The organism is Pseudomonas sp. AL 58 (genome assembly GCF_036348395.1).
Lineage (GTDB): Bacteria > Pseudomonadota > Gammaproteobacteria > Pseudomonadales > Pseudomonadaceae > Aquipseudomonas > Aquipseudomonas defluvii.
Genome location: NZ_JAZBQR010000027.1, coordinates 1 through 57018, shown reverse-complemented (window position 1 = coordinate 57018; position 57018 = coordinate 1). Strand labels below are relative to the sequence as shown.

Sequence of the window (57018 nt, the reverse complement as noted above, 5' to 3'; positions counted from 1 at the left end):
CTGTAGGAGCCGGGCTTGCCCGCGATACAAACGCCGCGAACTCACTGACACCCCACCGACACCATCGCAGGCAAGCCGGCTCCAACAGACCCCACGTAACTTGTAGGAGCCGGGCTTGCCCGCGATGCAAACACCGCGAACCCACTGACACCCCACCGATGCCATCGCAGGCAAGCCTGCCCCAACAGCGCCCGCGTACCTGTAGGAGCCGGGCTTGCCCGCGATGCAGCCACCGCGAACCCACTGGCACCCCACCGACGCCATCGCAGGCAAGCCAGCTCCAACAGAGCCCGCGCAACCTGTAGGAGCCGGGCTTGCCCGCGATGCAAACGCCGCGAACCCACTGGCACCCCACCGACGCCATCGCAGGCAAGCCAGCTCCAACAGAGCCCACGCAGCCTTTAGGCGCCGGGCTTGCCCGCGATACAAACGGCGCGAACCCACTGACACCCCAGCGACGCCATCGCAGGCAAGCCAGCTCCAACAGAGCCCGCGTAACCTGTAGGAGCCGGGCTTGCCCGCGATACAAACGCCGCGAACTCACTGACACCCCACCGACACCATCGCAGGCAAGCCAGCTCCAACAGAGCCCGCGTAACCTGTAGGAGCCGGGCTTGCCCGCGATGCAGACGCCGCGAACTCACGGACACCCCACCGACGCCATCGCAGGCAAGCCAGCTCCAACAGAGCCCGCGTAACACTTGCAGGCTTTCATGGAATGAGATGCTGAATTCTTTTCTATATCTGTAACTGTGTAAGTTGCGGTGACCGCCGTAGAATCAAGCCTCCCCCCACCACAGGGTTTTTCGAGGCGGTCATGCATATTTCTTCCGGACGCTGGGTCTACGGTCTGTTCCTGGCGTTGTTGACGGCCGTGCTCTGGGGCATCCTTCCGATCAAGCTCAAGCAGGTGTTGCTGGTGATGGACCCGGTCACTGTCACCTGGTTCCGCCTGCTGGTTTCTGGTGGCCTGCTGCTGGCCTTTCTTGGCGCCACGCGGCGTCTGCCCTCCGTGCGTGCCCTGGGGCGAAACGGGCGTTTTCTGCTGTTGCTCTGCGTGGGCGGGCTGGTCGGCAACTATGTGCTCTACCTGATCGGTCTGAACATACTCAGCCCCGGCACAGCGCAACTGATGATCCAGATGGGGCCGGTGCTGCTGTTGATCAGTAGCGTTGTGGTTTTCAAGGAGCGTTTCAGCCTGGGGCAGGGGATCGGCCTGGTCATTCTGCTGCTGGGCTTCGGGTTGTTCTTCAATCAGCGCCTGGACGAGCTGCTGACCTCCTTGGGGACCTACACCAAGGGCATTCTGATTATCCTGCTGGCCGCTGCGGTGTGGACGTTCTATGCCTTGGGCCAGAAGCAGTTACTCACCGTGTGGAGCTCGCCACAGGTGATGATGGTGATCTACCTGATCTGTGCCTTGATCCTGACGCCATGGGCACACCCACTGGAGGCGCTGCAACTGAGCCCGCTGCAAGGCTGGTTGCTGTTGGCCTGTTGCCTGAACACGCTGGTTGCCTACGGTGCCTTTGCTGAAGCGTTGGCCCACTGGGAAGCATCGCGGGTCAGTGCGACCCTGGCGATCACCCCGCTGGTGACGTTCGGCTGTGTTGCCTTGGCGGCCATGCTCTGGCCAGGTTATGTGCAACCCGAGCAGATCAATGGCCTGGCGTACATCGGTGCCGTGATCGTGGTGCTTGGCTCGGTGCTGATTGCGCTGGGGCCGTCACTGATTGCCGGTTGGCGTGCCAGGCGCGTGCGCCTGGCACGCTGACTCAGCCGTTGTCGCCCGCATCGAGCATGTGTTCGGGACGTACCCATTGGTCGAACTGCTGGTCGCTGACATAGCCCAGCGCCAGTGCGGCCTCGCGTAAGGTACTGCCTTCGGCATAGGCCTTTTTGGCAATCTCGGCGGCTTTGTCGTAGCCGATGTGCGGGTTCAGCGCCGTCACCAGCATCAGCCCACGTTCCAGGTGGTCGGCCATCTGCTGAGGATCCGGCTCAAGCCCGGCAATACAGTGCTGCTGGAAGTTATGGCAGCCGTCGGCCAGCAGTTCGATCGACTGCAGCAGGTTATGGATGATCACCGGCTTGAACACGTTGAGCTGAAGGTGCCCCTGGCTGGCGGCAAAGCCGATCGCGGCGTCGTTGCCCAGCACCTGGCAGGCCAGCATCGACAGCGCCTCGCATTGGGTCGGGTTGACCTTGCCGGGCATGATCGAGCTGCCCGGCTCGTTGGCCGGCAACCGCACTTCCGCCAGCCCGGTGCGCGGGCCGGAGCTGAGCAAGCGCAAATCGTTGGCCAGTTTCATCAGGGTGATCGCCAGGGTTTTCAGCGCCCCGGCCAGGAGCGTCAGTGGTTCATGCCCGGCCAGCGCGGCGAATTTGTTCGGTGCGCTGACGAAGGGCAGCCCGGCCAAGGCCGCAAGCTCTGCGGCGATGGCTTCGGCAAAGCCTTTCGGTGCGTTCAGGCCGGTACCGACTGCCGTACCGCCCTGTGCCAGCTCGTAGACTGCCGGCAGTGTCGAGCGGATTGCCCGTTGTGCGTAGTCGAGTTGGGCGACATAAGCCGACAGTTCCTGGCCGAAGGTAATCGGTGTGGCGTCCATCATGTGGGTGCGCCCGGTCTTGACCAGGTGCTGATGACGCACCGACTGTTCTGCCAGGCCCGCAGCCAGTTCGCTGATCGCCGGCAGTAGCCGCGCATGTACTGCCTGTGCTGCGGCGATGTGCATGGCGGTGGGGAAGCAGTCGTTGGAGCTCTGCGAGCGGTTGACGTGATCGTTGGGGTGGACCGGGGTTTTCCCCCCTCGGCCCTGGCCGGCGAGCTCGTTGGCGCGTCCGGCAATCACCTCGTTGACGTTCATGTTGCTCTGGGTGCCGCTACCGGTCTGCCAGACCATCAGCGGAAACTGCTCGTCGTGTTGCCCGGCCAGTACCTCGTCAGCGGCTTGCTCAATCAGCCGGGCAACGTCGGCTGGCAGGTTGCCGTTGCGCACATTGACCCGGGCGGCCGCCTTCTTGATCAGCGCCAGGGCGTGCAGGACAGCCAGCGGCATCCGTTCCTTGCCAATTGCGAAGTTGATCAGCGAGCGCTGCGTCTGGGCGCCCCAGTAGGCCTGATCCGGAACTTCGACCGTTCCCAGGCTGTCTGTTTCGTTACGGCTCATGCTGCGGTCACTCCTTTGTCGTCTGATTCCGCAGTTTAGGTCCTGATTCGACACGGCGGTTTCTTTACGTGTCGATCCACTTGAGCGCTCAGCCCGAGTCGGCGCAGAATGCTCTACTCTGAGGTGCCACCTCTTCCGACAATTAAGGATTTCCGATGACCCGTCTTCGCGCCCTTTGCACCGCAGTTGTACTGGTTTGTGCCAGCGGCCAGGTGCTTGCCGATACTGCCAGCCACAATGCCAGCGCCGAAGCCTTCCTTAAGCTGGCGCACGCCGACAAGCTCGGAACCCCGGTCTACATGCAAGTGCAGCAGATGTTCGCCCAGCGCTTTGAACAGACCAAGGCACCTGCTTCGAAAAAGGCTGTGCTGGACAGCTACCAGGCCAAGGCCAATGCCGCCCTTGACCAGGCGATCGGCTGGAACAAGCTCAAGCCCGATATGGTTAAGCTCTACACCAGCACCTTCAGCGAAAGCGAGCTGAAAGACCTGGTGAAGTTCTACGAGTCGCCACTGGGCAAGAAAGTCCTGGAAAAAATGCCGATGGTCACCCAGCAGTCGGCTCAGTTGACCCAGCAGAAATTGGAAAGCGCAGTACCGGTGGTCAACAAGCTGCTGTCTGACATGACCACCGAACTGGACCCGTCCGCGGGCAAGGCCGCGCCGGCCAAGAAGCCGTAAGCGGAGCCCGTCATGTCGATGCAGCAACGAATTGAGCAAAGCCTGGCCGCCCTGGCCCCGCAGCACCTTGAAGTGCGTGACGAAAGCCACATGCACAGCCGTGGCCAGGAAACCCACTACAAGGCGATTTTGGTCAGTGAGCAGTTCGAGGGGTTGAACAGCGTCAAGCGCCACCAGAAGGTGTACGCCACCCTGGGCGAGTTGATGAGCCAGTTCCACGCCTTGGCCTTGCATACCTACACGCCGCAGGAGTGGGAGAAGGTCGGTGCAGCCCCGGCCTCGCCAACCTGTGCCGGTGGTAGCAAACACTGATTTTGCTGCCGGGTTTTTGTTAGAATGTGCAACGCGCCGCTCGTCGGCGCGTTTTTTTTGACACCCGGTTCGTCCTTTGCGAGGACAGCCACCTGGAGAATCAAGGCATGACCCAAGCTATCGTCGTGGCGGCGCTGTACAAATTCGTTACCCTCGAAGATTACGTCGAGCTGCGTGAACCGCTGCTCGAAACGATGACCGCCAATGGCGTCAAAGGCACCCTGTTGCTGGCTGAAGAAGGCATCAACGGTACGGTGTCCGGTACCCGTGAAGGCATCGATGGCCTGCTGGCCTGGTTGCGCAGCGATACGCGCCTGGTAGACATCGACCACAAAGAGTCCTACTGCGATGAACAGCCGTTCTACCGCACCAAGGTCAAACTGAAGAAAGAGATCGTCACCCTGGGTGTGCCGGGCGTCGACCCGAACAAGAAGGTCGGTACCTACGTCGAGCCCAAGGACTGGAACGCACTGATCAGCGACCCGGAAGTGCTGTTGATCGATACCCGTAACGATTACGAAGTGTCCATCGGCACCTTTGAAGGGGCGATCGACCCGAAAACCACGACCTTCCGTGAGTTCCCCGAGTACATCAAGGCCAACTTCGACCCAAGCCGCCACAAGAAAGTCGCCATGTTCTGCACCGGCGGCATACGCTGTGAAAAAGCCTCCAGCTACATGCTCGGCGAGGGGTTCGAAGAGGTCTATCATCTCAAGGGTGGCATCCTCAAATACCTTGAGGAAGTACCGCAGGAAGAGAGCCGCTGGGAGGGCGAGTGCTTCGTCTTCGACAACCGGGTCACCGTTCGTCATGACCTGAGCGAAGGCGATTATGACCAGTGCCACGCCTGCCGCACGCCGATCAGCGTGGAAGACCGTGCTTCGGAGCACTACTCGCCAGGTATCAGCTGCCCGCACTGCTGGGACAGCCTGAGCGAGAAGACGCGCCGCAGCGCCATCGACCGGCAGAAGCAGATCGAACTGGCCAAGGCCCGCAACCAGCCGCACCCGATTGGCCATAATTACCGCAAAGCTGCCGAGGTTTGATGATGTCCGCTCGCCTGCTCTATGTGATGGACCCGATGTGCTCCTGGTGCTGGGGTTTTGCACCAGTGGCTGAGGCCCTGATCGCCCAGGCGCAGGCGGCGGGGGTGCCGACCCATCTGGTGGTCGGTGGCCTGCGTAGCGGTAGCAGCGCACTTGATGTGTCTACCCGACGCTACATCCTTGAGCACTGGCAAGCGGTGCACGAAGCGACTGGCCAGCCGTTTCGCATTGAAGGGGCGATGCCCGAGGGTTTCGTCTACGACACCGAACCTGCGTGCCGCGCCTTGGTGACCGCGCGCAGCCTTGACCCGCAACGCGCCTGGGGCCTGCTCACGCTTATCCAGCAGGCCTTCTATGAGCGCAGCGAAGATGTCACCCGTGCGCCGCAATTGGTCGAACTGGCTACCCAGGCAGGCTTTGAGCGTGCGGTGTTCTCCGAGCGCTTCACCAGCGCCGAACAACGCCAGGCCACGGCTGCCGATTTCGTCTGGGTGCAGGATTTGGGTATTGCCGGTTTCCCGACCCTGCTGGCCGAGCGCAATGGCCAGTTGGCGCTGCTGACCAACGGCTACCAGCCTCAAGACGCATTGGCGCCGTTGCTCGGTCGTTGGTTGGAGCGTGCCGCTCATGCTTGACCTGCCGGGCTCACCCGACCCGGTGCCGGGTTCACCGGCAAGTCATGGCGATCGTCTGAGCTGGGCTGAAATTCGTCGCCTGGCACTGCAACATAAAAAAGCCCTGTGGATCGCCAATGGCGTTGCCGTGCTGGCGGCGCTGTGCAGTGTGCCGATCCCGCTGCTGCTGCCGCTGCTCGTCGACGAAGTGCTGCTGGGGCATGGCGACGCCGCGCTGAAATGGATGAATCAGTTTCTGCCGCAGGCTTGGCACGTGCCCGCTGGCTATATCGGCCTGATGCTTCTGGTGACCCTGTGCCTGCGGGTATTCGCGCTGGCATTCAACGTGGTTCAGGCCAGGCTGTTTGCCGGTTTGGCCAAAGACATCGTCTACCGCTTGCGTATCCGCCTGATCGAGCGGCTCAAGCGCATCTCCCTGAGCGAGTACGAAAGCCTTGGCAGCGGAACGGTCACGACGCACCTGGTGACCGACCTCGACACCCTGGACAAGTTTGTCGGTGAAACCCTCAGCCGCTTCCTGGTAGCGGTACTGACCTTGACCGGTACGGCCGGCATCCTGATCTGGATGCATTGGCAGTTGGCGCTGTTGATCCTGCTGTTCAACCCGTTGGTGATTTTTGCCACCGTGCAATTGGGCAAGCGGGTCAAGCACCTGAAAAAACTGGAGAACGACAGCACCTCGCGGTTTACCCAGGCGCTGGCCGAAACGCTGGATGCCATTCAGGAAATTCGAGCCGGTAACCGCCAGGGCTATTTCCTTGGGCGACTGGGGGTACGTGCCCAGGAGGTTCGCAACTATGCCGTCGCCTCGCAGTGGAAGAGTGACGCCAGTGGGCGTGCCAGTGGCCTGTTGTTCCAGTTTGGTATCGATATTTTCCGCGCGGCGGCAATGCTCACCGTGCTGTTCTCCGACCTTTCCATTGGCCAGATGCTGGCCGTGTTCAGCTACCTGTGGTTCATGATCGGGCCGGTAGAGCAGTTGTTGAACCTGCAATACGCCTACTACGCCGCTGGCGGTGCGCTGACCCGCATCAATGAACTGCTGGCGCGTGACGATGAACCGCAGTTTGCCGGTGGCGTCGACCCGTTCAAGGGCCGTGACACGGTTGGCATCGACGTGCGCGGCCTGCGTTTCGCCTACGGCGAGGAGCCGGTGCTCGACCAGCTCAACCTGTCGATCGCACCCGGCGAAAAGGTCGCGATAGTCGGTGCCAGCGGTGGCGGCAAGAGCACCCTGGTGCAGTTGTTGCTGGGGCTCTACACACCGCAGGCCGGGACGATCCGCTTCGGTGGCGCGACCTTGCAGGAAATTGGCCTGGAAACCCTGCGTGAGCAGGTGGCCGTGGTGTTGCAGCACCCCTCGCTGTTCAACGACACCGTGCGCGCCAACCTGACCATGGGCCGCGACTGCACCGACGAAGCATGCTGGCAGGCATTGGGCATTGCCCAGCTAGATGGCACCATTGCTGCGCTGCCTCAGGGCCTGGACAGCGTGGTAGGGCGCTCCGGGGTACGCCTGTCCGGTGGGCAGCGTCAGCGTCTGGCCATTGCCCGGATGGTACTGGCCGAGCCCAAGGTGGTTATCCTCGATGAAGCCACGTCTGCCCTGGACGCGGCGACCGAGTACAACCTGCATCAGGCCCTGGCCCGTTTTCTCAGTGCCCGCACGACCTTGATCATCGCCCACCGCCTGTCGGCGGTGAAGCAGGCAGACCGTGTTCTGGTGTTCGATGGGGGGCATGTTGCCGAGGACGGTTGCCATCAGCAGCTCATCGCTGATGGCGGTTTATACGCCAAACTGTACGGGCATCTGCAACAAAGTTGAGCGGGAAAAGCGAATTTTGAGGTAAAGGCCATTTGCCCTGGTGGCAAATATCCTAGTCTGTTGTAGGTTTAGACTCATACGGCTCTGCAACAAGGGACCTCATGAAGGGAAAACGGACTCTCGAAGCGCCAAAGTTGCTGGGCATCATTTGGCCATTTGTCGCGGTCGTGCTGTTTCAGGCGTTGCTAGGAAGCATCAGCCTTTACGCGCTCTCGGCTGTGCGTGGTTACGTGGGTGGCGAAAGCCTCTGGTCCAAGGGCCAGAAGGACGCCATCTACTACCTTACGCTGTATGCCGACAGTGGCGATCAGGCGGCGTTCGAGAAGTACCAGCGGGCTATCGCCGTGCCCATGGGGGGGCATGAGCTGCGCACCGCACTGGATTTGCCGACACCGGACATCGCAGCGGCTCGCAAGGGCATGTTGCAGGGTGGCAACCACCCCGATGACGTCTCCAGTGTGATCTGGTTGTACCTGAATTTTCGTCATGTCAGTTACCTGGAAAAGGCCATTCAACTGTGGGCCGTCGGCGACGGCTTCGTTCAGCAACTCGACACTCTTGCCCAGGAAATACGCCAAGGCTTTGCGCGTGGGAAGGCCTCGGCCAGGAAAGTGGCCGACTGGAAGGCCAGGATTGCCTCGATCAATGAGGGCGTGGCGCCTGCCGCCAAGGCGTTCAGCGATGCCTTGAGCGAAGGCTCGCGGGTGCTCCTGCGCCTGTTGCTGTTCATCAACGTGGCGACCGCATTGTTCCTGATTGCCCTGGCCTGGAAGCGCTCGCACAAGCTGCTGGTTCAGCGCCAAGCCTTTGCCAGTGCGCTGCAGGTTGAAAAAGAGCGTGCGCAAGTCACCCTGGCGTCGATTGGCGATGGTGTGATAACCACCGACGTCGATGGCTGTATTACCTACATGAACCCGGCTGCCGAGCAGTTGACCCACTGGGATGCCCAGCAGGCGCAGGGCTTGCCCTTGGCGGCACTGTTCAATCTGCTTGATGAGCATGCCGAGAAGGACAGCCTGACGCTGATTGAGCACATTCTCAACGGCACCCTGCATGAAGGCGGTGAGCATGCCAAGCTGATTCAGCGGCTCGATGGCAGCACCGTTTCCGTCGCCCTGGTGGGCGCGCCGATACTCAACGAAGGGCGTATCAGTGGCGTTGTAGTGGTGCTGCATGACATGACCCAGGAGCGCCAATACATTGCCAACCTGTCCTGGCAGGCCACCCATGACGCCCTGACAGGGTTGGCCAACCGCCGGGAATTCGAGTTCCGCCTGGAGCAGGCGCTCGCGGGCCTGAGCCGAAGTACGGCGCGCCATTCATTGCTGTTCCTGGACCTGGATCAGTTCAAACTGGTCAACGACACCTCTGGCCATGCGGCGGGTGATGAGTTGCTGCGGCACATTTGTGCCTTGCTTCAGGGTGGGTTGCGTGAAGGGGATACCTTGGCGCGTCTCGGGGGGGATGAGTTCGGCATCCTGCTGGAAAACTGCCCGCCGGAACAGGCCGAGCGCATTGCCGAAAACCTTCGTCAGACAGTGCAGAGCCTGCATTTTGTCTGGAAAGGGCGCCCGTTCATGACCACGGTCAGTATTGGCCTGGTTCCCCTCAGCCAGCCTCCGGCTACCCTGGAAGCGTCGTTGCGGGCCGCGGACATGGCGTGTTATATGGCCAAGGAGAAGGGGCGTAACCGCGTTCAGGTCTACCATGCCGACGACACCGAGTTGTCCATGCGCGTTGGTGAAATGGCCTGGATTCAGCGTTTGCACGTCGCATTGGAAGAAAACCGCTTTTGCCTTTACTCCCAGGAAATTGCTGCACTGGGTGAGCCTGGCAATGCCGGTGGGCACCTTGAGATTCTTCTGCGGCTGCACGATGAGAGTGGGCGCACCATCCTGCCTGACAGCTTTATCCCGGCCGCCGAACGATACGGGTTGATGACCGCGCTGGACCGTTGGGTCGTGCGCAACGTGTTTCAGGTGATTCGCGAAGCCCTGGACAGGCCGCGCCAAGGGCCGTTGGCCATGTGCGCGATCAACCTGTCCGGGAGCAGTATCGGCGACGACAACTTCCTTGAATACCTGCACCGCATGTTCAGCGAGTTTTCGATTCCACCGCAGCTGGTCTGCTTTGAAATCACTGAAACCAGTGCCATTGCCAACCTGGGTAGCGCCATTCGTTTCATCAACGACTTGAAGGGGTTGGGCTGCAGGTTCTCGCTTGATGACTTCTGCGCAGGCATGTCGTCGTTCGCCTATTTGAAACATTTGCCAGTAGACTTCCTTAAGATCGACGGAAGTTTCGTCAAGGACATGCTGGATGACCCGATTAATCGGGCGATGGTCGAAGTGATCAACCACATTGGCCATGTCATGGGCAAACGCACGATCGCCGAGTTCGTCGAAACCCCGCTGATTGAACAGGCCTTGCGGGAAATTGGCGTGGACTACGCACAGGGGTACCTCATCGAGCGTCCGGCGGTGTTTTCGTGCGACAGCCTGCAGCGCAAACGTGCGCCGGAGCGCGCTCAGATGATGAAGGCGCCAGGAACGTTTCGCTGAACATTAACAATCACAAGGAAAAGGAGCTGACAGTGAATGATGCATTTGTTCGAATCGGTCCGTTGATGGATCCCGCCAGTTACCCGCTCTGGGCCCAACAGTTGATTGAAGCCTGCAGCGAAAGTAAGCGAAAGGTGGTCGAGCACGAGCTTTACCAGCGCATGCGAGATAACCGCTTGGGGGCTCGAACGATGCGTCAGTACCTGATTGGTGGCTGGCCGGTGGTTGAACAGTTCGCCCTGTACATGGCACAGAACCTGACCAAGACCCGCTTTGCCCGCCATCCCGGTGAGGACCTGGCGCGCCGCTGGCTGATGCGCAACATTCGCGTCGAACTCAATCATGCCGATTATTGGCTGAACTGGTGCCATGCCCATGGCGTCAGCCTCGACGACCTGCAGGCGCAGCAGGTGCCGACAGAGCTGCAGGCGTTGAGCCACTGGTGCTGGCACACCAGCTCGGCAGACCAGCTGATCATCGCGATTGCAGCGACCAACTATGCCATTGAAGGGGCTACCGGCGAGTGGTCGGCCTTGGTCTGTTCTACCGGTGCCTATGCCGAGGCGTTTCCGGAAGCGCAGCGCAAGCGCGCCATGAAGTGGCTGAATCTGCACGCTCAGTATGACGATGCGCACCCATGGGAGGCGCTGGAGATCATCTGCACGCTGGCTGGCAATAACCCGTCCAAGGCCTTGCAGGCCGAGCTGCGGCAGGCCATCTGCAAGAGTTACGAATACATGTACCTGTTCCTTGAGCGCTGCATGCAAATGGAAGTGTCGCATGAGCGCCAGAGCCCCCGCGAACGGATGGCTCTGGTGCAAGGCTGAAGCTTACTGCGCGTCGAACGCCTGGCCGTTGATGCCGGCGCTGTCCGGGCCCATCAGGTACAGATACACCGGCATGATATCGGCCGGCAGCGGATTGCTTTCGGGGTTTTCGCCCGGGTAGGCCTGGGCGCGCATGCTGGTGCGGGTTGCGCCTGGGTTGACACTGTTGGCGCGCACAGGGGCAACGCCCTCCAGCTCATCTGCCAGGGTTTGCATCAGGCCCTCGGTGGCGAACTTCGACACGCCATAGGCGCCCCAGTAGGCGCGGCCTTTGCGGCCAACACTGCTGGAGGTGAAGATCACCGAAGCGTCCTCCGACAGCTTCAACAGTGGCAGCAGGGTGCTGGTCAGCATGAACGTGGCGTTCACGTTGATATGCATCACCCGCATGAAGTTGTCGCCAGACAGCTGTTCAATCGGTGTCCGTGGGCCAATGATCGAGGCGTTGTGCAGCAGGCCGTCGAGCCGACCGAACTCATTCTCGATCATCACCGCCAGTTCGTCGTACTGGTGTGGCAGCGCCGTTTCCAGGTTGAACGGAATGACCACCGGTTGTGGATGCCCGGCCGCTTCGATTTCGTCATAGACCTGGGTCAGGTTGGCTTCGGTCTTGCCCAGCAGCAGCACCGTTGCACCGTGGGCAGCGAAGCTCTTGGCGGCGGCTGCGCCGATGCCGCGACCAGCGCCAGTGACAAGGATGACCCGGTCTTTGAGCAGGTCGGGGCGGGCGGAGTAGTCGAACATGGTGTTTACCTCTAAATAGTCGCTATCAGCAGCCGCAGAGTGCGCTGTCGATCACCTTGCGCAGTTCCAGTGGATGGTCGACCACCACGTCCGCACCCCAGTTGTTCGGGTTGTCTTCGGGGTGGATATAGCCATAGCGCACGGCAGCGGTGCGGGTGCCGGCATCGCGCCCCGACTCGATGTCACGCAGGTCGTCGCCCACAAACAGCACGCTGGCCGGGTCCAGATTCAGGGTTTTGCAGGCCAGGATCAGTGGCTCTGGATCGGGCTTGCTGTTCTTTACATGGTCCGGGCAGATCAGCAGCGCCGAACGCTCGGCCAGGCCGAGCTGTTGCATGATCGGCTCGGCGAAGCGCACGGGCTTGTTGGTGACCACACCCCACAGCAAGTTGCCTTTTTCGATGTCGGCCAGCAATTCGGCCATGCCGTCGAACAGGCAGCTGTGGACCGCGCAGTTGGCCTGGTAGCGCTCAAGGAACTCCAGGCGCAGTGCTTCGAACGCCGCGTCGGCTGGGTCCAGTGCGAAGGTTGCCGAGACCATGGCCCGGGCACCACCGGAAATCACGTCACGAACTCTCTGTTCGTCTACAGGGGGCAGGCCGCGGTCGGCCAGCATGGCCTGGCAGATGGCGACGAAGTCCGGCGCCGTATCCAGCAAGGTGCCATCCATGTCGAAAAGTACGGCTCGCAAACGCATGCTCATTCCTCGCGCAGGGTTTGAATCATGTAGTTGACGTCGACATCGGCCGCCAGCTTGTAATGCTTGGTCAGCGGGTTGTAGGTCAGGCCGATGATGTCCTTGACGCTCAGGCCGGCTTCACGGCTCCAGGCGCCCAGTTCCGAGGGGCGGATGAACTTCTTGAAGTCATGGGTGCCACGCGGCAGCAACTTCATGATGTACTCGGCACCAATGATCGCAAACAGGTACGCCTTGGGGTTGCGGTTGATGGTCGAGAAAAATACCTGGCCGCCCGGTTTGACCATGCGGTAGCAGGCGCGAATCACCGAGGACGGGTCAGGGACGTGCTCCAGCATCTCCAGGCAGGTGACCACGTCAAACTGGCCTGGCATTTCCTCGGCCAGAGCTTCGGCGGTGATCTGCCGGTACTCAACGTTTACGCCCGATTCCAGCTGGTGCAGTTGGGCGACGGCCAGCGGTGCCTCACCCATGTCGATACCGGTGACGGTCGCGCCGCGCTGGGCCATGGATTCGCTGAGAATGCCGCCGCCGCAGCCAACGTCGAGCACCTTCTTGCCGGCCAGCTTGACGCGCTCGTCAATCCAGTTGACCCGTAGCGGGTTGATGTCGTGCAGCGGTTTGAACTCGCTTTCGCGGTCCCACCAGCGGTGGGCGAGGGCTTCGAATTTGGCGATTTCAGCGTGGTCGACGTTGCTCATGGAACAGTCCTCTGAAGCTTCAATAATACGTTACGGGTCGGCAGCGGGGCTGGCGACGGGTTATTCGTGATGGCCGCCAATGCGCTGGCCCCAGGCGCGGGCTGCGCTGCTCAGGGCCTGTTCGTCCAGGCGCGTCAGGCGCCGCTCGTCCAGCAGTTGCTTGCCGTTGACCCAGACATGCTTCACGCAGTCACGGCCGCAGGCGTAGATCAGTTGCGAAACCGGATCGTAGACCGGCTGCTGAGCCAGGCCCGAAAGGTCGAAGGCAGTCAGGTCGGCGGCCTTGCCCAGCTCCAGTGAGCCGGTAATCGCATCAAGGCCCAGTGCGCGTGCGCCATTGAGGGTCGCCATGCGCAGGGCGCGGTGTGCGTCCAGTGCGGTGGCCGAGCCAGCCACTGCCTTGGCCAACAGGGCCGCAGTGCGGGTTTCGCCGAGCAGGTCGAGATCGTTGTTGCTGGCCGCGCCGTCGGTTCCCACGGCGACGTTGACGCCGGCTTGCCACAGGCGCTCGACCGGGCAGAAGCCGCTGGCCAGTTTCAGGTTCGATTCCGGGCAGTGGACAACGTTGGTGTTGCTTTCTACCAGCAGCGCCAGGTCTTCGTCGCTGACCTGGGTCATGTGTACCGCCTGCAGGCGCGGGCCAAGCAGGCCGAGGCGGGCCAGGCGTGCCAGAGGGCGCTCGCCGCGCTGCTCCAGCGACTGCTGGACCTCAAAGGCGGTTTCCTGGATATGCATGTGAATCGGCGCGTCCAGTTCCTCGGCGATCACCCGGATTTTCTCCAGGTTCTCGTCGCTCACCGTGTAAGGCGCGTGCGGGCCGAAGGCCACGGTAATGCGGGGATGGTGGCGCAGGTCGCCGAACAGCTCGACGCCCTGGTGCAGCGCTTCATCGGTGCTGCGTGCGCCAGGAATCGGGAAGTCCAGCAGGGGAATGGCGATCTGGGCGCGAATGCCGCTCTCGTGTACGCGCTCGCTGGCAATCTTCGGGAAAAAGTACATGTCCGAGAAGCAGGTGATGCCGCCCTTGAGCTGCTCGGCGATAGCCAGGTCGGTACCGTCGCGCACGAAGGCTTCGTCGACCCAGCGGCTCTCGGCCGGCCAGATGTGCTTTTCGAGCCAGGTCATCAACGGCAGGTCGTCGGCCAGGCCACGGAACAGGGTCATTGCCGCGTGGCCGTGTGCGTTGATCAGGCCGGGGCTGAGCAGGCAGCCTGGCAACTCGCGGATCTCCCCGGCGCCGTGGCGCAGGGCGTCTTCGCGTGGGCCCACGAAGGCGATCTTGCCGTCACGGATGCCCAGGCCGTAGTCCTTGAACACCACCCCGGCCGGTTCGACGGGCACCAGCCAGGTTGGCAGGAGCAACAGGTCGAGGGGGGTGGCAAGCTTGGGCATGGCAGAAAATCCAAGGGCTAAAGGAGTAAGGGCGAAGTATACCCGAGCGCCCGCGCCTGGGGATCGTTATAATCATTCGCTTTTGATGTCTGAATGGTGGGGTGAGGCATGCGCGATCGACTGTTGGCTGCAGAGAAGGTAAAGGCCATCGATTGGCGAGACGGTGCCTTGTACCTGCTCGACCAGCGCATCCTGCCAGCGGAGGAAACCTGGCTGGCGTATACCGATGCGCACGGTGTGGCCGAGGCGATTCGTTCCATGGTGGTGCGTGGCGCACCTGCAATTGGCATCAGCGCTGCCTATGGCATCGTTTTGGCGGTGCGTCAGCGCCTGGCCGTCGGTGGCGACTGGAAAGCGGCGCTGGAAGAAGATTTCACTGTTCTGGCCGAGTCGCGGCCAACCGCAGTCAACCTGTTTTGGGCGCTGAACCGCATGCGCGAGCGCCTGGAACGCCTGAAGAGCACCGATGACCCGCTCGCGCTCATGGAGGCTGAGGCCATCGCGATTCACGAAAGTGACCGCGAGGCCAACCTGACCATGGCTCAGCTGGGTGTCGAGCTGATCCGCAAGCATCAGGGCAGCGAGCAGGCGGTACTCACCCACTGCAACACGGGTGCGCTGGCAACGGGTGGTTTTGGTACTGCGCTGGGGGTGATTCGCGGTGCCTGGCTGGAGGGCATGATCGAGCGCGTCTACGCCGATGAAACCCGGCCCTGGTTGCAAGGCTCGCGGCTGACGGCCTGGGAACTGGCCAACGAAGGCATTCCGGTGACCCTGAATGCCGATTCGGCGGCGGCTCACCTCATGAAAACCAAGGGCATTACCTGGGTCATCGTCGGGGCAGACCGCATCACTGCCAATGGCGACGTGGCGAACAAGATCGGTACCTACCAACTGGCGGTCAACGCCATGCACCATGGTGTGCGTTTCATGGTGGTGGCGCCGAGCTCGACCATCGACATGAGCCTGGCCAGTGGCGATGACATCCCGATCGAAGAGCGTGCCGGCAGTGAGTTGCTGGACGTCGGCGGGCAGCGTGTCGGTGCCGATGTCGATGCCTTCAACCCGGTATTCGACGTGACCCCGGCGGACCTTATCGACGCCATCGTCACCGAGAAAGGCATCGTCGAGCGCCCGGATACCGCGAAAATGGCCCAATTGATGTGCCGCAAGCGCCTGCATTGACTGAGTGGCCCTTGGCGGCCTTTATCGTCGCGGGTGCTAGGGTGCCTGCACCGGCGACGCTTTGCCGTACTCCCAAGCTCTCGGCGACTGTGGTAACATCCGACGGTTTCCAAGACCGCTCAATTTGGCTGTCTTTACTGCGCAGATCCATGGCTTAACTCGTTGATTTGTCGTAAGTCGTTGCAGGGCAGCAGCTTTGCGGCGGCGAGCTTCGTTCGTCCGATCATGGATGTGACGGAGTTTCACCAGAAAAAGGAATCAGGCTTCTCATGGGCGAACTGGCCAAAGAAATCCTCCCGGTCAATATCGAAGACGAACTGAGACAGTCCTACCTCGACTACGCGATGAGCGTCATTGTCGGGCGAGCACTGCCCGATGCGCGTGATGGCTTGAAGCCCGTGCATCGTCGTGTTCTGTTTGCGATGAGCGAGCTGGGTAACGACTGGAACAAACCGTACAAGAAATCTGCCCGTGTGGTCGGTGACGTGATCGGTAAGTATCACCCTCACGGTGACACGGCGGTCTACGACACCATCGTACGTATGGCTCAGCCTTTCTCCCTGCGCTACCTGCTGGTCGACGGCCAGGGCAACTTCGGTTCGGTCGACGGCGACAACGCAGCGGCGATGCGTTACACCGAAGTGCGCATGACCAAGCTGGCCCACGAGCTGCTGGCCGACCTGCACAAGGAAACCGTCGACTGGGTGCCCAACTACGACGGCACCGAGCAGATCCCGGCGGTCATGCCGACCCGTATCCCGAACCTGCTGGTCAACGGCTCCAGCGGTATCGCCGTGGGCATGGCGACCAACATTCCGCCGCACAACCTGGGCGAAGTCATCGACGGTTGCCTGGCGCTGATCGATAACGCGGACATCACGGTCGATGAACTGATGCAGTTCATCCCGGGTCCGGACTTCCCGACCGCGGCCATCATCAACGGCCGTGCCGGCATCATCGAGGCCTACCGCACGGGCCGTGGCCGCATCTACATGCGCGCCCGCTCCACCGTCGAAGACATCGACAAGGTCGGTGGTCGTCAGCAGATCGTGGTCACCGAGCTGCCGTATCAGCTGAACAAGGCACGGTTGATCGAAAAGATCGCCGAGCTGGTCAAGGAAAAGAAACTCGAAGGTATCACCGAGCTGCGTGACGAGTCCGACAAGGACGGTATGCGTATCGTGATCGAGCTGCGTCGTGGCGAGGTGCCTGAGGTCATTCTCAACAACCTCTATGCCCAGACCCAGCTGCAAAGCGTGTTCGGCATCAACGTTGTCGCGCTGATCGACGGCCAGCCAAAGGTTCTGAACCTCAAGGACCTGCTCGAGGCGTTCGTCCGTCACCGCCGCGAAGTGGTTACCCGTCGTACCGTGTTCGAGCTGCGCAAGGCGCGTGAACGTGGCCATATCCTTGAAGGCCAGGCGGTTGCCCTGTCCAACATCGACCCGGTCATCGCCTTGATCAAGGCATCGCCAACCCCGTCCGAGGCCAAGGAAGCGCTGATCAGCACCCCTTGGGAGTCCAGTGCCGTGCAGGTCATGGTCGAGCGCGCTGGCGCCGATTCCTGCCGTCCGGAAACCCTCGACGAGCAATATGGCCTGCGCGACGGCAAGTACTTCCTGTCGCCTGAACAGGCTCAGGCGATCCTTGACCTGCGTCTGCACCGCCTGACAGGCCTGGAGCACGAGAAGCTGCTGGCCGAGTACCAGGAGATTCTCAACCAGATCGGCGAGCTGATCCGCATCCTCAACAGTGCCGAGCGCCTGATGGAAGTGATCCGCGAAGAGCTGGAACTGATCCGTGCCGAATACGGCGACGTGCGCCGCACCGAAATTCTCGACGCGCGCCTCGACCTGACCCTGGGTGACATGATTCCGGAAGAAGACCGGGTTGTGACCATCTCCCATGGCGGCTACGCCAAGACCCAGCCGCTGGCGGCCTACCAGGCCCAGCGTCGCGGCGGCAAAGGCAAGTCGGCGACCGGCGTCAAGGACGAGGACTACATCTCGCACCTGCTGGTTGCCAACAGCCACACCACGCTGCTGCTGTTCTCCAGCAAGGGCAAGGTGTACTGGCTGAAAACCTACGAAATCCCTGAGGCCTCGCGTGCCGCCCGCGGTCGTCCGCTGGTCAACCTGCTGCCGCTGGATGAGGGTGAGCACATCACCACCATGCTGCCGGTCGAGGAATACACCGAAGGCCACTTCATCTTCATGGCGACCGCCAACGGTACCGTGAAGAAGACCCCGCTGGAGCAGTTCAGCCGTCAGCGCAGCGTTGGCCTGATCGCGCTGGAGCTGGACGAGGGCGATATCCTGATTTCCGCTGCCATTACCGATGGCGAGCGTGAGGTCATGCTGTTCTCCGACGCGGGCAAGGTGACACGCTTCAAAGAGTCCGACGTACGTGCCATGGGCCGTACCGCGCGCGGTGTGCGCGGCATGCGTCTGGGCGAAGGTCAGAAACTGATCTCGATGATCATTCCGGAGGAGGGCAGCCAGATCCTCACCGCGTCCGAGCGTGGCTACGGCAAGCGTACGGCGATCACCGAGTTCCCAGAGTACAAGCGCGGTGGCCAGGGTGTAATCGCCATGGTCAGCAACGAGCGTAACGGCCGCCTGGTCGGTGCAGTTCAGGTGCAGGACGGTGAGGAAATCATGCTGATTTCCGACCAGGGCACCTTGGTGCGCACCCGTGTCAGCGAAGTGTCCAGCCTGGGTCGTAATACCCAGGGCGTAACCTTGATCAAACTGGCGAGCGACGAGACCCTGGTGGGCCTTGAGCGCGTGCAGGAGCCTTCCGAAGAGGAAGGTGACGAGGAAGGTTTCGAAGGTGAAGCCGACACCGCCGTCGATGCAGATGCAGACGTTGATACCGACGTTGATGCTGGCGCTGACGCGGACGCAGAAGAAGCGCCGCAGGAATAGTGTAAACGCGGATTTTATGTGGGAGGGCCTGCGGGGCTGGTAATCGGCCTCGCAGCGAATCCCGCAGACATCAAGAGCAGAGCGAGAGTGGATGTGAGCAAACGAGCCTTTAACTTCTGCGCAGGCCCTGCTGCGCTTCCTGATGCTGTGCTGCAGCGTGCCCAGGCCGAGATGCTGGACTGGCATGGCAAAGGCCTGTCGGTCATGGAAATGAGCCACCGTAGCGACGACTACGTGGCCATCGCCGAGAAAGCCGAGCAGGATCTGCGTGATCTGCTCTCTGTTCCCTCCAACTACAAGGTCCTGTTCCTGCAGGGCGGTGCCAGTCAGCAATTCGCTGAAATTCCACTGAACCTGCTGCCCGAGGGTGGCACTGCGGACTACGTGGAAACCGGCATCTGGTCGAAGAAGGCGATTGAAGAAGCGCGCCGCTTCGGTCACGTCAATGTTGCCGCCAGCGCCAAGCCATACGATTACCTGGCCATTCCTGGGCAGAACGAGTGGAACCTGACCAAGGACGCCGCCTACCTGCACTACGCCTCCAACGAAACCATCGGCGGCCTGCAGTTCGACTGGGTTCCGCAAACCGGTGACGTGCCGCTGGTGGTCGACATGTCTTCGGACATCCTTTCGCGCCCGATCGACGTCTCGCAGTTCGGCATGATCTATGCCGGTGCGCAGAAAAACATCGGCCCGAGCGGTCTGGTGGTGGTCATCGTTCGTGAAGACCTGCTGGGCCATGCCCGCAGCAGCTGCCCGACCATGCTCGACTACAAGGTCGCAGCCGACAACGGCTCGATGTACAACACCCCGGCGACCTACTCCTGGTACCTCTCCGGGCTGGTCTTCGAATGGCTCAAGGAGCAGGGCGGCGTCGAGGCCATGGAGCGTCGTAACCGGGCGAAGAAAGACCGCCTGTACGGCTTCATCGACAGCAGCGCGTTCTACACCAACCCGATTGCGCACAACGCCCGTTCCTGGATGAACGTACCGTTCCGCCTGGCGGACGAGCGTTTGGACAAAGCCTTCCTGGCCGGTGCTGATGCCCGTGGCCTGCTCAACCTCAAGGGCCATCGCTCGGTAGGCGGCATGCGTGCGTCGATCTACAACGCTCTGGGCCTTGAAGCGATCGAGGCACTGGTGGCCTACATGGCTGAATTCGAGAAGGAACACGCCTGATGTCCGAACAGGAGCTCAAGGCGCTGCGCGTGCGCATTGACAGCCTCGACGAGAAAATCCTCGAGCTGATCAGCGACCGCGCGCGTTGCGCCCAGGAAGTTGCACGGGTCAAGATGGCGTCCCTGAGCGAAGGCGAAACCCCGGTGTTCTATCGTCCCGAGCGTGAAGCACAAGTGCTCAAGCGGGTCATGGAACGCAACCCGGGGCCGCTGGGCAACGAGGAAATGGCGCGTTTGTTCCGCGAAATCATGTCCTCCTGCCTGGCCCTGGAGCAGCCGCTGAAAGTGGCTTACCTCGGCCCAGAGGGCACCTTCACCCAGGCGGCGGCCCTGAAGCACTTTGGCCATGCCGTGATCAGCAAGCCAATGGCGGCAATCGACGAGGTGTTCCGCGAGGTTGCAGCCGGTGCCGTGAACTTCGGTGTCGTGCCGGTGGAAAACTCCACCGAGGGTGCGGTCAACCACACCCTGGACAGCTTCCTCGAGCACGACATGGTGATCTGTGGTGAAGTCGAGCTGCGTATTCACCACCACCTGCTGGTGGGCGAGAACACCAAGACCGACAGCATCAGCCGTATCTACTCCCATGCCCAGTCGCTGGCCCAGTGCCGCAAGTGGCTGGATGCGCACTACCCGAACGTCGAGCGCGTTGCTGTATCGAGCAACGCCGAGGCGGCCAAGCGGGTCAAGGGCGAATGGAACTCCGCGGCGATTGCCGGTGACATGGCGGCTGGGCTCTATGGCCTGACCCGTCTGGCGGAAAAAATCGAAGACCGCCCGGACAACTCCACGCGCTTCTTGATGATCGGTAACCAGGAAGTCCCGCCGACGGGCGACGACAAGACCTCGATCATCGTCTCGATGAGCAACAAGCCGGGTGCGCTGCATGAACTGCTGGTGCCGTTCCACGAGAACGGTATCGACCTAACCCGCATCGAAACCCGTCCGTCGCGCAGCGGCAAATGGACCTACGTCTTCTTCATCGACTTCGTCGGGCACCACCGCGATCCGCTGATCAAGGCCGTGCTGGAGAAGATCAGCCAGGAGGCGGTGGCCCTGAAAGTACTGGGCTCCTATCCGAAAGCCGTACTCTGAGGTATAGCCATGCGTGATGTTCTGAACAGGGTGCCGGTTTGTGGTTGACGTGACAGTAGAAAAGGCTGAGCCCATTATTGCGCGCCTGGTCGTTGTCGGCCTGGGCCTGATCGGTGGGTCCTTCGCCAAGGGCCTGCGCGAAAGCGGCCTGTGTCGTGAAGTGGTCGGGGTCGATCTCGACCCGCAGTCGCGCAAGCTGGCGGTTGAGCTGGGTGTAGTCGATCGCTGCGAAGACGACCTGGCCAAGGCCTGTGTCGGTGCCGATGTCATTCAATTGGCCGTACCGATTCTGGCCATGGAAAAGCTCCTGGCCAAACTCGCGCAGCTCGAACTGGGGCAGGCGGTACTGACAGATGTCGGTAGCGCCAAGGGCAATGTTGTGCGCGCAGCGCGCGAGGCCTTTGGCTCACGCCTGCCGAACTTCGTGCCAGGGCATCCGATTGCCGGCTCCGAGCAAAGCGGCGTGGAAGCCTCCAATGCCGAGCTGTTTCGTCGACACAAAGTCATTCTGACCCCGCTTGCCGAGACCGATCCCGCCGCCCTGGCGCTGGTTGATCGCCTCTGGCGTGCGCTGGGTGCCGACGTCGAGCACATGCAGGTCGAGCGCCACGACGAGGTGCTCGCGGCAACCAGTCATCTGCCGCACCTGTTGGCCTTTGGTCTGGTCGACTCGTTGGCAAAACGCAACGAAAACCTGGATATCTTCCGTTACGCTGCGGGTGGCTTTCGCGATTTCACGAGAATCGCCGGAAGCGACCCGGTCATGTGGCACGACATTTTCCTCGCCAACCGCGAAGCTGTTCTGCGCACACTGGATACATTTCGCAGCGACCTCGACGCCTTGCGCGATGCGGTCGATGCAGGGGACGGGCACCAGCTGCTGGGTGTGTTCACCCGCGCTCGGGTAGCTCGCGAGCATTTCAGTAAAATCCTGGCCCGCCGGGCCTATGTGGACGCTATGAACTCCAACGATCTGATTTTCCTGGCAAATCCTGGTGGTCGCCTGTCCGGCCGTATTCGCGTACCAGGCGACAAATCGATTTCCCACCGCTCGATCATGCTCGGCTCGCTGGCCGAAGGCACCACCGAGGTGGAAGGTTTCCTTGAGGGCGAAGATGCGCTGGCTACCCTGCAGGCCTTCCGTGACATGGGTGTGGTGATCGAGGGCCCGCATCACGGCCGCGTGACCATCCATGGCGTTGGCCTCAATGGCCTGAAGCCGCCACCTGGGCCGATCTACCTGGGTAACTCCGGTACTTCGATGCGCCTGCTGTCCGGCCTGCTGGCCGCGCAAAGCTTCGATACCGTACTGACCGGCGATGCCTCGCTGTCCAAGCGTCCGATGAACCGTGTGGCCAACCCGCTGCGCGAAATGGGTGCGGTCATTGAGACCGCTGCTGAAGGTCGTCCGCCGATGACCATCCGTGGTGGTCACACGCTCAAGGCGCTGAACTACACCCTGCCAATGGCCAGTGCCCAGGTGAAATCCTGCCTGCTGCTGGCGGGCCTGTATGCCGAAGGCAAAACCACCGTTACCGAGCCTGCACCGACCCGCGACCATACCGAGCGCATGCTGCGTGGCTTCGGCTACCCGGTCACGGTTGAAGGGGCGACCGCATCGCTGGAGTCCGGCCACAAGCTCACTGCCACGTCGATCGAAGTGCCTGCCGACATCTCCTCGGCGGCGTTCTTCCTGGTGGCAGCGTCGATTGCCGAAGGCTCCGAGTTGCTGCTTGAACACGTTGGCATCAACCCGACCCGCACCGGTGTCATCGACATCCTGCGTTTGATGGGCGGCGACATCACCCTGGAAAACCAGCGCGAAGTCGGCGGCGAGCCTGTGGCAGACCTGCGCGTGCGTGGCGCCAAGCTCAAGGGCATCGAAATTCCTGAGGCGCTGGTGCCGCTGGCCATCGACGAATTCCCGGTATTGTTCGTGGCGGCTGCCTGTGCCGAAGGCCGTACCGTACTGCGTGGCGCCGAAGAGTTGCGGGTCAAGGAATCCGATCGCATCCAGGTCATGGCTGATGGCCTGCTGACCCTGGGCGTGAAATGTGAGCCGACCCCGGATGGCATCATCATCGATGGCGGCCCTATCGGCGGTGGTGAAGTTCATGGGCACGGTGACCACCGTATCGCCATGGCCTTCAGTGTTGCCTCGCTGCGTGCAAATGCGCCGATTCGCATCCATGATTGTGCCAACGTCGCCACGTCGTTCCCGAACTTCCTGGCGCTGTGTGCCGAAGTCGGCATCCGTGTTGCTGAAGAGGGCAAGTCGTGAACCAGCAAGCACCAGTCATCGCCATCGACGGGCCTAGCGGATCCGGCAAGGGCACCGTAGCCGGGCTGCTCTCCAAGCGCCTGGGCTGGAACCTGCTCGACTCGGGCGCGCTTTACCGTTTGCTGGCCTATGCTGCTGGCAACCACGGTGTCGACCTGACCAACGAAGAACTGCTCAAGGCGCTGGCCGCTCATCTGGATGTGCAATTCATCGCTGCCAGCGATGGCCAGCCGCAGCGTATTATTCTGGAAGGCGACGACGTCAGCGATGTCATTCGCAACGAGACCGTGGGGGCGAATGCCTCCAAGGTGGCCTCGCTGCCGGCCGTACGGGATGCATTGTTGCAGCGCCAGCGTGCATTTCAGGAATCGCCGGGCCTGGTCGCTGATGGTCGTGACATGGGCACCGTGGTGTTTCCCGATGCCCCGCTGAAGATTTTCCTGACGGCCAGTGCCGAGGAGCGTGCGCGTCGACGCTACTTGCAGTTGAAGGCCAAGGGCGATGATGTTAGTCTGTCGAGTCTGCTAGATGAGATACGTGCGCGCGATGAGCGCGACACCCAGCGCGCAGTGGCCCCGCTCAAGCCGGCGCCCGACGCAATTCAGCTGGATTCCACGGAATTGTCCATCGAGCAGGTGTTGGAACGCATCATGAGTGAAGTCGCACTGCGCGACATCGCCGGGTGATCAGGGAGGTTTGCAGGTCCACCAGTCAACGTCCTGCAGGCTGCCCTTACTATGAACGAAACCCACATTGTCTGGAGTGTGGTTGCTGGGCGTCTGTTTCGCCCTAATCTACAGGAATTAAAATGAGCGAAAGCTTTGCAGAACTTTTTGAAGAAAGCCTGAAAACCCTCAACCTTCAACCAGGTGCGATCATCACCGGTATCGTTGTTGATATCGACGGTGACTGGGTTACTGTCCACGCCGGTCTGAAATCCGAGGGCGTCATCCCGCTCGAGCAGTTCTACAACGAAGCTGGCGAGCTGACCATCAAGGTCGGTGACGAAGTTCACGTTGCGCTGGACGCGGTCGAAGACGGCTTTGGCGAAACCAAACTGTCCCGTGAAAAAGCCAAGCGCGCCGAGTGCTGGATTGTTCTGGAAGCAGCTTTCGCCGCCGAAGAAGTGGTCAAGGGCGTTATCAACGGTAAAGTCAAAGGCGGCTTCACTGTTGACGTCAACGGCATCCGCGCCTTCCTGCCAGGTTCCCTGGTTGATGTCCGCCCAGTGCGCGACACCACCCACCTGGAAGGCAAAGAGCTGGAATTCAAGGTCATCAAGCTGGACCAGAAGCGCAACAACGTTGTCGTTTCCCGTCGCAGCGTCCTGGAAGCCGAAAACAGCGCCGAGCGCGAAGCTCTGCTGGAATCGCTGCAGGAAGGCCAACAAGTCAAAGGTATCGTCAAGAACCTCACCGACTACGGTGCATTCGTTGATCTGGGCGGCGTCGATGGCCTGCTGCACATCACCGACATGGCTTGGAAGCGTATCAAGCACCCATCGGAAATCGTCAACGTTGGCGACGAGATCGATGTCAAGGTTCTGAAGTACGATCGCGAGCGTAACCGCGTATCCCTGGGCCTGAAGCAACTGGGCGAAGACCCATGGGTTGCTATCAAGGCACGTTACCCAGAGAGCACCCGCGTCATGGCGCGCGTCACCAACCTGACCGACTACGGCTGCTTCGCAGAGCTGGAAGAAGGCGTGGAAGGCCTGGTACACGTTTCCGAAATGGACTGGACCAACAAGAACATCCACCCATCGAAAGTCGTTCAAGTTGGCGACGAAGTGGAAGTTATGGTTCTGGACATCGACGAAGAGCGTCGTCGTATCTCCCTGGGCATCAAACAGTGCAAGTCCAACCCATGGGAAGACTTCTCTGGCCAGTTCAACAAGGGCGACAAGATCTCCGGCACCATCAAGTCGATCACCGATTTCGGTATCTTCATTGGTCTGGACGGCGGCATCGACGGTCTGGTTCACCTGTCGGACATCTCCTGGAACGAAGTCGGCGAAGAAGCCGTACGTCGCTTCAAGAAGGGCGACGAGCTGGAAACCGTCATTCTGTCGGTTGACCCAGAGCGCGAGCGCATCTCCCTGGGCATCAAGCAGCTGGAAGACGATCCGTTCTCCAACTACGTTGCTGTCAACGACAAGGGCGCTATCGTCAAAGGTATCGTGAAAGAAGTTGACGCCAAGGGCGCTGTAGTTACCCTGGCTGACGACATCGAAGCTACTCTGAAAGCCTCCGAAATCAGCCGTGACCGCGTTGAAGACGCGCGTAACGTCCTGAAAGAAGGCGAAGAGATCGAAGCTAAGATCATCAGCGTCGACCGTAAGAGCCGCGTAATCAACCTGTCCATCAAGTCGAAAGACGATGCAGAAGAGCGCGAAGCGATCCAGAGCCTGAAAACCGCTCCAGAAGTCACTGGTGACACCACCATGGCTGCCCTGCTGCGCGAGGCAATGGCCAAGCAGAACTAAGTTCTGACTGGTTAAGAAAAAGGGCGACTTCGGTCGCCCTTTTTTGTGCCCGCAAAAAAGCACCCCTGAGCAGATCCTTGTGGGAGCGGGCTTGCCCGCGATAGCGTCGGCGTGGTGCCAGTAAGTTCGCGGCGCCTGCATCGCGGTGCCAGTAAGTTCGCGGCGTCTGCATCGCAGTTCAGCCCGGCTCTTATAGCTTGCACGGCCTTTGTAGGAGCGGGCTTGCCCGCGATAGCGTCATCAGCCCCAACCCAGCCCTTGCAGACCGGCACCCGCTTCCTGATGCCAGCCCATCATCCTGGGCCATCCCCACCATGGTGCAATTTTGAATTTTTGATTAAGTCAAGATCCACCCTGTTCAAATCCCTCCGAGCATGCTACAAACAGAAGAAGCAATGATCTAGCTGCTTGATAAAGAAGGGAAAAATATGACGAAGTCCGAGTTGATCGAACGTATTGTCACCCATCAGGGGCTGCTCTCGTCCAAAGATGTGGAGCTGGCCATCAAGACCATGCTTGAGCAAATGTCCCAGTGCCTTGCGACGGGTGACCGCATTGAAATTCGCGGTTTCGGCAGCTTCTCGCTGCACTACCGCGCACCCCGCGTAGGGCGCAACCCCAAGACCGGTCAGTCTGTCAGCCTTGATGGCAAGTTCGTGCCGCATTTCAAACCCGGTAAAGAGTTACGGGATCGGGTCAATGAAGACGAGGAACAGGCGTGATACTGTCTGGAAAAGGAGATAAACATGCGCAACCTTAAACGCCTGCTGCTGGTGCTGTTCGTTCTGGCGGTGGCTGCGGTTGTGCTGCTGTTTGTGCTGGAAAACCAACAATCCGTGGCGCTGGTTTTGTTTGGTTGGTCTGCACCGGCCTTGCCCGTTGCGGTGATTGTGCTGGTGGCGCTGTTGATGGGGCTCGCCGTAGGCCCACTGCTGGGAATGTACATCGCCCTGCGCGCCAAAGGCCGTGCTCGCCGCTCCAGTGTCTGAGGCCAGCCTGGCTTCAGGCAGCGGAATACTGGAGAGTACTAAAAAATAGGGCTTTTCCTACAACCATCCCCTCCGATTCTGGCACCGTGCCCGCGCGATTCTGTGGAGTAATAGCGCTCCATAAACACGCACGGAACGGGCTCGTATGGTTTTTCCCGCTATTACCCACCACGGCGCCACCCAAGGCGTAACCGGCTCCTGTCACCAGCTTCATCTTGATGTTGCCCACAGCCTGCTGATCGATTGCGGCCTGTTTCAGGGTGACGAGTCGAGCCCTGCGGCCAACCTTGAAGTCGACTTCCCGGTCGAGGGCATCGAGGCCCTGCTGATCAGCCATATTCACATCGACCATGTAGGGCGCATTCCCAACCTGCTCGCCGCAGGTTTCAATGGCCCGATCATCTGCAGTCAGCCTTCTGCCAAGCTGCTGCCGCTGGTGTTGGAAGATGCTTTCAAACTCAGCGTTACCCGTGACCAGAGCACGGTAGACCGCTACCTCAAGCGCGTAGAGCAATCCATCGTTGCCGTGCCCTATGACCAGTGGCATGCGCTCATCAATACCCCGGAGCTGGCCTGCAACATCCGCCTTCAGCGTGCGGGGCATGTGCTGGGGTCTGCTTACATCGAGTGCGATATCCACTACCCGAAAACCGCTGCCAGCAAGCGCGTCGTGTTCTCCGGCGACCTTGGGGCGGCCCATACACCGTTGTTGCAGCCGCCCAAATCGCCGGAGCGCGCCGACATCCTGGTGCTGGAAAGCACCTACGGCGACCGCCTGCATGAAGACCGTACTCACCGTCAGCAACGGCTCGAACAGGCAATAGACCAGGCTTTGGCTGACCATGGCACCATCCTCATTCCGGCATTCAGTGCCGGTCGCACCCAAGAACTGCTCTACGAAATCGAAGATATCCTCCATCGCAAGGCGCTGCTGCCTGCCGAGCCTTGCACAGGCGAGCGGGAAGCGCAGCAAGGGCTGCCCATCGACTGGCCACAACTGCCCATCATCCTTGACTCGCCCCTGGCCAGCCGATTCACCCAGGCCTACCGTGAACTCAACGACTTCTGGAACGATGAAGCCCAACAACGCCTTAGCGAGGGGCGAAAACCGCTGCGCTTCAGGCAACTGATCACCCTCGACAGCCATGTGCAGCACCAGAAAACCGTCAACTACCTGGCGAGCACCGGCAGGCCTGCTATCGTCATTGCAGGTAATGGCATGTGCTCAGGTGGGCGAATCGTTAACTACCTCAAGGCCATGCTCGGCGACCCGCGGCACCAGGTGCTGTTTGTTGGCTATCAGGCTAGGGGCACGCCGGGTGCGGTGATCCAGGCCAGCGAGGGCGCCGAAGGCTTTGTGATGATTGACCTGGATGCAGAGATGTACGAAATCAAGGCCAAAGTCGCAACGCTGGGTGGCTACTCGGCCCACGCCGACCAAAAAGGCCTGGTGGATTTCGTCACCGGAATGCAGCAGTGGCCTGAAAGGGTGCTGCTGGTGCACGGAGAGAAGCGGGCCAAGGCTGCATTGGCGCACGCATTGACGTGTCGATACAACGAGCAAGGAAAGGCACTTTCGGTGGAAATACCCACATAAAGGCCCAAGGTGAATAGCGCTACTGCTAGTTATTATCATTAATGATAAATGCAGTTTTTTCGACGATCGGCAGCCAGGTGAAATGAACTTCACTTCATCTGGCGAGTCGTATTAACCTGTATTTTTCTGACATGGAACAGTTGTAAATAGAGCGCAAAAAAGCGGGGCCTTACTGCGTGGTACCAGGAGAAAAACCGAGCGGTAAGGTCAGAAACAAGCAAGGTAAAAGGCAGTTCTTCAATTCATGGCTTATTGCCATATTTCCTGTCATTTCCAGCTCGCGAGTGCCCTGAACGTTTTAGGAGTTGATATCACAACTCATTTACAATTTGGATCCAGGAAAAAAAGAATAAATGGCCCAAGACCGCGAACGCTTGATCGCATCCGATGACATCGACCTGATTGAGCTGATCAAAGGCTTATGGCAGCAGAAAATGCTGATTATGGTCACGACCGCCGTGATTTTTCTGGCAGCCCTTGCCTATGCGCTTCTGGCAAGGCCTGTTTATGAAGCCAAGGTATTCGTCCAGCCCCCGACGCAGAATGACATCGCGCACTTCAACTATGGGCGCGGCCCCGACACCGGGCTAGACACGCTTACGGTCAAGGATATCTACGATGTCTACGTGAAGCACCTGCAGTCCGAGTCGCTGCGCCGCAGCTTTTTCCAGACCGCCTACCTTCCTACGCTCACAGAGCAGGAGCGCAAAGGCTCTCAGGATCTGTTGTACAGCGATTTCAACAAGCTGCTGGTTGTGGCGGTCGCTGCCAAGGACACCCCAACGCGCTTTGCCATTACCGCGAACGTTTACAGCCCGCAGCAGGCTGCCGAATGGGTGACGAACTATGCCCAGTTGGCAGGGGAGCGCGCCAAGCAGGAAGTGCTCAAGAACATCAAAAGCGATGCCACGGTAAAGGCCAACAACCTGCAGCGGCAAATCCTGACCGCGCAGGAAAGCTCACGCAAGCAACGCGAAGATGAGATCGTGCAATTGAAAGAGGCGCTTCTGGTCGCCAAGTCCATTGGCCTGGAAAAGCCGCCGATCATTTCCGGTAACCTCTCCACTGAAGTGTCTGCGGGCATGGAAGGTTCGCTGACCTATATGCGCGGCAGCAAGGCGCTGGAGGCAGAAATTGAAAACCTGCAGAAGCGCCAATCCGATGACCCATTTATTCAGAACCTTCGCCAGCAACAGGCAGCCTTGACGTTTTATCGCAACCTGAGCATCGACCCTGCGTTGGTTGCGGCTTACCGGCAGGACGGTGTGGTAGAGCAGCCAGACAAGCCGGTAAAACCCAAGAAGCTACTGATTGTACTGCTCGGCCTGGTTGCAGGTGTGGTGGTGGGGGTGGGGTTGGCCTTGATGCGCCACTTGTTCCGGCAAGCGCTCAGGCCGAGGCGCTCCCCATTAGCGGGCGTCTGAACGAGAGTCGTTAGCGTTACTTAGTTTCAAGGGTGGTTCACTTTTACAGAAACTGTCACAATGCCGCCTTGCGTCGTCTGACGACAGGGAGTGTTCGAGGATCGTAGTCGGCAGCGATGACGATGGACGTTTTTGCCTGTCTTGGGCGAGTCAGTTCAACTCAATCAGACAGGCATTTGGTGTGACCAGTATTACCCGCGTACCTTCCGTTGTCGCCCACGATGAAATTGACCTTTTTGCAATGATGCAGTCCATCTGGAAGCAAAAGAAGCTGATTGCGGCTACGGCGTTGTTCGTGGGCGCCATTGCCGGCGCTTATGCGTTTTTGGCCACGCCTGAGTATGAAGTGAGCACGCTGCTGCGCCCTGCAGCCCTCAACGACCTGGATGCCTTGAACCGTACCGAGGTCTATTCCCTACCGCCTGGCAAGGCCTTGGTGCGAGTAGGTGCAGCGCTGGACTCCTACGACACGCGCCTCAGCTACTTTCGTGCCAACCCCAAACTGTTTGAAGCGTTTGGCAGGGCAGGGCAGTCGCCCGAGCAGGTGTTTGACGAGTTCAACCGTGACTCACTCAAGCTGGTACAGCCAGACCCCAAAAAGGCCGACCTGCTGAGCGCCTATATCGGCTTGGAGATGCGCTACCCCAAAGGGGTAGAGGGTGATGAAATTCTCAATGGGTTTGTTCAATACGCCATTGAAAATGAACGTAAACAGATCGCTGACGACCTGAAGGTCATCATCAGTAACCGCTTGAGCGAAGTGGACACCAAGCTGGACGCCGCCCGTGCTGCCTATGATGCCGAGAAAGAAGGCAAGATTGCGGCCTTGCTGGAGGCCGATAACCTCAAGCGTGCGCAGTTGCAGGACGAACTCAAGGCGCTGCGCGTGCAGCTGAAAGTACGCCGTGAAGACCGCATCGCCCAACTGGATGAAGCCATCAGCATTGCGCGTTCGCTCGGCCTGAAAAAGCCGTCAACGCCATCGTCCATGGCCAGTGAAGGTGAGTCGGGCAGCAACATCATTCGAACCGAAGTCAACAACCAGCAAATCCCCCTGTATTTCATGGGCACCGACGCCCTCGAGGCAGAGCGTAAAGCCTTGCGTCAACGCACGTCTGACGATTTTGCCGACCCGCGGGTAGCGCAAATTCGCAAGGAGCTCTTGTTGTTGAACACGAACCGCGAGGTTGAGGTGCTCAACCAGCGGGAAAATGAAGAAGTGTTTTTGAGTGATATCGCGCCACTTAGAGCTGAGCGTGTGCGCTTGTCGAGTATCAGTACCGATATGCGTGGATTGAGTCTGGTTAATGTTGACCGTTTGGCCCTAGAGCCAGCTAATCCGGCCAGTCCTCAAAAGACCCTGATTGTGGGCTTGGGTCTAATGCTTGGTGGGATATTGGGTATCATTCTGGCTTTGCTGCGTCATTTCCTGCTTGCGCACCGCGTGCATATGTCTGCAATTAACCCTGCACCATTGTCCAAAATTATTGAAGCTGATGCCTCAGTCAAAGCCAGAGAGCGCTGATTGCTTTTGGAAGATATTGGCTCTGGGAGAGGTTATCTCTTTGAACTGTCTCCCGAGTTATTCTGCGCCAATACGTAATATAGGTCATAAGGGGGAAGAACTGATTGCTTTAGCTAGTGTGTCAAATGGCTATTGATATAGCGTTAGGGCAGAGTATGCCTTTAGTTTGATAGATATTTTGGAATGGCATGTTTGAAGTTTCTTTAATCAAAGTAACTTGACTATAGCGTGGCTGCTGAAGGGTGTGATGCGCGGTGTTAGCCGCGATGGCTTGCGATTTTGTAGGGTATAGCCAATTTGCTACTCGCTCAGATGATTGCTCAAGCGGGCTTCTTGTGTCAGCTTGTAGATATTCCAGAATTTTGGGTTGCGCTGGGTGTTGTAAATTTTTGCGTATTGTGGTTTTGGTTTTTGATGGCAATGGCTGGCAAAATGATGTCAAAATGTAATTTTTGGTAATTTCTGTGCAAATCATACGCTTGCTTCCGTTATTGAATATTTCACTGCGCGCCTCGACGTTGCTGGGCAAGTTTTTGCTGGTCTTCTTTCTAGCCCGTTTTCTTGCGCCCGGCGACCTCGGGCTTTACGGATTGCTCGCGGCTACCGTGGGCTATGCTTTGTTTGTCGTTGGTCTGGATTTTTACACCTACTCTACCCGTGAGCTTTTAAAGTACCAACCAACTGCCTGGGGCGGCTACCTCAAGGCTCATGTAGCACTGTGCTTGATCCTGTACGCAATTCTAGCGCCTGTCGTAGTCGTACTGTTTTGGGCTGGCTGGATGCCTTGGTTTTTGCTGTCTTGGTTCTTCGCACTGCTTATGCTTGAGCATGTCAATCAGGAAATCGGACGTCTCTTGATTGCCATTGGCCAGCCCATGAGTGCGAGCATAATTCTGTTTTTTCGCTCCGGGCTTTGGGCAGTTTTGATCACTGTCTTGATGTTTCTCGACCCACGATGGCGCACCCTGGAGTGCGTGCTCCAGGCTTGGGTATTGGGTGCGGCTGTAGGGGGAGTTATCGGGGTATGGCGTCTTTATGGTCTAGGTATTGGTCAGTGGCGTAGCGCTATAGATTGGACATGGGTTCGTCGTGGCGTTGCTGTTGCTACGCCTTTAGTGATCGCTACCTTGTCTTTGCGTGGGCTGTTCACGCTTGATCGTTACTGGTTCCAGGCATTAGTCGATCTCAATACCCTAGGGGTCTATGTGCTGTTCGCCGGTATCTGTAATGCTCTGATATCATTCCTTGATGCTGGGGTATTCGCGTTCATTTATCCCGCGTTGATCAAGTCCTTCCATGCGCAAGACCCGGCAGCGTTCGTCAGTGGCATGCGTAAGCTATTTTTCCAAACTATTGTGCTATCAGTCGGATTCGTCGTATGTGCGTTGGTTGTTATCCACCCCTTGCTGGTTTGGCTTGACAAGCCGCTTTACCTCGACCATTTGTACCTTTTCCCTTGGATACTGGCTGGCGCAGTATTGTATGCCCTAGGTATGATTCCCCACTACGCGCTTTACGCGCAGTCTCTGGATAAGCCGATCATCCGTAGCCACGTCATAAGCTTGGTGATCTTTGTTCTGGCCACTGCTGCGTTATCGCCGTGGCTCGGCGGGCTCGCCGTACCCATTGGCCTATGTATAGCCTTCCTCTTCATCCTGTGCTGGAAAACCTGGTCGTTCTATCGACTGACTCCGGCACCTTTTCGTTCATTCCGTCCTGCAGATCGCCAGGCCGCCATCTAGGAAAGACGCAGTATGCTGACCAACAAGACCATCCTCATCACCGGCGGTACCGGTTCCTTTGGCAACACCTTCGTACCGATGACGCTGGCTAAATACAACCCGAAGAAGATCATCATCTTCTCCCGTGATGAAATGAAGCAGTGGGACATGGCCAAGAAATTCGAAGGCGATTCCCGAGTGCGCTTCTTCATCGGTGATGTGCGTGATAAAGAGCGCCTTTACCGCGCCCTGGATGGCGTCGATTATGTTGTACATGCTGCGGCAACCAAGATCGTTCCGACCGCTGAGTACAACCCATTCGAGTGCATCAAGACCAACATCAACGGTGCCATGAACCTCATCGATGCCTGTATTGATCGGGGTATCAAGCGTGTTGTCGCTCTTTCCACTGACAAGGCCAGCAGCCCGGTCAATCTCTACGGTGCTACCAAGCTTGCTTCGGACAAGCTGTTCGTTGCTGGCAACTCCTACGCTGGCGGCCATGAAACCCGTATGGCTGTGGTGCGCTACGGTAACGTCATGGGCTCCCGCGGTTCTGTAATCCCATTCTTCATGTCGATCAAGGACAAGGGGGAGCTGCCGATTACCGATGAGCGTATGACGCGCTTCATGATCTCGCTTGAGGAAGGTGTCGAGTTGGTTTGGCATGCCTTTGATGATATGGAAGGCGGCGAGATTTACGTCAAAAAGATCCCATCCATGAAGGTTACTGACCTGGCACGCGTAGTAGCACCTGATGCTACTCAGAAAATCGTCGGTATCCGTCCTGGCGAGAAACTCCATGAGCAGATGATCAGCGCCGAGGACTCCTACACCACGTTTGAATACCCTGAGCACTTCAAGATTCTGCCAGTGATCAATGACTGGGCTACTTGCGAGAAGCGTATCAAGGATGGCAAGAAAGTGGCAGAAGGTTTCGTTTATGCCAGTGACAACAACAGCGAGTGGATGACTGATGCTCAGTTACAGGCCTGGATCGAAGCCAACCAACACAAGATCGGGAGCATCTGATTCATGATCCCGTACGGTCGACAGGACATTACCCAAGCCGATATCGACGCTGTGGTCGAGGTGCTTAAATCTGACTTTCTGACCCAGGGGCCAATGGTTCCGCGTTTTGAGCAGAGCGTCGCAGAGCATGTGGGTGCAGGGCACGCGCTGGCGGTAAATAGTGCCACCTCGGCGCTACACATTGCCTGTCTGGCGTTGGGGTTGGGGCCAGGCGACTGGCTGTGGACTTCGCCCGTTACATTCGTCGCATCAGCCAATTGTGGTCTGTACTGTGGTGCTCAGGTGGATTTTGTCGATATCGACCCGAGCACCTATAACCTGTGCCCCAAGGCGTTAGCTGCAAAGCTGGAAGTGGCTGAGCGGGAAGGTCGCCTACCTAAGGTAGTGGTTCCTGTACACCTGTGTGGTCAGCCTTGCGACATGCAGGCCATTCATGAGTTGGCCCTGCGTTACGGCTTCAAGGTTATTGAGGATGCCTCGCACGCTATTGGTGGTAAGTACCGAGGTGAGTTTATCGGAAACTGCCGTTATAGCGATATTACAGTGTTCAGCTTTCACCCGGTCAAGATAGTCACAACTGCTGAAGGCGGTATGGCCTTGACCAATGATGATCAGTTGGCTAGTCAAATGGCCTTGCTGCGTAGCCATGGTATCACCCGTGATCCATCGCTCATGACGCATGAATCTGATGGGCCTTGGTATTACCAGCAAATCGAACTGGGCCTGAATTACCGAATGACCGAGTTGCAGGCTGCATTGGGTGTCAGTCAGATGACTCGGCTGAATAGTTACGTTGAGCGTCGCCATGTTTTGGCTCGTCGTTACAATGAGAAACTTGCACATTTACCCTTGGTAACCCCTTGGCAGCACCCTGACAGCTACTCCGGTTTGCACCTTTATGTAGTTCGTCTCGAGCTGGACAAAGTCAGCGTGTCCCACCGTCAGGTGTTCGAGTCACTGCGTGAGCAGGGGATCGGCGTCAATCTTCACTATATTCCCGTGCACACTCAGCCGTATTACGCACGTATGGGTTTTGAGGCCGGTGACTTCCCGCAGGCCGAATCCTATTACCGTGATGCCATCAGCCTTCCGATGTTCCAGAGTATGACATTGGAGCAACAAGATAAGGTGGTCGAAGCGGTTGAGCGAGCACTGATGCCATGAGACTGGCAGTAATCCCCGCCCGAGGAGGAAGCAAACGTATTCCGCGGAAGAACATTAAGTTGTTCTGTGGTAAGCCAATGATTGCCTGGTCTATTGAGGCGGCATTGTCGAGTGGGTGTTTCGATAAGGTTATAGTCTCGACTGACGACGTCGAGATCGCGGAGGTGGCCCGGCAATTTGGAGCAGACGTTCCGTTTATGCGGCCGGCTAGTTTAGCTGATGATCATACGGGTACCTTACCCGTGATCCGGCAAGCCGTCGAAGCTATGCAGCATCAGGGACTGAAAATCGATCATGTGTGCTGTATTTATGCTACGGCCCCTTTCGTGACACCAGAGGATTTGCGACGCGGTCTTGAAATACTTGAGCAGAGTTGTGCGAGCTACGCGTTCTCGGTTACTAGCTATGCGTTTCCAATCCAGCGTGCCGTGCATCTTGATCCCGATGGCCGAGTGTCTATGTTCGAGCCAGCGCACTTTAATACTCGATCTCAGGATCTAGAAGAAGCTTTTCATGATGCGGGTCAGTTCTATTGGGGGAAAGTCGCAGCATGGTTGGCCGAGACTCCGTTGTTTTCTAAAGAATCGGCAGCGGTACTTCTGCCTCGACACCGAGTACAAGATATTGATACCCCCGAGGATTGGGTACGCGCCGAGTGGATGTTCAAGGCCCTGCAAGCTGCTGAGTCTTGTGCATGAACATCCTTTTTAGGGTCGACGCTTCAATAGCTATAGGTACTGGTCATGTCATGCGTTGCCTCACTTTGGCGCGGGCACTTCGTGAACGAGGGCATCGAAGCTTGTTCGTCGGTCGAGAGCATCTTGGAAATCTGAATGCTTTTGTCCATAGCCAAGGGTTCGAGGTGTTTAGTCTGCCACTGGGGCAGTCGCAGGACAGCGGCCTTTACCATGCCCACTGGCTGGGTGCCTCACAGCAAGAAGATGCCCAGGCTTGCCGCAGTGTTATTGAAAACTTCCGGCCCGATTGGTTGGTTGTTGACCACTATGCTCTAGATAAGCGTTGGGAGGAGGCCGTTAGGCCTCCTCATTGTCGCTTCCTGGTCATCGACGATCTTGCAGATCGAGTACACCAGTGTGATTTGCTACTTGACCAGAATCTTGGCAGGCAGGCACATCATTACCGACTTTGGGTTCCTGAGGGCTGCGCTGTTCTGGCTGGGCCGCATAATGCACTATTGCGTCCTGAGTTTTCTAAGTTGCGGGACGAGAGCTTGTCTTGTCGCGCTGTTAGGCCATTGCATCAAGTCCTGATCGCATTGGGAGGTGTGGATCAGCATAACCAGAGTGGAGCCATTCTTGAGGCGCTAAAGTGCTGTGACTTGCCTGAAGGTATTCGTTTCACCGTAGTGTTGGGTGCAACCGCGCCACATCTGCAGGCAGTACGTGATATGGCAATTTCATGTCCCTGGCCAGTAGAAGTACTCTGCGATATTAGCGATATGGCCGAGCGAATGGCTGTCGCTGATCTGGCAATTGGTGCTGGTGGAGGAACATCTTGGGAGCGTTGCTGCCTTGGCTTGCCAACCTTGTTGGTTGTTTTAGCTGAAAATCAAAAAGCGGCTGCTCTAGCGCTTGAAGCTAGTGGTGCGGTTCAGATTATCGATCTGACACTACCACTTACCAAGCAGTTACAGTCACTATTCACTCGTTTGAGCAAGAGTGAAGTACTTCATTCGATGGCAGTCGCAGCCGGTCAGATTACTGATGGTAGAGGGATAGAGCGATTGCTGGCAGCAATGGAGATCTCCTAATGACGAGTGAGTGTGCCGTGAAGACCAGCGATCTCGAAATGGTACTGCAAAGGCGCAATCACCTGGATGTGTGGCATTGTATGTATACCCCATATGCGATCAGGCTGGTCGAGAACTCTCGATGGTTTGAGAGCAACCAGTTCAATGCTGCGCGAAACCTGCGGGTTTTTGAACAGTTGAGTGCTCCGTCTCGCGTTGTGAACATTATGGCGCGCGTATTTGATCGCGTTGCGGATTGTGAGTTTCATTTGGCGTCAGAGGCATCGCGCAAAACTGGAAGCTCGATACAGCTCCAGCATCCGTTGAGGGTTACCCGTCATCGGGGCAGCACGATCAGCATTTCGACAGCGAGAATTAAACCGTCATTCATTTCGGCCTGCTGCGTGAAACGTCGCAAGCCATCCACAGAGAAATGTGTTTATGAACAAGCCTAGCATTACCATTGCGGGTCGTCGCATCGCTGCAGACGAACCGCCTTACATTATTGCGGAGCTGTCCGCCAATCATAATGGCAAGTTGGAAACGGCCCTGCGTATTATTGAAGAAGCACACATGGCTGGTGCCGATGCCATCAAACTGCAGACCTATACTGCGGATACCATAACGTTGAACAGCGATGCTGAAGAATTCAAAATTCGCGGTGGACTGTGGGATGGTCGTACTCTTTATGATCTCTATCAGCAAGCACATATGCCTTGGGAATGGCACTCGCAACTCTTTGAATATGCAAGAAAATTAGGGATTACCATATTTAGTTCTCCATTCGATAGTACAGCCGTAGATTTGCTAGAAAGTCTAAATGCTCCGGCATATAAGATTGCATCATTTGAGGCCGTCGATCTTCCTTTGATACGTTATGTCGCCTCCACCGGTAAGCCGATGATTATTTCCACTGGCATGGCTGATGCCGAGGAAATTGCAGAAGCGATTGACGCAGCTCGAGCTGGAGGGTGTAAGGAACTTGCAATTCTTCATTGTGTAAGTGGGTATCCTGCTCCTGCAGGTGACTATAATCTAAGAACCCTTCCTGACATGGCCCAGCGTTACGGTTTGGTAACCGGGTTATCAGATCATACCCTTGATAATACAACCGCTATTGCTAGTGTTGCTCTTGGGGCATCGATAATAGAAAAGCATTTCACTTTAGACAGAGAGGGTGGCGGCCCTGACGATAGCTTTTCACTGGAGCCGGCGGAATTGCTAGCACTGTGCCGTGACAGTAAAACAGCTTGGGCCGCACTCGGTGCAGTAAACTATGGTTGTAAATCAAGCGAGGTTGGTAATGTGCAGTTCCGTCGCTCTCTTTATTTTGTAAAAGATATGTATGCTGGTGATGTTATAAATGAAGATTGTGTTAGGAGTGTGAGGCCGGGGTATGGCCTGGCTCCTAAGTTTCTCGATGATTTGCTAGGTAAGTCTGTTCTGTTTGATGTAAAAGCTGGGGCTCCAGTAACAAAAAAAGACGTGGGTTTTTAGTTTTCAGGGAGGGGGCATGAAATTTTTTGATTTTTTCAAAGAGTGTTTGATTTTTAGAGTTTATGCGCTGATAACCTTATTGATTTCTAATTTGAAATTTTGTATTGGGCATGTTTTGTGGGGGTGGAAGAGGCTTAATAAGTCTGACTTGCCGTTATATGTTGGTAATACAAAGGCAGGTGTTTGCCATATAATTGGTTCGGGTTGGTCCGCTGCCGATAGTGTTAAAGATATAGATTTTGAAAAAGATTATGTCGTCGGTTTTAATTTTTCCGGTTTAATGTCTATCGATTTCGACTTGTATTTGTATGAGTTGTGTAGTGATGATGAGCGTAGATTTAAGATTAGTAAGGCTCAGAAGCTGTTGGTGCATAAATTAAAGGTGGAGCAATCGGGCGCAAAGTTTTTCGCTAAAAACTTGTGGGAAAGTAAGAATAGTATCTTTTCATTTGCCAGGCACTATGGTGGCGATGTTGTTTTTTTAAATGATTGTGCTACAAAGATAACTGGAGATAAGAGTGCTGGTCTTTATGCTCGTGCGCTCTTGTCTAGTACCTCTAAAGTATATGTGCAAAGTATTTCCACTGTATTGATCTGTGTGGATATCGCGGTTCAGCTAGGCTTCAAGAATATAAAGTTGCATGGTATAGATTTCGGTGGCCCTCATTTTTATGATGATCACCTACCTAGCGATCCGTTGGTAGGTAGAATATTGAGCCTTATTAAGAAGGAAAAGCCAGTAGCCTTAGGTGATGTTCATAAAACGAACACGGGCCGGTATTCTCTTTCTGATGCTTTGGTTTTTTTGAAAAAGACACTCGCTCAGAGTGGTGTTGATATTTCGGTTGCGAATAAATTGTCGCCAGCTTTTAAAGTGTTACATCATGATGAGTGACCGCGTTGTTACTGGAAGACTTGATGTTTTTTTGGGTTTTTTGTTTGCTATTTTTGTTCCCGTTCTAGATGGTTGGTACTTGATGTGGGGGCATGTTTTTTTTATTTTATGGGTATTTTTTAGTTTTGTAGCAAAAAAAATAACATCTCGGGCGCTTTTTTTGTTCGGGGTTGTTTTTTTGCTTTTTGTAATAAATTTTTCTGTGGGCGTCTTAAATTCTGAAGGGCATAGATTTGTTCAGGATTCTTTAAAGTTTTTTATGTTGATATATTCTGTTTTTGTTATATCTCAGACATGCCCTCGCGTCGATATTGTGAGGATATTAAGGGTTTATTGCATTGTTTTTCCTGCTTATTTTCTGATCTTCTTTTTGTTTTTCAAGGAGGGGGACTGGTTCTCTTACTCTGGACGGATGTATGATCCATTATTCGGGTCGCCAAATGTTCTGGGGGTTTTTTGTTCCTTGGCAATTATTTTTTTGTTGAGGTTCAGGCGTGAGATGCCGTTTTTGCTTTTTCTGTCGCTTGTCGGTTTTTATAGTGTTGTTTTGTTAATGGGGTTTTCTCGTGCGGCAATTATTTCTTTGTTGTTCGCTTTGTTTTTTTTGGTTAAAAGAAAATTAGGTTTGCTTTTTTTCTTGGGTCTTATTTTATCAGGGTTTTTAGTGTTTTTTGCTGTCGGTGATCTGGCAGTCCCTGATTGGGTTTATACAAAATCTAACATTGTGGAGGATGTTCAAGCCACGGGTGGCAGTAATCGCCTCATGATATGGCGTATGGTAGTTGAGATGATAGTTAATGATCCTATAGCTTTATTTTTTGGTGGTGGGGTCGGTAGGGTGATTACCACACTGGAATATGGAGGTGTTGTAGATCATCCACATAATTTCTATTTGTTTGTTGTTTGGGGGTATGGTTTTTTTGGGCTTTTGGTTTTTATTTTTTCTTGGTCTTATGCGTTTTTTATAGCGATTAGGTCCAGTTCTCGTAAGGTGGAGTCGTTTTCAATAGCGTTATTGGTTTTCTATTCGCTGGCTTTTTGTATGGATACTCATCTTTTGGCTGGGCAGTATTTTATACCGCATGTTTTATTTCTTGCGATGTTATTTGCTCCTAGAGATGATGTCAGTAGCCGTGTGGCAGTTTAAATGAGGAGTGATATGAAAAAGGCACTTATTACTGGTGTGACAGGGCAAGATGGTTCTTACTTGGCAGAATTTCTGCTGGAGAAAGGCTATGAGGTGCACGGAATTAAGCGCCGTGCTTCGTCTTTTAATACTCAGCGTGTTGACCATATCTATCAGGATCCGCACGTAGATAATCGCAATTTTGTTTTGCATTATGGCGATTTGAGTGACTCTTCTAACCTCACCCGTATTATTCAGGAAGTACAGCCTGATGAAGTGTACAACTTGGGGGCACAGTCCCATGTTGCAGTGAGTTTTGAGTCCCCGGAGTACACCGCAGACGTTGATGCCATGGGCACACTGCGTATTCTTGAAGCTATTCGTTTGTTGGGCTTGGAGAAAAAAACGCGCTTCTATCAGGCGTCGACGTCTGAGCTCTATGGACTGGTGCAAGAGATTCCTCAAAAGGAAACGACACCGTTCTACCCTCGCTCCCCTTATGCGGTAGCCAAGCTTTATGCCTACTGGATTACAGTAAACTACCGTGAAGCTTACGGTATGTATGCCTGCAACGGCATTTTGTTCAACCATGAGTCGCCACGTCGTGGTGAAACATTCGTAACACGTAAGATTACACGCGCCTTGGCGAACATCGCCCAAGGCCTGGAAAAGTGTTTGTTCCTCGGCAATATGGATGCCCTACGTGACTGGGGTCATGCCAAGGACTACGTCCGCATGCAATGGATGATGTTGCAGCAAGAACAACCTGAAGACTTCGTGATTGCAACCGGCGTGCAATATTCGGTGCGTGAATTCGTGCGGTGGTCGGCTGCTGAGCTTGGCCTTACGCTGCGCTTTGAAGGTAAAGGCGTCGAAGAGCATGCGATTGTCGAACACATTGAAGGTGACAAGGCGCCGGCACTGAAGGTAGGTGATGTCGTTGTGCGTGTGGATGCGCGTTATTTCCGGCCTGCAGAGGTGGAAACCTTGTTGGGCGATCCAACCAAGGCTAAAGAAAAATTGGGTTGGGTACCGGAAATTACCGTACAGCAAATGTGCGAAGAGATGGTGCGCGAGGACTTGAAAGCAGCTCAGCGCCATGCGCTTCTGAAGTCCCACGGCCATGACTTGCCTGTATCTGTGGAGAACTGATTGTGGCCCGTAATCTGGAACAGTCGATTTTTGTGGCCGGCCATCGTGGAATGGTTGGCTCAGCCATCGTTCGCACGCTCAAGACGCTTGGCTACTCGAACATCCTCACCGCAACGCGGGATGAGTTGGATTTGCTCGACCAGGCGGCGGTTCGGCAATTTTTTCAAACTCATGCCATTGACCAGGTTTATCTTGCCGCAGCCAAAGTGGGTGGTATTCATGCGAATAACACCTATCCGGCCGATTTTATTTTTGACAACCTGATGATTGAGGCCAACATCATTCAGGCTGCTCACCTGAGTGGTGTTCAAAAGCTGCTATTTCTCGGTTCTTCCTGCATCTATCCAAAGCTGGCAGTGCAGCCTATGACGGAGGCTGCGTTGCTGACAGGTGTGCTTGAACCAACGAACGAGCCTTATGCATTGGCCAAAATTGCTGGTATCAAGCTCTGTGAAAGCTACAACCGTCAGCATGGCCGCGATTATCGTAGTGTGATGCCAACCAACCTCTATGGCCCGCACGATAATTATCACCCTGAAAACAGCCATGTTATTCCAGCGTTGTTGCGTCGCTTCCACGAGGCTACTCAGCGAGGTGATACCGAGGTTGTGATCTGGGGCAGTGGCAAGCCAATGCGCGAATTTCTGCATGTCGACGATATGGCTGCTGCCTGCGTGCATGTCATGGAGCTCGAGCCCCAGCTATATCAGGCACACACACAGCCAATGCTTTCTCACATCAACGTTGGTACGGGCGTCGATTGCACGATTGCTGAGTTGGCGCACACGGTTGCCAAAGTGACCGGATTTCAGGGCAAGCTGACGTTCGATGCGACGAAGCCCGACGGTGCTCCGCGCAAGTTGATGGACGTTTCGCGTTTGGCCGCGTTGGGCTGGACAGCCAGTATTGGCCTTGAGCAAGGCTTGCAGAGTGCCTATCAGTGGTACGTCGACAATGTGCAAAACGCTCGGACTCACTGATGAAAATTCTGCTTTATGGCATCAATTACAGCCCAGAGCTGACTGGGATCGGCAAATACAGCGGCGAAATGGCCCGCTGGCTTGCTGAGCAGGGCCATGAGGTGCGGGTTGTTACCGCACCACCGTACTATCCGGATTGGAAAGTGTGGCCTGCGTTTTCGTCCTGGCGTTTTAACTGTACTCAAGAGGAGGGCGTCAGTGTTTACCGGTGCCCGCTCTATGTGCCGGCTAAACCGACGGCACTAACGCGCTTGTTGCACTTGGCAAGTTTTTCTATCTCATCTTCGTTGGCAATGCTGGCACAGTTGAGGTGGAAGCCAGACCTGGTCATTCTGGTGGTCCCGACGCTATTTTGTGCACCTCAGACGCTCCTGCTGGCTAAGCTGACGGGCGCTAAATCCGTTCTGCACATTCAGGATTTTGAAGTCGATGCATTGTTTGGTCTGGGGATTGCCAACAGCGGCGTGCTAAAACGTATTGCTTATGGTGCAGAACGGCTCATTTTGCGTGCATTTGACCGTGTTTCAAGCATTTCTGCGGCTATGCTGCGGCGCGCCCAGAGCAAAGGTGTCAGCGTTGAGCAGTTGCGTTTTTTTCCTAACTGGTCTGAAACCGCACGGTTTGCCAATGTTGCGCGTAATGACGCATTGCTTGCGCGGCTGGGCATTGATCCAGCCAAGAAGGTGCTGCTTTACTCCGGGAACATAGGCGAAAAGCAGGGGCTGGAAAGTGTAATCGAAGCTGCGGATCGCCTTAAGGGCCGGGCAGAGCTTGTGTTCCTGATCGTTGGCGAAGGCGCAGGTAAGGCCCGATTGCAAGCGTTGGCAGCATCGAAGCAACTGTCGAATGTGGTCTTTGCACCTTTGCAACCCTATGAGGACTTGCCCGCGCTGCTCGCCAGTGCCGATTGCCATTTGGTCATTCAGAAACGCGGGGCTGCAGATGCGGTACTGCCATCAAAACTGACCAACATCCTTGCAGTAGGCGGCAATGCAGTGATAACCGCAGACCCTGAGACCAGTCTGGGTTTGTTGTGCCTGGACCATCCAGGCATTGCAGAACGGGTAGAGCCCGAGTCTGTCGAGGCATTGCTTAGGGGGATTGAGGGTTGCCTGACTATGCCCTTGCCTAACCTGATTGCTACAGCATATGCCCATGATTTTCTCGACAAGGATCGGATTCTGGCTCGGTTTATCGATGAGGTTTAATTTTCTTTCTTGTTGTAATGTGTTGGGCGTGCTGCACGGCATGCAGAATTAATTTTTTGGTAGTACGACTTCAAAGGACAAAAACACATGTTGCTTCCGGTAATCATGGCTGGCGGTTCCGGCTCGCGTCTCTGGCCGCTTTCGCGTCAACTTAACCCTAAGCAATTTTTGCCGATGGTCGACCAGAATCAGTCCATGCTGCAGGCAACGATTGAGCGCCTGCAGGGGCTGGACGCCCAAGCGCCGCGCTTGATTTGCAACGAGCAGCATCGGTTTCTTGCAGCAGAGCAGCTACGTCAGATTGGCCTGGAGCAGGCCAACATTCTGCTGGAGCCAATGGGGCGTAATACGGCACCTGCCATTGCTTTGGCGGCATTACAGGCCATAGAGGAAGGTCAGGATCCGTTGCTGCTGGTTTTGGCTGCCGATCACTTGATTCAGAACGTGCCTGCGTTCCATGCCAGTATTGAGGCTGCCATGGTGTTAGCCAAAGCAGGCAAGCTTGTTACCTTTGGCATCGTACCGGCCTACCCTGAAACCGGTTATGGCTACATCCAGAAGGGCGAAGTGCTTGGTAGTGAAGGGTTCAAGGTTAACCGTTTCGTTGAGAAGCCCGACCTGCCCACAGCCCAGCATTATGTTGCTTCTGGGGACTATTTTTGGAACAGTGGCATGTTCATGTTTCGTGCCAGCCGCTACCTGGCGGAGCTGGAGGCGTTCCAACCCGATATTCTCAAGGCGTGCCGTCAGGCATTGGCGGGTGCCGAGCAGGATTTGTACTTCACCCGTATTGATGCAGATGCCTTTAGCTGGTGCCCGGACGACTCGATCGATTATGCGGTGATGGAAAAAACGGCCGATGCCGCTATGGTGCCTTTGGATGCTGGGTGGAGTGACATCGGGTCATGGTCTGCACTGTGGGATGTCAGCGAAAAGGACTGCAACGGGAATGTCTTGAAGGGAGATGTCCTCCAACATGGTACTCGTCATAGCTATGTGCATGCCGAGCATCGCCTGGTGACGACGGTAGGGGTCGAGGACTTGGTTATTGTTGAGACCAAGGATGCTGTCCTGGTTGCCCACAAGGGGCACGTGCAAGACGTCAAAAAGATTGTTGAACAGCTCAAGCAGGATCAGCGTCATGAGCATGCCAATCACCGAGAAGTGTATCGGCCTTGGGGAGTGTACGATTCAATTGATAGCGGGCACCGTTACCAGGTCAAACGTATCACAGTAAAACCGGGAGCCAAGCTGTCGTTACAGATGCACCATCACCGTGCCGAGCACTGGATCGTCGTGAGCGGTACAGCGAGTGTCACCAACGGCGACAAAACCTATCTGGTCACCGAGAACCAGTCCACCTACATCCCTATCGGCCAGGTTCACGCCTTGGAAAACCCAGGCGTTATTCCATTGGAGCTGATTGAGGTGCAGTCAGGTACGTATCTGGGGGAGGACGATATTGTTCGCTTTGAAGACAAGTACGGGCGTGTCAAGCCAAAAAATAAAGCATGACTGATAGTGACGTACGAGGGGGCTGGCCTGTGCTCGCTCCTCTGAGTTGCTGAGTAGGGTAGGTGTTTCGACTGCAGGCGTAGTGCATGTCTGCAGGGCACGCTAACCATTGTTTTATAGAGATTGGGGCCTGTTCAAAGACATGCAAGTCACTCATCGGTATCAACCAACATTTGCAGAGCGTTATCCCGTTCCTTTTTTTGTCGCGTTGACGGACATGCTCATCGTCTTGGTGGCGGGCTTGTTTGCCTTCCATTACCGTTTTCAGCACTTTGAGATGACGGGGCGTTACAACACCGCAACGATGATTACGGCCATTGTGGTCGTGATCTGCTTGGCGTTGGGTGGTGTTTATGGTTCGCAACGAGGCCAGTCCTTCTGGCGTCAACTCAGTGTGCTGGTGGTTTGCTGGCTGTCTGCCGCAGGCATTCTTTTATCGTTGACGTTTTTCCTGAAGGTTTCAGATAACTATTCTCGCATCTGGTTCAGCGTAATGTTGTTTTCGGGAGGCGCATTGTGTTTGTTGCTGCGCCTTTCCGTATTTTTGTTTTTACGCCGCATACGTGGCTCTGGGCTGAACCTGAAGAGCGTACTGCTGGTTGATTCTGGAGGGCAGTCCGCCAGCCAGCTAAACAGTGGCCGCACCTTGGAAGAGGACGGTTTTCGTATTTCCGCAAACCTTGCGTTTAGTCAAAACGACGACTGGATGGACAGCCTGGTCGCCAAAGTTGATGAGTTAGGTGTGCATGAAGTATGGCTGTGCCTGCCGCTCAGTGAAGGGGGCGTCATTCGCTCCATCATGTATGCTCTTCGCCACCACACCGTTGCGGTTCGCTTCATTCCGGAATGGGGTGATATCCGCTTGCTGAACCACAAGGTGAGCCATATTGCTGGCTTGTATTCATTGGACCTTAGCTGCAGCCCGATGGATGGTTCGGCGTTGGTGGTCAAGCGCCTTGAGGACTTGATCATCGGAGGCTTGATCAGCCTTTTGATACTCCCGGTTTGCCTGATGATAGCTGTCGCAATCAAGGTGTCGTCCCCGGGGCCGATTTTGTTTAAACAGTATCGAACGGGCATCAACGGCAAACATTTCAAAGTGTACAAATTTCGCTCAATGGTAGTGCATAGCGAAGGTGGCGTTACCCAAGCCACGCGCAACGATGTGCGTGTGACTAAAGTCGGGGCGTTTTTACGACGTACCAGCCTTGATGAATTGCCGCAGTTTTTCAATGTGCTCCAGGGGCGTATGTCGATTGTTGGGCCTCGCCCTCATGCGTTGGCGCATAACGAGTACTACAAGGACTTGGTCGAGTCTTACATGCAGCGGCATAAGGTCAAGCCAGGTATTACCGGCTGGGCTCAGGTCAGCGGCTACCGCGGGGAGACTGATACGCTTGAAAAAATGCAAAAGCGTGTCGAGTACGATCTCTGGTACATCGATAACTGGTCGCTTTGGATTGACCTTAAAATAATTTTTCTAACTGTTTTTAAAGGCTTCATTAATAAAAACGCATTTTGATTTTGCTTGGGGAAGTAGTGGTGGCTATGAATGGAGTAGAAGTATTACGGGGTGACTGCTCTAGAGGCCGAAGCTGGCAGCTCGTTTTGATCTGGATGCTGGCTATTGGTTTGTTTATTCAGTTAAGTGGTAAGGTTTGGATTCAGTCCGGTAGCGCGAGGAATGCTCAAGTATATATATGGCTACTTTTGCCGGCGCTGATTTTTGTTTTTTACAAGTTGATTATTCGGAGTAAATTTTTACCGTCGGCTCACTACATTCCGTGGATTTTTTTTCTGTTTTGGGTCGGCTTGAGTGCACTATGGGCAACAGGGTCTGAAAAAGATGCGTTCTCGCTTGCGAAGCGAGGGTTGTTGATTGCCCTGTATCTTCAAGCGATCTACTTATTAATGTCCTACAATGAGGCCTTTCTGAAAAAAGCGTTGTTGGCAGGGGTGGTCATGGTGGCTGTAGGTGCCCTTGTCAGTATTGTTTATCAGTTTGGCATTCTGGATAAACCATTAGCCTATCGTGCTTATCGTATAGATCGCTCGGGTATCGGCAATTTTGCCAATTACGGCTGGCCTGTAGTGGCCGGTATTTTCCATGGCGCAATTGCTATTTGGGCGCTCGGTGTGGCATTGGATAAGCGCACTGTGTTCAAGTCAGTGCTGTTTTGGCTCGCTATCTTCATGCTGTTGAGCCTCTATGTATTGTTGACCTATACCAGGGGGGCATGGTTTGCCCTGCTGGGTGGTATTGTGGCTGTCGTCATTTTACAAAACTCCAGGCTCGGTTGGTGGTTGCTGGGGATCGGCACAGTGCTTGTGCTTGCACTGGTCATCAAGTTTTGGCCACAGTTGGTCATTGAATTTCAGGAAAAGCAGCTGTCTGGGCGTGGGCCTATTTGGGTTTACTATTTTAAAGTCATGTCAGATCACTGGGCCGTTGGGCACGGGCTGGGCACACCTTTCGAGTATCGCTGGCCTGATGGTGTTCAAGTTTCCCCTCATGCCCATAGCTTGTACCTCCAGCAGGTCTACGATAGCGGTATCGTCTCGCTTGCGTTGCTAGGCGCGGGTCTACTGGGGTTGGTCCATAAAGCGTGGAAACTGCGCAGCAACTATTGGGTGCGCCTTGCATTTCCTGCACTGGTCTTTGCGCTTATCGCCATGCTGACGGACGTTGAGCGGATCTTTACTCGACCTGGTGACTACTGGACGTTGTTCTGGTTGCCAGTGGCGATTTTGTTGGCGGTGCCGATGCGGCCTAAAGACGCTGATCAAGCCAGGGCGTTGAATTAGTAGCTTTGAGGCAGGCGCATTGCGTGTCTGCCTTTTTAATACGTGGGAACTGCGGGCCATTGTCCGTACACCGTGTGCAATTTATGAACCCTACCTACCCCAGAGCGGGTTGGTGAGTTGCCGTGGCAGTTTCGGTGAGCAGTGCCACGGTAGCAATGCTTCGTTAGGCTCTGTACGAAAAGAGATGTCGCAAACACCTCATGGAACGTAAGTGATTCATAAACCCCACCTACCGCTAGGTGAGGTCTCAGTTTATCGTGGCATTACTGGCTTGTAGTTCCACGGCAACAGCGCTTCGTAGTCACCAACCGTCGAAGCAAGTGGCAGCTGCTCTAGTGCGTAGCGCAGCCACGCATAGGGCTCTTGGCCGTTGGCTTTGGCGGTTTCAACCAGGCTGTACAGTTGTGCGCTGGTTACCGCGCCTTTCGGTGTATCGCTGAACAACCAGTTCTTCGTAAGCGCTCCATGAACCCCACATTCAAAGCGCTTACCAGATCCCCGATGCTGTGCTCCCAATTCTCTCAGGAGCCCACTCACCATGATGCGACCCGACGCCAAAGTTGAAAAAGTCTATCTGTACCACAAGCCCGTCGACTTCCGAAAATCCATTGATGGGCTGACTGCCCTGGTCGAACTAGACATCAAGGTGGCTGTGTTCGACCCAGTACTTTTCGTGTTCCTCAACAAGCCGCGCAACCGCGTGAAGATCCGTAAGCGATCCATAAACCTCACCTACCGCAAGGTGAGGTTTATGGATCGCTTACGACGTAAATTCGTCGAGGCGCAGAAAGTGCAACCCAAGGGCAAGACTGGGCGTGCCGATATCGCGCTGACGATGATCAACAAGCTGTACAGCATCGAGCGTGAGCTGAAAGACGGCAGCGACGAGCAGCGATTTATCGGCCGTCAGGAGAAGAGCCTGCCGGTTCTGGGTCAACTGAAAAGCTGGCTGGACAAAACAGTCTCAGGTGACGCCGCAGAGTGTGCTGGGCAAGGCGGTTAATTATCTGGCGAACAACTGGAGCCGACTGGAGCGTTATGTTGAGCCTGGTTTTTTACCGATCGACAATAACTCCGCCGAGAGAGCGATAAAGCCCTTTGTGATAGGACGCAAAGCTTGGCTGTTCAGTGATACGCCGAAGGGCGCCACTGCCAGTGCGCAGATCTATAGCCAAGGTCAACGGCCAGGAGCCCTATATGTGGCTGCGCCACGTACTGGAAAGACTGCCATATGCGCAGTCGGTAGCCGACTACAAAGCGTTGTTGCCGTGGAATTGCTCACCGGAAATGCTACGGTAAACCAGAGCCTCACCCTGCGGTAGGTGGGGTGCATGGATCGGATACGGTAGACCTTTTCGACTTTGGCATCGGGTCGCATAATGTTGCTGGCTCCAGAAAGATTTCGGGAGCACAGCTTCGAGTATCAGATTTCGTCTTGGAATGTAAGGTTTATAGAGCGCTCACGCTGCTCCCAACTCTGGCCATTGGTTGAAGTCCGTGCGTATCAGACAAGCTGACCTACATCTCCCACATCACGAGAGAATGAAAATTCAAAGAACTCAGAAAGAAAGCAATTATCTAACAAATTGGATTAATGCAAAGCGTCAAATCAAACACTTACGCAGCTAACAACATTGTAATCTTGCTTTTTTAAATCATTAACAATTAAAATATATTTAATATTATTTTTTAAACAAAATTCGCCACCCAAAGAAAAGTCGCCTCTATTAACTCTATAGCTAACTTCACGATATCCAGATAAGCCATATGTTCTATTTTTTTCTTTCACTCCATTAACTAATGGAATACCTGTTATAGCATAAACCATGAGACCGTCAGCCCATTCAGGACCACCTAGCGGTGCTATTTGATCCTGAAACACAGTTTTAGGAATGTACATATACATATCGCGCCTTGATATCATATTGTCTGCCAATGCTTTCTCAACTATTAAGTTGAGTTTGAACATGATCCCGCCTTCAGCAAGAGCTTTGTATCTCTCTCTTAAGTCACCAGTATTTAACGCTGACGAAAACACCTGATCCTTATTTAGCTTCTTATTTATCTCTGTATAGTAAAAGTCGCCATGAAGCGATGATGAAATAACACCATATAGGATATTAGGTCGCGCACTTAAAAAAGTAAAACTTCTTACTGGATAAGAGGTTAATGTAAAAAAAATTATAACAAGCAGCAAGGCCGAAGCTGCAGCTCCCGAAGAAAACTCACTAAGCTTTATTAATCTCAAATCTTCATCTATAAAATCCACAATAGAGCTGAAAACAAACAAACAAACAACGCTCGACAACCCATAAACAAAATACCATACCTCAGAAGAATTTAAGCCAGACTGAACAGTAGTAACAAAATACAATACGACGACCGATCCAGCGCACGACAAAAACAGAAAAAGATACTTTGCTTTCCTTGATAAAAAAAACATAAACAACCAAGTGGTCATTACAAAGCACAAGAAGACCAATAACGGAGTCCACATATTCTTCTGAAGAAAAAAATTATATGCAGCTTTAAGCGAAGCGTTTGAGAAAATTATGCTGGAACTTGTTTCCAACGCAAACAGCTTTCCGTAAAAGTAGAAAAATAAAAGAAGGGTCATACCATATACATACACCCCGACCCGCCTAGGAAACCTAAAAAATAGAAAGAAACCTATAAATACAGACATCATAAAGCCCGTCGATATTTTAGCTAGCGATATTACGACAACAACAAGCCATATTAAAAAAATATCTCTATTTGAAATAATTGACATATTCATCTTGCTGTGCACAAAGCTATATGACAAAATTAAAACAAGACTCGCCACCCATAATCCATGAGAAAGAACTCCGTGCCAACTTCCTAAAACTAAAGGAATAAAAAGGAAAACCGCTAAAATATATGAAAATGCCGCTCCTTCCTTAAGCAGCCTCGAAATAAGTAGCAGCGCCGCCGATACAAAAATAAAAACTTTGAACCTATACATCAAGCCATAACTATCAAATGGATTTAATCCGCTTATCTTCAGAATAGCCGCATCAGCGTAATGGCTTAACACATGGTACATATTAAAAGGCACACCGTGTTGAGCAGTGCTTGGATACCCATAGTTCATAATGCTTTGAATTAATGATACATGATAGGCTGTATCCTGATGAAATCCGAGCCCATTCGAAATCTCAAGCAAAGGAAAGGTTTTTATATAAGGTTGCAGCGTACTCCTACTTGGGTCTGAATAAATTATCATAAGAACTAATGCGACAGAAGCCAAGGCAAGCTCTTTAAGATATGGTATTCTAATTTTCAAGTAAGACCCTGACGAAAAAGTCGCATCAACCGCTATAAAAACAAATAAAAATAACACGCCAGTTAAAAATATATCGAAAAATGAAAACTGCAAAAACGAAATAGTTGCAATATAAATATTATAGATAAAAAAAACCGCCACAGCCAGATACGAAGAAGCGACTATTGATGGCCCTGGCTTTTCTTTCTGAAGGCACATAAAACATCCATTCTAAATTAATTGTTTTTTATTTAAGCTAACATTATTTGCAAGGGCGTATATTCCAATACCTACCGCAAACCACAGCGTCGCCAGCCTAATTAATATCGTGGCAGCGATAGCATCTGCACTTGGCATGCCCTTCAGAATCAGCAGGCTAACCATAACTGCTTCCGCACCACCAAGCCCGCCAGGCATAAAACTCAACGCGCCGGCAAGCATGGCAATTGCGTATACAAATATAGCAAAGGCGAAGGATATCTCTGCGCCCATCCAGTTCAATATCCAGTAAAAAGCCAGTGCTTCGACGCTCCACGCAGAAATACTTAATATTGTTGCTCCAAGCAGCATCCCTAGCTGGTGACAACGCTGTGCTTCCAACAGCACATTAAGCAGATGACGTAAAAATCCCACCAATTTCCCTCCCCGTTCAGGTACAAGGTGCGTGAGAAGCTCTACTAACCGACTCTGCGAAAGTACTGCAAAACCCAACAAAACTAAAAAGACCCCAACCAAAATCATTGGGCGGGCATCTGGATATGATGTTAGGCCAAACAGGGTCAGCAACACTACGGCAAATAGGTCGGACAACCTTTCACTGAAGAAGGCTGCAAAACTCTGCGGGTAATGCACGCCCCAAGGCTTGAGCAGTACGCCACGTAATGCCTCTCCTGCCTTACCGGGCGTGGTAGTAAGTGCAAAGCCTGCCAGATACATTTGCAGGCTGGGCTTCCATGGTATGTCGTGTCCAAAGGACTTGAGATATCTCTGCCAACGCAGAAAGCGCAGACCGTAGTTTATCAAAGACATCAGCAGGGCAGCTGCGATGCCAAGTATTCCAACCTTGGCAATGGCATTGCTGACGCCCTGCCAGCCGCCCCACAGGGAAAAGCCCAGATAACCCAATGCAGAGAAAACGACCGAGAGAATGAGTGCCCTATATCGCCAACCGGAAAGATACACAGATTCGCTCACAGGTTGAGTCTCTTGAATATCGGCTGTGGAATAATACGGATAATCAGCATAATCAGCGCCCAGAAACCCGGCGCATAGAGATTGGCAACCTTTCGCTCGATACCCTTAACAATGCGCTGCGCCACCTGCTCAGGTTTAGCCACCAACGCCGCCGGCAATGCTAGGCCTTTAGTCATAGGAGTATCGACAAAGCCAGGTTTGATCGTGATGACATGTACGCCGACTTTGAATAGTCGAGCTCGCAGTCCCTCGCAGAACGTCGAAACAGCAGCCTTGGCGGTGCCGTACAGATAGTTAGACGCTCGGCCACGGTCGCCCGCTACCGAAGATATCACGGCTATGGTGCCATAACGCTGAGCTTCGAGCTGATTGGCCAATTGGGTCAGGAGAGCAATCACCGAAGTGCAGTTGTTGGAGAACTCTTCGAGCGCTACCGCAGTATCCTCCTCGCAGGCCGCCTGATCAGGCAGCGTACCGTGAGCGATTAAGGCAATATCAATCTGCAATAAGGCCGTCAGGCAATTATCCAGCATCGCCGGATGCGCAGAAAAATCGGTTGCATCCATAGTGCACAGAGTAACGGCCTTGGCCCCCCTAGCTTTCAAGTCGCAAGCGGTTTGCTCAAGCTTTTCTTTGTTACGACCTACCAGGAAAAACTCTGCATTTTGCTCGGCCCATACTCTTGCACAGGCCTTAGCAATGGCAGACGTAGCACCAATAATGAGAATTTTTTTCATGCAATGACTCGTTTCCAAAAGCGGGACATCAGGGAGGGATCGCGCATGGCTTCCAGTTGTTCCCAGGCCGGGTAGGCCTGACGGAAGTCACTTCCGCTCATGTGAGCATCTTTGGCCGGATACAGGCGGCCACCAGCTTCCCGCACGATGGCATCCAGCCGAGCGAAAAGTGGCACTAAAGCAACCTTCTGGGGGAAGTCTAGGGCCAGCGAAGTGCCCGGCAGCGGGAAGGACAGCAATCCAGGTGATGCTATATCGCCACAGCGCTTGAGCACCGCAAGGAAGGATCCTTGCACGGACTCCGCAATGGTGCTCAACAACTCGCCCACTGCCACCTCAGCCACAGCATCGGGGATCACACACTGATATTGCTGAAAACCCTTGCGGCCATAGACACGATTCCAGTGCAGGAGTCTATCCAATGGATAGAAAAACTGCTCATAACTGCTACGCGTGCGGGTGCGAGCGACGGGATGAACACGCCAGTACACCTCATTAAAGGCACGAAGAGACAGGTTGTTGATCAGGGAAAACGGAGGGGTCAACGGCACCCTCAGCTTAAAGCGCTCTTCTATATCCAACGCGCCGTAACGCGCATGATCACCGACGATGAATACCCCACGCCCCGTTTGAGTACCTTTGGCCAGGCAGTCAATCCAGGCCACGCTGTACTCATGCCGGTGATCCAACTCGGCGGACAACGCGAAAAACTCGGCCAGGTTGTCGAAGCGCACGACACTACTATCGATCTCACTGGCCCGGATCGGGATCATCTGAATTTCCGCCCAAGCAATCACTCCAGTCAGGCCTAGCCCCCCAAGGGTGGCAGCATACAACTCAGGATGCTTGGTCGGCTCACACACCAACAACTCTTCACCGTGGCGCAACAAACCAAAGCGCCGCACATGACTGCCGAAAGTGCCGCGCAGGTGATGGTTTTTGCCATGGACATCGTTAGCAATAGCACCGCCCAAGGTGGCGAACTGGGTTCCCGGCGTGACTGAAAGAAACCAGCCTCGCGGAATAGCGACGGCTAAGATCTCGGCCAAAGTCACTCCTGCTTCCGCAAGCACCGTTCCCTGTAGCCAATCAACTTCGATGAAACGATCCAAAGTACGCATATGCAGTACCTGATCGCTCGCCGCTAGGCAACTGTCGCCATAACTGCGCCCGTTTCCATAAGGCAGGGTGCTACCGTGTGCGGCGGCCACACGGTCACGCAAGGCTGCAATATCACTCAGCCAGCCACACGTATGTCCATCCTGCGGGGCCGCTGGATAACGCCCCCAAGAGTACAGCGGACCACTCATGCCGCCACCCAAAACACCAGACAGAAAAGAGCTCCCACAGCGACACTGATACGATCACGAATGGCAAAGACAACGGGGTCGTCATGCATTAGCCCGCGATGAGCCAACATCCACACTCGAGTAATCCAAAATAATAGCAAGGGACACGCTAACCAAATTATCTGAGGCTGTGTGTATAGCTCAGGGGTTGCATGGTCCTGGATATATAAAGCCAAGACCATCACTGCCAGGTAACCAGAGGCTGCGCCCAGCGAAGCTATCATCTCCAAGTCCTCAGGATAGTAACCACGCCCTGGTGTTTTCTCCTTGCGCCCATTTTCCCGGGCAACACGCAGTTCGGCATAACGTTTTACCAGCGCCAGACTGAGAAACATGAACATCGAAAAAGCCAGCATCCAGGAGGTCAGCGCCAACCCAAACGCCACTGCGCCGGCGATGATGCGTACCGTGTAGAGCATCGCCAGGGCTATCACGTCGACCGCCATCTGCCGCTTCAATGACAGTGAATAGGCCAGCGTCAGTATGTAGTACCCCAATAGCACTCCGGCAAATTGCCAAGGCAATAGTAAAGCTGCGCCACTAAAAGCAGCGATCAACAGCATGGGAAACACGATCAACCCGGATTTAATCGACAAACGCCCTGCCGCAAATGCCCGATTGCACTTGGTGTGGTGATGGCGATCATCAGCCAGATCGAGCAAATCATTGAGAACATACACGCTGGAAGCACACAAACTGAAGAACAGAAAAGCCAAAACCCCCTGCCAAAGAAGACCCGTATTGAGTATTTGATGCGCAGCCAACAATGGCACGAAGATCAGCATATTTTTCATCCACTGATGCAAGCGCAATGCTTTCAGCCAATCCTTGATTCCCGCTGGGTTAGAGTGGATGGCCTGTTCGACATTACCCTGTGCCCGAGCTCGCCGTTCAACACCCAATTCTGGATTGACTACGTAAGCATATCGAGCGGAAGCCCATACCGACATGTCGTCATGAGAATTACCTGCGTAATCAAAGCCCTTTGCGCCGTATCGCTCAACCAACAGATCACGCTTACGATGAGCAGATAGATTTCGCTCTCCATCGCTGGCAAGCACCTGGTCGAACAGTTGCAGATGTTCAGCTATACGACAAGCTAAAATTTGATGACTGGCCGTCGCCAATACAATATGACGCCCATTACGGCGCTCAGCTTCGATCAGCTCGATCACTTTTTGGTCGTAAGGCAAAACACTGACATCAATATCAGTCGCATGCGCCAGCCCCTCTTTTAAAGTAGCTTTACCCTTGACCAGCCAACCGAAAGGTTTGAATAAACTCAAAGGCTTATGCCGGACAAAAGCAATGCCTGTTTCTAGCAGCAGATCAGAGCGCAGCAAGGTGCCGTCGAGGTCGACAACAAGCGGAGGCATAAGAGGAGGAGTGAAGGCAGTCATAATAATTCTTCCCTGAGCACCAGCCAGAAAGTATCTAATCCTGGAAATTACTACCCAAGATGCCAGCATGCTTAAAATTCCGCAGAAACATACCATACTCACCACCTTTCGCGAAGATTTAAAGACATCAAATGTTCTGAAATTTTTCAGCTAGCCAAACATGCGCTCGATAATGTTGCGCTGTCGGTATTTTGGCCGGTCGAACAGTCTGGGTAAGCCAGGCTTGGGCTTGCGCCTCATCGAGCGCAGCGGGATGACGTGCTGCATTCGATATTGGTCGCAATAGCGGCGTAGCGCTTCGGCGTCATAGCCCTTGTCGGCAAGCAACCATTTATAGCTTTTACGCGGGCGGCCACGTTGGCTCGATGGAATGCTGACCTCGTCCAACATTGGTTGGGCGTAGCTGATGTCACTTGCTTGACCGCCAGATAGGAGGAAGCGCAACGGTATCCCGTTGGCGTCGCAGAGTATGTGGATTTTGGTTGTCAGGCCACCGCGACTGGGTGGCCTCAAGGAGCAAGTGCAACAGTCAGTTAAAAAATCGGAGCGTGCTAATTAAGAAATTGAACGAGATACCGCCTCCGAGGCATCGCGATCGTTTGGTGTCTGAGCGAACCGAGCCATCCCGGCTAAGCACGATTTTCTTCGCCAAGGGCCCGCCCAAGATCTCCTCCTCGGCCGCTGAAACTGCGGCTATACCCCCCCCGGCATCGACGATGTAGCGGCCTGAAATGGCACGGTAGCCGCCCTCCTCATGGGGCATCCAGCAGGCTAGCCAAGCTGGGGGAGGGTTTGCTCTTAGCGGTCAATTTGTCGTTTAAGCTTATTGGTAGCTGAGAGCTGAAGATAATCTACTAGGCTCTGTCTGAAATCCCACGAAACTGAAATGTGGCCCCGGAACGGCCTGGGTTTTGTACAGCCGCCGCCCATC

45 protein-coding genes and 4 pseudogenes are annotated in these 57018 nt (G+C 55.4%); 36 read left to right on the top strand and 13 right to left on the bottom strand.

Annotation, left to right across the window (positions count from 1 at the left end; all coding sequences use genetic code 11):
- Window positions 1-817: 817 nt before the first annotated feature.
- Entirely contained in the window at window positions 818-1774 is a 957-nt protein-coding gene (locus UIA24_RS21470) for a DMT family transporter (protein ID WP_065760838.1), read from the top strand.
- A 1-nt stretch (window position 1775) separates the two neighbouring features.
- On the opposite strand, the gene UIA24_RS21465 is transcribed toward UIA24_RS21470, so the two are convergent.
- Entirely contained in the window at window positions 1776-3170 is a 1395-nt protein-coding gene (locus UIA24_RS21465; protein WP_330523867.1) for a class II fumarate hydratase, read from the bottom strand.
- A 155-nt stretch (window positions 3171-3325) separates the two neighbouring features.
- On the opposite strand from UIA24_RS21465, the gene UIA24_RS21460 reads away from it, so the two are divergent.
- The 7 genes from UIA24_RS21460 (at window position 3326) to UIA24_RS21430 (ending at window position 11056) form a co-directional block, all read left to right on the top strand.
- Window positions 3326-3850, top strand: a complete 525-nt coding sequence (locus tag UIA24_RS21460; RefSeq protein WP_065760840.1) for a DUF2059 domain-containing protein — start codon at window positions 3326-3328, stop codon at window positions 3848-3850.
- Window positions 3851-3862: 12 nt separating this feature from the next.
- Window positions 3863-4162 carry a BolA family protein gene (locus UIA24_RS21455; protein WP_065760841.1) on the top strand — a complete coding sequence of 100 codons (300 nt, stop codon included), beginning with the start codon at window positions 3863-3865 and terminating at the stop codon, window positions 4160-4162.
- A 107-nt stretch (window positions 4163-4269) separates the two neighbouring features.
- Window positions 4270-5208: an oxygen-dependent tRNA uridine(34) hydroxylase TrhO gene (gene trhO, locus UIA24_RS21450; RefSeq protein ID WP_330523865.1), complete on the top strand. Its 939-nt coding sequence runs from the start codon at window positions 4270-4272 to the stop codon at window positions 5206-5208.
- A 2-nt stretch (window positions 5209-5210) separates the two neighbouring features.
- Window positions 5211-5843 carry a DsbA family protein gene (locus UIA24_RS21445; protein ID WP_065760843.1) on the top strand — a complete coding sequence of 211 codons (633 nt, stop codon included), beginning with the start codon at window positions 5211-5213 and terminating at the stop codon, window positions 5841-5843.
- Window positions 5836-7668 carry an ABC transporter ATP-binding protein gene (locus UIA24_RS21440; RefSeq protein ID WP_102053755.1) on the top strand — a complete coding sequence of 611 codons (1833 nt, stop codon included), beginning with the start codon at window positions 5836-5838 and terminating at the stop codon, window positions 7666-7668. The genes UIA24_RS21445 and UIA24_RS21440 overlap by 8 nt, the downstream gene beginning before the upstream one ends.
- 101 nt (window positions 7669-7769) lie before the next feature.
- Entirely contained in the window at window positions 7770-10229 is a 2460-nt protein-coding gene (locus UIA24_RS21435) for an EAL domain-containing protein (protein ID WP_102053756.1), read from the top strand.
- A 32-nt stretch (window positions 10230-10261) separates the two neighbouring features.
- The gene (locus tag UIA24_RS21430) at window positions 10262-11056 is read left to right on the top strand and encodes a TenA family transcriptional regulator (RefSeq protein ID WP_330523864.1); all 795 of its coding nucleotides are present in this window, start codon (window positions 10262-10264) and stop codon (window positions 11054-11056) included.
- Between the two features lie 3 nt (window positions 11057-11059).
- On the opposite strand, the gene UIA24_RS21425 is transcribed toward UIA24_RS21430, so the two are convergent.
- Genes UIA24_RS21425 through UIA24_RS21410 form a run of 4 tightly spaced genes read right to left on the bottom strand, consistent with a single transcriptional unit; the run spans window position 11060 to window position 14590 of the window.
- Window positions 11060-11800 carry a YciK family oxidoreductase gene (locus UIA24_RS21425; protein WP_065760847.1) on the bottom strand — a complete coding sequence of 247 codons (741 nt, stop codon included), beginning with the start codon at window positions 11798-11800 and terminating at the stop codon, window positions 11060-11062.
- Window positions 11801-11825: 25 nt separating this feature from the next.
- Complete coding sequence (gene mupP, locus UIA24_RS21420) at window positions 11826-12497, bottom strand: N-acetylmuramic acid 6-phosphate phosphatase MupP (protein ID WP_065760848.1); 672 nt, start codon at window positions 12495-12497, stop codon at window positions 11826-11828.
- Between the two features lie 2 nt (window positions 12498-12499).
- A complete protein-coding gene (gene ubiG / locus UIA24_RS21415; protein WP_065760849.1) occupies window positions 12500-13198 on the bottom strand; it encodes a bifunctional 2-polyprenyl-6-hydroxyphenol methylase/3-demethylubiquinol 3-O-methyltransferase UbiG in 699 nt (232 codons plus the stop codon).
- A gap of 60 nt (window positions 13199-13258) precedes the next feature.
- Entirely contained in the window at window positions 13259-14590 is a 1332-nt protein-coding gene (locus UIA24_RS21410; RefSeq protein WP_102053759.1) for a TRZ/ATZ family hydrolase, read from the bottom strand.
- Between the two features lie 108 nt (window positions 14591-14698).
- Between UIA24_RS21410 and mtnA the strand changes: the two genes are divergently transcribed.
- From mtnA to UIA24_RS21350, 12 genes are all read left to right on the top strand, one after another.
- Complete coding sequence (gene mtnA, locus UIA24_RS21405; protein ID WP_330523863.1) at window positions 14699-15775, top strand: S-methyl-5-thioribose-1-phosphate isomerase; 1077 nt, start codon at window positions 14699-14701, stop codon at window positions 15773-15775.
- A 269-nt stretch (window positions 15776-16044) separates the two neighbouring features.
- Window positions 16045-18702: a DNA gyrase subunit A gene (gene gyrA / locus UIA24_RS21400; RefSeq protein WP_330523862.1), complete on the top strand. Its 2658-nt coding sequence runs from the start codon at window positions 16045-16047 to the stop codon at window positions 18700-18702.
- 93 nt (window positions 18703-18795) lie between these two features.
- Entirely contained in the window at window positions 18796-19881 is a 1086-nt protein-coding gene (serC, locus tag UIA24_RS21395) for a 3-phosphoserine/phosphohydroxythreonine transaminase (RefSeq protein ID WP_102053764.1), read from the top strand.
- On the top strand, window positions 19881-20975 hold the full coding sequence (pheA, locus tag UIA24_RS21390) for a prephenate dehydratase (protein ID WP_065760853.1): 1095 nt from the start codon (window positions 19881-19883) through the stop codon (window positions 20973-20975). The genes serC and pheA overlap by 1 nt, the downstream gene beginning before the upstream one ends.
- Window positions 20976-21048: 73 nt before the next feature.
- Window positions 21049-23256 carry a bifunctional prephenate dehydrogenase/3-phosphoshikimate 1-carboxyvinyltransferase gene (locus tag UIA24_RS21385; protein WP_330523870.1) on the top strand — a complete coding sequence of 736 codons (2208 nt, stop codon included), beginning with the start codon at window positions 21049-21051 and terminating at the stop codon, window positions 23254-23256.
- Complete coding sequence (cmk, locus tag UIA24_RS21380; RefSeq protein ID WP_102053763.1) at window positions 23253-23942, top strand: (d)CMP kinase; 690 nt, start codon at window positions 23253-23255, stop codon at window positions 23940-23942. The genes UIA24_RS21385 and cmk overlap by 4 nt, the downstream gene beginning before the upstream one ends.
- A gap of 122 nt (window positions 23943-24064) precedes the next feature.
- A complete protein-coding gene (gene rpsA, locus UIA24_RS21375; protein ID WP_065760855.1) occupies window positions 24065-25741 on the top strand; it encodes a 30S ribosomal protein S1 in 1677 nt (558 codons plus the stop codon).
- Window positions 25742-26169: 428 nt separating this feature from the next.
- Window positions 26170-26463, top strand: a complete 294-nt coding sequence (ihfB, locus tag UIA24_RS21370) for an integration host factor subunit beta (protein WP_099775518.1) — start codon at window positions 26170-26172, stop codon at window positions 26461-26463.
- 24 nt (window positions 26464-26487) lie between these two features.
- Complete coding sequence (locus tag UIA24_RS21365; protein ID WP_102053165.1) at window positions 26488-26730, top strand: LapA family protein; 243 nt, start codon at window positions 26488-26490, stop codon at window positions 26728-26730.
- Between the two features lie 145 nt (window positions 26731-26875).
- Complete coding sequence (locus UIA24_RS21360; RefSeq protein ID WP_330523861.1) at window positions 26876-28327, top strand: MBL fold metallo-hydrolase; 1452 nt, start codon at window positions 26876-26878, stop codon at window positions 28325-28327.
- Between the two features lie 353 nt (window positions 28328-28680).
- Entirely contained in the window at window positions 28681-29751 is a 1071-nt protein-coding gene (locus tag UIA24_RS21355; protein WP_330523860.1) for an LPS O-antigen chain length determinant protein WzzB, read from the top strand.
- 181 nt (window positions 29752-29932) lie between these two features.
- Entirely contained in the window at window positions 29933-31276 is a 1344-nt protein-coding gene (locus UIA24_RS21350) for a Wzz/FepE/Etk N-terminal domain-containing protein (protein ID WP_330523859.1), read from the top strand.
- Between the two features lie 121 nt (window positions 31277-31397).
- On the opposite strand, the gene UIA24_RS21345 is transcribed toward UIA24_RS21350, so the two are convergent.
- A complete protein-coding gene (locus tag UIA24_RS21345; RefSeq protein ID WP_330523858.1) occupies window positions 31398-31751 on the bottom strand; it encodes a hypothetical protein in 354 nt (117 codons plus the stop codon).
- Here UIA24_RS21345 and UIA24_RS21340 point away from each other — a divergent pair.
- The 14 genes from UIA24_RS21340 (at window position 31741) to UIA24_RS21275 (ending at window position 48121) form a co-directional block, all read left to right on the top strand.
- On the top strand, window positions 31741-33018 hold the full coding sequence (locus UIA24_RS21340) for a lipopolysaccharide biosynthesis protein (RefSeq protein ID WP_330523856.1): 1278 nt from the start codon (window positions 31741-31743) through the stop codon (window positions 33016-33018). The genes UIA24_RS21345 and UIA24_RS21340 overlap by 11 nt on opposite strands.
- A gap of 12 nt (window positions 33019-33030) precedes the next feature.
- Window positions 33031-34029, top strand: a complete 999-nt coding sequence (pseB, locus tag UIA24_RS21335; protein WP_330523855.1) for a UDP-N-acetylglucosamine 4,6-dehydratase (inverting) — start codon at window positions 33031-33033, stop codon at window positions 34027-34029.
- Between the two features lie 3 nt (window positions 34030-34032).
- Entirely contained in the window at window positions 34033-35193 is a 1161-nt protein-coding gene (pseC, locus tag UIA24_RS21330) for a UDP-4-amino-4,6-dideoxy-N-acetyl-beta-L-altrosamine transaminase (protein WP_330523854.1), read from the top strand.
- Window positions 35190-35891, top strand: a complete 702-nt coding sequence (pseF, locus tag UIA24_RS21325; protein WP_330523853.1) for a pseudaminic acid cytidylyltransferase — start codon at window positions 35190-35192, stop codon at window positions 35889-35891. The genes pseC and pseF overlap by 4 nt, the downstream gene beginning before the upstream one ends.
- Window positions 35888-36964: a UDP-2,4-diacetamido-2,4,6-trideoxy-beta-L-altropyranose hydrolase gene (gene pseG / locus UIA24_RS21320; protein ID WP_330523852.1), complete on the top strand. Its 1077-nt coding sequence runs from the start codon at window positions 35888-35890 to the stop codon at window positions 36962-36964. Before pseF ends, pseG begins: the two co-directional genes overlap by 4 nt.
- A gap of 420 nt (window positions 36965-37384) precedes the next feature.
- Window positions 37385-38440 carry a pseudaminic acid synthase gene (gene pseI / locus UIA24_RS21315; protein WP_330523851.1) on the top strand — a complete coding sequence of 352 codons (1056 nt, stop codon included), beginning with the start codon at window positions 37385-37387 and terminating at the stop codon, window positions 38438-38440.
- Between the two features lie 16 nt (window positions 38441-38456).
- The gene (locus UIA24_RS21310; protein WP_330523850.1) at window positions 38457-39335 is read left to right on the top strand and encodes a hypothetical protein; all 879 of its coding nucleotides are present in this window, start codon (window positions 38457-38459) and stop codon (window positions 39333-39335) included.
- Window positions 39325-40482 carry an O-antigen ligase family protein gene (locus tag UIA24_RS21305; protein WP_330523849.1) on the top strand — a complete coding sequence of 386 codons (1158 nt, stop codon included), beginning with the start codon at window positions 39325-39327 and terminating at the stop codon, window positions 40480-40482. Before UIA24_RS21310 ends, UIA24_RS21305 begins: the two co-directional genes overlap by 11 nt.
- A gap of 12 nt (window positions 40483-40494) precedes the next feature.
- Complete coding sequence (gene gmd / locus UIA24_RS21300) at window positions 40495-41613, top strand: GDP-mannose 4,6-dehydratase (protein WP_330523848.1); 1119 nt, start codon at window positions 40495-40497, stop codon at window positions 41611-41613.
- Between the two features lie 2 nt (window positions 41614-41615).
- Entirely contained in the window at window positions 41616-42593 is a 978-nt protein-coding gene (gene fcl, locus UIA24_RS21295) for a GDP-L-fucose synthase (protein ID WP_330523847.1), read from the top strand.
- Window positions 42593-43801: a glycosyltransferase WbuB gene (locus UIA24_RS21290; protein ID WP_330523846.1), complete on the top strand. Its 1209-nt coding sequence runs from the start codon at window positions 42593-42595 to the stop codon at window positions 43799-43801. The genes fcl and UIA24_RS21290 overlap by 1 nt, the downstream gene beginning before the upstream one ends.
- An 87-nt stretch (window positions 43802-43888) precedes the next feature.
- The gene (locus UIA24_RS21285) at window positions 43889-45316 is read left to right on the top strand and encodes a mannose-1-phosphate guanylyltransferase/mannose-6-phosphate isomerase (protein ID WP_330523845.1); all 1428 of its coding nucleotides are present in this window, start codon (window positions 43889-43891) and stop codon (window positions 45314-45316) included.
- A gap of 142 nt (window positions 45317-45458) precedes the next feature.
- On the top strand, window positions 45459-46838 hold the full coding sequence (locus UIA24_RS21280) for an undecaprenyl-phosphate glucose phosphotransferase (protein WP_330523844.1): 1380 nt from the start codon (window positions 45459-45461) through the stop codon (window positions 46836-46838).
- Between the two features lie 26 nt (window positions 46839-46864).
- Complete coding sequence (locus UIA24_RS21275) at window positions 46865-48121, top strand: O-antigen ligase family protein (RefSeq protein ID WP_330523843.1); 1257 nt, start codon at window positions 46865-46867, stop codon at window positions 48119-48121.
- A gap of 252 nt (window positions 48122-48373) precedes the next feature.
- On the opposite strand, the pseudogene UIA24_RS21270 reads toward UIA24_RS21275, so the two are convergent.
- Window positions 48374-48574, bottom strand: a pseudogene (locus tag UIA24_RS21270) (transposase domain-containing protein); the annotation flags it as partial.
- Window positions 48575-48659: 85 nt separating this feature from the next.
- Between UIA24_RS21270 and tnpB the strand changes: the two are divergent.
- Together tnpB and UIA24_RS21260 are read left to right on the top strand one after the other, a co-directional pair.
- A pseudogene (tnpB, locus tag UIA24_RS21265) lies at window positions 48660-48818 on the top strand (IS66 family insertion sequence element accessory protein TnpB); the annotation flags it as partial.
- Window positions 48819-48872: 54 nt separating this feature from the next.
- Window positions 48873-49420, top strand: a pseudogene (locus tag UIA24_RS21260) (IS66 family transposase); the annotation flags it as partial.
- 310 nt (window positions 49421-49730) lie between these two features.
- Here UIA24_RS21260 and UIA24_RS21255 read toward each other — a convergent pair.
- From UIA24_RS21255 to UIA24_RS21230, 6 genes and pseudogenes are all read right to left on the bottom strand, one after another.
- Window positions 49731-51626 (bottom strand): hypothetical protein, encoded by a 1896-nt coding sequence (locus tag UIA24_RS21255; RefSeq protein WP_330523842.1) that lies wholly within the window; start codon window positions 51624-51626, stop codon window positions 49731-49733.
- Window positions 51627-51638: 12 nt separating this feature from the next.
- Window positions 51639-52601, bottom strand: coding sequence for a lysylphosphatidylglycerol synthase transmembrane domain-containing protein (locus UIA24_RS21250; protein ID WP_330523841.1), 963 nt, complete (start codon window positions 52599-52601; stop codon window positions 51639-51641).
- Window positions 52598-53338 carry an SDR family oxidoreductase gene (locus tag UIA24_RS21245; protein ID WP_330523840.1) on the bottom strand — a complete coding sequence of 247 codons (741 nt, stop codon included), beginning with the start codon at window positions 53336-53338 and terminating at the stop codon, window positions 52598-52600. The genes UIA24_RS21250 and UIA24_RS21245 overlap by 4 nt, the downstream gene beginning before the upstream one ends.
- The gene (locus UIA24_RS21240) at window positions 53335-54648 is read right to left on the bottom strand and encodes an FAD-binding oxidoreductase (protein WP_330523839.1); all 1314 of its coding nucleotides are present in this window, start codon (window positions 54646-54648) and stop codon (window positions 53335-53337) included. The genes UIA24_RS21245 and UIA24_RS21240 overlap by 4 nt, the downstream gene beginning before the upstream one ends.
- Window positions 54645-56114, bottom strand: a complete 1470-nt coding sequence (locus UIA24_RS21235; RefSeq protein ID WP_442963061.1) for a UbiA family prenyltransferase — start codon at window positions 56112-56114, stop codon at window positions 54645-54647. The genes UIA24_RS21240 and UIA24_RS21235 overlap by 4 nt, the downstream gene beginning before the upstream one ends.
- Before the next feature lie 126 nt (window positions 56115-56240).
- Window positions 56241-56588: pseudogene (locus UIA24_RS21230) on the bottom strand (transposase); the annotation flags it as partial.
- Between the last annotated feature and the right edge of the window lie 430 nt (window positions 56589-57018).

What these genes read in the sequence shown, in the direction of transcription:
- trhO (WP_330523865.1), top strand. Translation starts at nt 4,270, where the DNA reads ATGACCCAAGCTATCGTCGTGGCGGCGCTGTACAAATTCGTTACCCTC.
- mupP (WP_065760848.1), bottom strand. Translation starts at nt 12,497, where the DNA reads ATGCGTTTGCGAGCCGTACTTTTCGACATGGATGGCACCTTGCTGGAT.
- UIA24_RS21285 (WP_330523845.1), top strand. Translation starts at nt 43,889, where the DNA reads ATGTTGCTTCCGGTAATCATGGCTGGCGGTTCCGGCTCGCGTCTCTGG.
- mtnA (WP_330523863.1), top strand. Translation starts at nt 14,699, where the DNA reads ATGCGCGATCGACTGTTGGCTGCAGAGAAGGTAAAGGCCATCGATTGG.
- gmd (WP_330523848.1), top strand. Translation starts at nt 40,495, where the DNA reads ATGAAAAAGGCACTTATTACTGGTGTGACAGGGCAAGATGGTTCTTAC.
- UIA24_RS21470 (WP_065760838.1), top strand. Translation starts at nt 818, where the DNA reads ATGCATATTTCTTCCGGACGCTGGGTCTACGGTCTGTTCCTGGCGTTG.
- UIA24_RS21240 (WP_330523839.1), bottom strand. Translation starts at nt 54,648, where the DNA reads ATGAGTGGTCCGCTGTACTCTTGGGGGCGTTATCCAGCGGCCCCGCAG.
- gyrA (WP_330523862.1), top strand. Translation starts at nt 16,045, where the DNA reads ATGGGCGAACTGGCCAAAGAAATCCTCCCGGTCAATATCGAAGACGAA.
- UIA24_RS21280 (WP_330523844.1), top strand. Translation starts at nt 45,459, where the DNA reads ATGCAAGTCACTCATCGGTATCAACCAACATTTGCAGAGCGTTATCCC.
- UIA24_RS21435 (WP_102053756.1), top strand. Translation starts at nt 7,770, where the DNA reads ATGAAGGGAAAACGGACTCTCGAAGCGCCAAAGTTGCTGGGCATCATT.
- UIA24_RS21275 (WP_330523843.1), top strand. Translation starts at nt 46,865, where the DNA reads ATGAATGGAGTAGAAGTATTACGGGGTGACTGCTCTAGAGGCCGAAGC.
- UIA24_RS21305 (WP_330523849.1), top strand. Translation starts at nt 39,325, where the DNA reads ATGATGAGTGACCGCGTTGTTACTGGAAGACTTGATGTTTTTTTGGGT.
- UIA24_RS21365 (WP_102053165.1), top strand. Translation starts at nt 26,488, where the DNA reads ATGCGCAACCTTAAACGCCTGCTGCTGGTGCTGTTCGTTCTGGCGGTG.
- pseI (WP_330523851.1), top strand. Translation starts at nt 37,385, where the DNA reads ATGAACAAGCCTAGCATTACCATTGCGGGTCGTCGCATCGCTGCAGAC.
- UIA24_RS21455 (WP_065760841.1), top strand. Translation starts at nt 3,863, where the DNA reads ATGTCGATGCAGCAACGAATTGAGCAAAGCCTGGCCGCCCTGGCCCCG.
- UIA24_RS21440 (WP_102053755.1), top strand. Translation starts at nt 5,836, where the DNA reads ATGCTTGACCTGCCGGGCTCACCCGACCCGGTGCCGGGTTCACCGGCA.
- UIA24_RS21360 (WP_330523861.1), top strand. Translation starts at nt 26,876, where the DNA reads ATGGTTTTTCCCGCTATTACCCACCACGGCGCCACCCAAGGCGTAACC.
- pseB (WP_330523855.1), top strand. Translation starts at nt 33,031, where the DNA reads ATGCTGACCAACAAGACCATCCTCATCACCGGCGGTACCGGTTCCTTT.
- UIA24_RS21355 (WP_330523860.1), top strand. Translation starts at nt 28,681, where the DNA reads ATGGCCCAAGACCGCGAACGCTTGATCGCATCCGATGACATCGACCTG.
- UIA24_RS21310 (WP_330523850.1), top strand. Translation starts at nt 38,457, where the DNA reads ATGAAATTTTTTGATTTTTTCAAAGAGTGTTTGATTTTTAGAGTTTAT.
- UIA24_RS21255 (WP_330523842.1), bottom strand. Translation starts at nt 51,626, where the DNA reads ATGTGCCTTCAGAAAGAAAAGCCAGGGCCATCAATAGTCGCTTCTTCG.
- pheA (WP_065760853.1), top strand. Translation starts at nt 19,881, where the DNA reads ATGTCCGAACAGGAGCTCAAGGCGCTGCGCGTGCGCATTGACAGCCTC.
- UIA24_RS21460 (WP_065760840.1), top strand. Translation starts at nt 3,326, where the DNA reads ATGACCCGTCTTCGCGCCCTTTGCACCGCAGTTGTACTGGTTTGTGCC.
- UIA24_RS21345 (WP_330523858.1), bottom strand. Translation starts at nt 31,751, where the DNA reads ATGATTTGCACAGAAATTACCAAAAATTACATTTTGACATCATTTTGC.
- pseG (WP_330523852.1), top strand. Translation starts at nt 35,888, where the DNA reads ATGAACATCCTTTTTAGGGTCGACGCTTCAATAGCTATAGGTACTGGT.
- UIA24_RS21425 (WP_065760847.1), bottom strand. Translation starts at nt 11,800, where the DNA reads ATGTTCGACTACTCCGCCCGCCCCGACCTGCTCAAAGACCGGGTCATC.
- UIA24_RS21290 (WP_330523846.1), top strand. Translation starts at nt 42,593, where the DNA reads ATGAAAATTCTGCTTTATGGCATCAATTACAGCCCAGAGCTGACTGGG.
- pseF (WP_330523853.1), top strand. Translation starts at nt 35,190, where the DNA reads ATGAGACTGGCAGTAATCCCCGCCCGAGGAGGAAGCAAACGTATTCCG.
- UIA24_RS21410 (WP_102053759.1), bottom strand. Translation starts at nt 14,590, where the DNA reads ATGCCCAAGCTTGCCACCCCCCTCGACCTGTTGCTCCTGCCAACCTGG.
- UIA24_RS21445 (WP_065760843.1), top strand. Translation starts at nt 5,211, where the DNA reads ATGTCCGCTCGCCTGCTCTATGTGATGGACCCGATGTGCTCCTGGTGC.
- pseC (WP_330523854.1), top strand. Translation starts at nt 34,033, where the DNA reads ATGATCCCGTACGGTCGACAGGACATTACCCAAGCCGATATCGACGCT.
- rpsA (WP_065760855.1), top strand. Translation starts at nt 24,065, where the DNA reads ATGAGCGAAAGCTTTGCAGAACTTTTTGAAGAAAGCCTGAAAACCCTC.
- ubiG (WP_065760849.1), bottom strand. Translation starts at nt 13,198, where the DNA reads ATGAGCAACGTCGACCACGCTGAAATCGCCAAATTCGAAGCCCTCGCC.
- ihfB (WP_099775518.1), top strand. Translation starts at nt 26,170, where the DNA reads ATGACGAAGTCCGAGTTGATCGAACGTATTGTCACCCATCAGGGGCTG.
- UIA24_RS21245 (WP_330523840.1), bottom strand. Translation starts at nt 53,338, where the DNA reads ATGAAAAAAATTCTCATTATTGGTGCTACGTCTGCCATTGCTAAGGCC.
- UIA24_RS21465 (WP_330523867.1), bottom strand. Translation starts at nt 3,170, where the DNA reads ATGAGCCGTAACGAAACAGACAGCCTGGGAACGGTCGAAGTTCCGGAT.